Raw genomic sequence first — 44893 nt, 5'->3', positions numbered from 1 at the left:
GAGGCGGTAACGCCTCACCCTACTCGATATTGGCAACAATCTAGCCACAGAACACAGAAATCAACTCAATAAATAAATTACGTAAATACAATATTTTAATTATTAAACTAAACGAAATTTACCTAACTACCTTGGTTCAAGGCACGACCAAGCAAACTAAAATACTTTTGAAAGGCATCATTGATTCGAAGCCGTTGTTCACCTTGAGGATAAAGCCCAGTTTTCGCCTCATCCGAATGACGCGTCCCTTTGACTAAGAAGGTGCTGGTGGGTTTTGTGTCTTCAACAAAGGCTTCGAAGGCGCGCGCCGCCATTTCTTCTGGTTTGGCGTAATAGACTATTTTTAACGTCTGGTCCGTAAGGCGAGAGGCTTGAAACATATCACTAGGTTCATCCCCTTGCTCATTTAGCATAATGGTTTTAAAGCATTCTGCTAACAGTAAGCTCAAAGGATGAGGAGTATTTTTATGGGAAAGCTTGATGGCCGTATTATTTAACCACCTTTCGGAAGCAAATTGAGAAGGTGAGGCATGTTGAAACATTTTCTCACCCATATAATGATCGAAGGCATGAAACCATTCGTGGGCGAGACTCCCTGCCCCTGCATTTTTCGCTAAAGACAACTGCCTAGTGGCTGGAACATAGTGAGCTGCCACGCCTGGCCTTCCGCCCTTTCCGTATTGAAGTCCAAGCGTTCCTCGAAGTGATATCAGCAGCTCAGGCCCTTGCAATACAGACATTAGATCTTCTAATGCTCGATGAAAATGAACCGCAGCGCGATCCCTTTCCTGCGGTGTCACCCAACGCCCCATTTCAATACCACGAAAATCAAACTGTCGGCGAATCAACACGAAGTTCACAGAAGACTGCTCAGACAAGATAATGACTCACAACCATAAATCAACTAAGACCAAATTGCTGATTAAACTGCACAATTTTCGCATCTCGCATTGCTTTTAACGCCAACAACTCTTCTGCTACATTGCGTTTTGTCGCCTCAATCAAATTAGCATCGTCATTCGACGAGAACATGGCTAATTCATGTTCATAATGATCAAGCAAGGCATCAAAATCATCCTGATACGCTTCTTCAACCAATGCCAACGCCATCTTATGCTGCTCGCTTAAAGGCTGTTGGTTGTGCTTTTCAACATATACCAATGCATTATCAAAATACAAACGCTTAAGATCGTTGGTTGGCGATCCCACGTAGTGAAGGCCATTTTTTCGCTCATCCGTTAGTACTCTCGCTTGAAGGGCCTCAGCTTCATAACCAACATTCGCTTGAGCAAAACTCACCGGCAAGGTATTTAGCACAAGGATGGCCGTTAGAGACTGCAGTTTTTTAAGAAGAACTTTTTTCATACAAACCTTCTTACTTTTCCGATATTTGCTTTCGATTCTATTGAGCCTAGGCAACAAGAACAACCACCAGCACACGGATGCACAATTAAATCTCATCTTTTCGCTTTATCTAAGAAAGATAAATTTCCACTCGCTCTTTTCCCTTACCAACATTTTTTCGTTTTAGTTTAATAACCCCTAATTCGGCCGTACTTTTTACGTGGGTACCACCACAAGGCACTTGAGCAAAACCATCAACTTTCCAATAACGACGCTCTTCAGCTTGATCTGAAAAATCTTTTTCAATTGGCAAGTCTGCGTCAATCAATGACTGGGCCCGAGCTTGAATGTCCGCTAAAAGAGGTGAAATACTTTCTGGCCACTCAAAGTCGATACGACTTTTATTTTCAGAAATATGCGCGCCCATTTTTTCTAAGGTAGGCAAAGATTTATAAAACAGCTCCAAAACAACTTCTGCGGCAAAATGTAAACGCATTAGGCTGTATCGACGAGGCCAATCTATCTTAACCAGCACCGCTTGCCCAACATAAAAATCTGGCGTTGTGGCCAAGGTATAAAGAATAGATCTACCTATCTTTTCGGCCTTAATCACATCAACACCACCAATACTGCCTGAGTCGCTTTCCTGCCCACCGGACTCAGCATAGAAAACAGTTTCTGCCAACATTACTTGGTTTTGCTCAATGTATGTGATGCTTGTCATCAACTCAGTTTGATATGGATCCACCCAAAATTGCTTTATGGTCATTTTTGCCTCGCAGATTCAATTGTCTACTATGAATACAATAAGATGATGATAAAGCTAAGTGATATTTCAACAATCGGCTACAAACCTCTAGGCAAGATTTGTAATGTTTGATGTGTTTCAACTTATATGTCCAATCGGTCAAAACTGTCGTCACCAGCCTACATAAAACTACCTTAATTGAGCATCTTTATGGCAAAATTATGCAAGGAAAAAGTTATTTTTTAACGTTTTAAACCTTTTCTGACCTAAAAGACAGTATTTAAGAAATACTGAATTTATTTCATCTATAAGGTGAAAATACGTCGTTTGTTGAGCAAATTTCATCCGCTTATGATCGCGACATTGATCATCCTAAGAGGAAATTGTCATGGCAATCACAACGAAAAAAATCACCTTAAAAACCGTAAAAAATGCCTTATCTCGTGCTTACGCCGTCTATATGATGAAAGACACGTTTAAGAATTTACCCACACTAAAAGTAGAAGGCGTTAGACGTATTGATTGGAGTGGATGCGACTTATAGTGGCTTGTATCCCTTCCTCTTTGATGCTTTGGTAAGTCATAACATGACTTACCAAAAGTTTCAGCGTACAAAAAACGACTGTTCGACATAATCAATTTTTAGTACCCTGCGCCTTCCTTTTATTATGGTGCTCAAATCTCCTGATGTTAAAAAATGCGCTTCTCTGTCTTTTGCTTACCATGTCTTATCATCCACTCATGGCTGCTCCCGATTTTGTGTCCATAAAATCCCAAGCCCAACTAGCCGATGATACTTACTTAGAAGGCAATACACTCGAACCACGCCTTAAAGAGCAAGGCCAAACATTGCTTCATCAATCTTTAATACCTTTGTCTCAAGTGAGCTATTTTGTAAGCCGTGCCAATGATGTGCAGACCATTGCCGTGAGAGGCACAGCAAATTTAGAAAATGCCATGTTGGATTTGGACTTAGAATTAAAGCCAGACAACATACTGAATATAAAATTGCATCAGGGATTTGGCTCTGGCGCCAAAGCAGTTTACGATGACGCCAAGCCCTTCCTCAATAAAGATCAGCCCATTCACCTAACGGGCCACAGTTTAGGTGGTGCTATTGCCGTCATTCTTGCCATGTATTTACAAAGAGATGGCTACGAGATTGAACAAGTGACTACCTTTGGTCAACCTAAAGTAACGAATGTCACAGGCGCGAAAGCGTTTGCTCATTTACCTCTTGTTAGAGTGGTCACCGCAAACGATATTGTGCCATTGGTCCCCCCGATTAGCCCAATGCAAATCATGGACTTAGATATTTTTTGGCACATGGGCGAAGAGGTAATTTTACTTGGCAATAAAACATTTACCCAAACCAACGGCATGAAAAGCATGCTCAGAGCCACAAAATTTACTACCGCCATACCCAATGACCAAAATCTAATCGCTCATAAGATGACAACGTATTTGAACTTAATTGAAACGCTGCAATCCGCTCCGCAAGAAATGCCTTATAAAACTGACGTTAGTCTATTCGGCTTTTCACTCGATTAGAGCATCCCACTTATTGCTGCAATCTAGACCATAACCTCTCCCTTGAACTAGACATTTCCATTTTATATTTAACAATCATGAGGGCGCTATAGTGTGATGCAAAGTCATCAATTAGCGCCCGCTGCCTATAAAAAGTATCTTTACACTCAATCTCTTTGTTATTTTCTTAATTCTTCTATTTCTTAAGAAAATAACTTAAATCATTGTTTTTATTATATTTTACCTTCAAGCAAGACAAATAAATAACGAAATCAATAAAAATTAGCACTTGACTAAGATAGTAATACATCATACAACTTATTAAAGGTGCATTGAAACAGCGTTTTAATTTTAAAGTTTAGACGTTTTGATAGATTCTTAACCACCTTATTTAAGCATTAAAAAGTCTCTTAAAAGATAAAAATACTAAACAGGATACTTACTTTATGATCATTAAATCCATTTCAGTGGACGTTTTTACTTTTCTTAGCCGTCGATCAGTAGACACCGCAGGCCATGCTCATCCAGGTGATGAAAAGCCAACTAAAATGGCTATGCTGCGAATTACAACCGAATCAGGTGACGAAGGTTATGCTTTTGGCCCACCAGAAGTAATACGGAAACACATCCTCGACGCCTTCGCTCGTAAAGTCCTGATTGGACAAAATGCCATGCATAGGGAGCGTTTATGGCAAGAGCTGGCTCACTGGCAACGTGGCAGCGCGGGACAACTCACTGATCGTGCTCTAGCGTTAATTGAGCAAGCGTTATGGGATCTTATTGGTCGTAAATTTAACACGCCTGTTTATCAATTACTTGGCGGATACCGCGATAAAGTTTTAGCGTATGGCAGTACCATGTGTGGTGACGAACTAAAAGGCGGTCTAGCGACACCAGAGGATTACGCTCGCTTTGCTGAGACATTGGTAAAACGTGGTTACAAAGCCATCAAACTGCATACTTGGATGCCTCCTGTATCTTTTGCTCCTAGCCCGAAAATGGACATTCAAGCCTGCGCGGCAGTGCGTGAAGCCGTTGGACCTGACATCGCCTTAATGCTTGATGGATATCATTGGTACAGCCGCACTGACACCTTCAAAATTGGTAAAGCACTAGAACGCCTAAACTTTGAATGGATCGAAGAACCCATGCCGGAAGAATCCACTGAGTCTTATGCGTGGCTCGCCAAAAATCTAGATATTCCTGTTTTAGGCCCTGAGTCACTTTCTGGTAAACATTTTAGTCGTGCCAGTTGGGTTAAAAATGAAGCCTGTGACATTTTACGCGCGGGCGTAGCAGGTGTTGGCGGTATTGGACCTTGCATGAAGGTTTCCCACCTTGCCGATTCTTTCGGTATGAATTGTGAAATCCACGGTAACGGTGCCGCTAACCTTGCGGTGGTGGGTGCGATCAAAAACTGCGCTTGGTATGAGCGTGGATTGCTTCACCCCTTCCTAGAATACGATGACGTACCAGCCTATCTAAACAGTATCGTCGACCCTATGGATAAGGACGGTTATGTCCACCTCCCTCAAAGACCAGGTCTGGGTGAAGACATTAACTTCGAATACATAGCCAACAATACAGTAGAAACCTATTAATCAACTGACATTAAAATGAAACGCCGTTGTCACTTGTTTATAACCACAAAGAAAACAAGCCAGCGGCCATGCTTATCCATTACAAAAATAAAGAGGAAGCAAAATGAACGTTTCAAATCTACTTAAATACTGCGCGCTTTCAATGGCAATCGGTATAGCAATTACGCCAAATGCAAACGCAATCACACCCGATGATCAACTGGTTATCGGTATGAGCATGGATAACTTGTTGTCCCTCGACCCAGCAGCTGCGAGTGGTCTAGATGTCGTCGGCGTTAACTCAAACCTATACGATATGTTGATTGAACTTGCACCAAAAGATCCATCCCAAATCTCCCCTGCTGTCGCTCAAAGTTGGACTATTAGTGATGATGGTACTCGCATTACGTTTAAACTACGTGACGATGTGACTTTCCACTCAGGTAATAAACTAACAGCGCAAGACGTGGCTTGGTCATTACAGCGCGTTTTAAAGCTCAACTTGGCCCTCGCTTCTACCTGGAAAACTTATGGTTTCACTGCAGATAACGTCGATCAGGTGATTCAAGCAAAAGACGACTATACGCTGGAAATTACATTACCAGAAATAACGGACCCAAAATTGGTTCTTTATACGCTTGGCAGTTCCCCAAGTGCTTTTATTGTAGATCGAAAAGAAGCGCTTAAACACGAAGTCGATGGCGATTTAGCTCACGCTTGGCTTACGACTAACGTTGCAGGATCAGGCCCGTTTCAACTGCAAAACTGGCGTGCAAAAGACCGAGTATTAATGAACCGCTTTGACGATTATTGGCGTGAGCCATCAGAGATGAAACGTATTGTAATGCGCCATATGACAGAGTCGCAGTCGTTACGCTTAATGTTACAGCGTGGCGATATAGACGTTGCTATGGGCATGTCTATACCCGATATAGAAGCCCTAAAACAAGACAGTCATATACGAACAGAGGCGAATACACGAGGCACACTTTACTACGTTGCTGTCAGTATGAAAGACCCTAAATTTGCCAATAAAAAAGTACGTGAAGCCGTGCGTTATTTAATTGATTATCAGGGTATCAACGAGTCCATTATGCCAAACTACGGCGTTTTGCATCAACGACCTGTTAAATCAGGCTTACCTGCAACTCTTCCTGGACCCGGCTATGCCTTAAACGTAGAAAAAGCCAAAACGCTCTTAGCGGAAGCAGGCTACCCGGAAGGCTTTCAAACCAGCATTCGTGTGCTCTCTCAATTGCCTTTTATTAACATCGCCACCAACGTGCAATCCACCTTGGCTCAAGCAGGCATTAATGCGGAAATCATAACTGGTACTGGGAATCAGGTTTATGGAGCAATGCGCGAGCGTAACTTTGAAATGCTCGTTGGTCGAGGTGGTGGTGGCATAGAGCCACATCCACATTCTAGTCTACGTTCATTAGTCTATAACCCTGATAACAGTGATGAAGCCAAACTCACTAATTTCCAGGGTTGGCGTACGGCATTTTACAGCCCAGACATTAATAGCATTATCGATACCGCTTTATTGGAAAAAGACGCTAAGAAACAAATCAAAATGTATCAAGACGTCCAAAACCTTTACGACACTCAAATTGGTGCCATTTTCCCTATTTCACAGATGGTCGATACCGTGCTGATTAGAAGCGATGTTAAGCATTACGAAGGTCATCAAGCCGCCACAACACGATTACGTGAAGTCACTAAAGAACGCTAAAGCAATTTTATGTTTGCGTCGACCACTGGCTCATTTTGCGCCGTGGTCTTCCCACTATTCTGGAGACTTATTGTGTTTACTTTTCAATTATTTAGACCAAAGGTGAAAAGTTTCTTTGGTGGCCTTAGCTCTGTTGCCATCACGTTACTAGGCCTGCTTGCGCTGACGTTTTTTATTGGTCGGGTTATGCCCATTGACCCCGTTCTATCGGTTATTGGCCCGGACGCCGATAATTCAACATACGAGCAAGTTTATCAAGAGATGGGGCTCGATAAGCCCATCTACGTGCAATATCTCTATTACATAAATGACCTTGCTCATGGTGACTTTGGTAATGCCTTACTCACCGGACGCCCTGTAATAGAAGATATTGCACGCGTCTTTCCAGCGACCTTAGAACTTGCCACTGTGGCCATTATCTTTGGCATTGTTATTGGTATTCCTTTAGGCGTTTACGCAGCGGTCAATAAAGGACGAGTTATCGATCATATCATTCGTGTAATCAGCTTATTTGGTTATTCCACGCCCGTGTTCTGGGTTGGCATGATAGGCCTAATTATCTTTTATGCTTGGCTCAATGTCGTTGGCGGATCAGGTCGTGTTGACCTAGCCTACGATGGTTTTGTTGATCCAGTAACAGGGATGTTGCTAATAGATTCTGCTCTCGCAAAAGATTGGGACGTTTTTCAAAGTGCTGTCAAACACATTATTTTGCCTGCCTTTATATTGGGTTTAAACGCCGTGTCGTTTATTACTCGTATGACACGCAGTTTCATGTTGGAACAACTTTCTCAAGAATACATTTTAACGGCTCAAGTAAAAGGCTTGCCTAAGCATGTTGTCATTTGGCGCCATGCATTTCGTAATATTCTTGTGCAATTACTCACTATTATCACCCTCTCCTATGGTTCGCTGCTGGAAGGTGCGGTGTTAATTGAGACTGTCTTTGCTTGGCCAGGATTTGGGCAATACCTCACCAGCAGCCTTTTGCTTGGTGATATGAATGCCGTCGTCGCCTCTGTTTTGCTCATTGGTCTAATCTTTATTTCAATGAACTTGCTGACAGATTTGCTTTATCAAGTATTCGATCCAAGGACAAGAAAATGATGACAAACTCTACGATGGCGTCATCCGCCACCTCAAAATCCGCCAGTGCTGGCATGGTGATGTTATTGCAAATGCTCGTCCATGGCAGTAAAAGAATCATACGTAATCCTTTGACGGCTGCAGGACTTTTTGTCGTGATGTTACTGCTTATTGTGGCCATGTTCGCTCCATGGATTGCCACCCATAACCCTTTGGCTCAGGAGCTTAGCAATAGTTTACAGCCGCCTAGTTCTGAACATTGGTTTGGTACCGATGAATTCGGTCGCGATATCTTTAGTCGCTTGGTTTATGGTTCTCGTATCACCTTATACATCATTACCTTAGTCACCGTAATTGTCGGTCCAATTGGCTTAGCCATTGGCACCATTTCTGGTTACTTTGGTGGTGTAATCGACACCATATTCATGCGCATTACCGATATTTTTATTTCTTTTCCAGGGTTAGTACTTGCACTTGCTTTTGTCGCTGCGTTAGGACCTGGCTTAGAGCATGCCGTCATTGCGATTGCATTGACTAGTTGGCCACCAATCGCTCGCTTGGCTCGTGCAGAAACCCTGCAATTGCGCAAAGCGGATTACATTGTAGCGGTCCAGTTACAAGGTGCATCCTCTACTCGCATCATCTTCCGCCATATTGTTCCAATGTGTCTGTCCTCCGTTATTGTGCGACTTACTATGAACATGGCGGGAATTATTTTGACCGCAGCAGGATTAGGCTTCTTAGGATTAGGCGCTCAAGCCCCCCTTCCCGAATGGGGAGCTATGATCTCTACCGGCCGCAGTTACATGTTAGAACACTGGTGGCTCGTCGCTGCTCCGGGTGCCGCAATTATGCTGGTCAGTCTAGCGTTCAACTTACTTGGTGATGGTCTACGCGACCTACTCGATCCTAGAAATTAAAGGTGTGATTTTTATGCAAAATACAAAGTTAGAAGTCAAAAACCTTCAAATTAGCTTTTCACATGAAGGAAACCAAGTAAACGCAGTACGCGACGTGTCTTTTTCTCTTGGGCAAGAAAAACTCGCCATTGTTGGAGAATCTGGCTCAGGTAAGTCCACGGTAGGACGTAGCTTATTAAAACTACACCCAAAAAACGCCACCGTGGAAGCCGAAAAACTGCTCTTTGGTGATATTGATTTGTTAAAAGCCAGCGAAAAAACCATGCGTGATATTCGTGGTCGTCGTATCTCTATGATTATGCAAGACCCCAAATACTCACTTAATCCCGTTATGAAAGTCGGTGACCAAATTGCCGAAGCGTATCTTGCTCATTACAAGGTGAGCAAAAAAATCGCGCAAGAAAAAGCCTTGGTCATGCTTGAGAAAGTTCAAATTCGTGATCCCAAACGCGTTTATTCACTTTATCCTCATGAGGTATCGGGCGGCATGGGACAGAGGGTGATGATTGCCATGATGCTGATTCCCGAGCCAGAAATCATTATTGCAGACGAGCCCACTTCTGCTCTTGATGTATCTGTGCAACGCCAAGTGCTGAATCTATTGGACGAGCTAATTAATGAAAGCAACATCGGACTCATTTTTATCAGTCACGACTTAGATTTGGTGCGCAATTACTGTGATCGTGTACTCGTAATGTACGCTGGTCGCGTGGTGGAATCCATCAAAGCCAGTGAGCTGGAAAATGCTCACCATCCATACACACAAGGTTTGCTCAAGGCGCCACCAAGAATCGGCGATATACGACACCGCCTACCTACTTTAGAACGAGACCCTAGCTGGTTATACAATTGAGGAGTATTTATGAACATGATTAACATCGAAGGACTCAATTTATCTTTTGGCTCAGGCTCAAACGAAAGCAAAATATTACATGATGTCAATATTCAGGTTAAAGCCGGTGAATCTTTTGGCTTAGTGGGGGAATCTGGTTCAGGCAAAACCACCGTTTTGCGCTGTCTAGCAGGACAATATCATCATTGGTCAGGGCAGCTTTCCGTTAATGGCAATTCTCTGCAGCATAAGCTCGACAAAAAACGCTGCATCGATATGCAAATGGTTTTTCAAGATCCGTATGGTTCGTTGCATCCAAGACACAGCATTGAAACAGCGCTTGCGGAACCGTTAAAGATCCACAAGATGGACAATAAAGACCAACGCATCAGTAGCATACTCAAAAAGGTAGGATTAGATGACAGCTTTCGTTATCGCTCACCGCACCAATTGTCTGGTGGTCAACGCCAACGCGTTGCGATTGCCAGAGCCTTAATACTTGAACCCCAAATTTTACTCTTAGACGAACCAACGTCGGCACTGGATGTTTCTGTACAGGCAGAAATTCTTAATCTACTAAAAGAGTTAAAAGAAAAAGAGGGGCTAACCTATTTGATGGTGACTCATGATCTTGGGGTCGTCACTTATCTGTGTGATCGTGTGGCCGTCATGCAAAATGGACACATTGTCGAAACCATTTCATCCAGTGACCTCGCGAATCATGGTGCATCAGAACCTTATACAAAAATGCTTTTGGATTGTTGCTATCACACAGAAGCAAGGCTGAATGACACAACTTCTTTCGCAAATTAGTGAGATGCTTCAACATTATGAATATTTCGAAAGCGTTCGCTCTAAACGGAACGCTTTTTACTTTATTAATAGTGTTATGGACGTTTTCCTACAATAGAGCATAAAAACTCACATCGTAAAACACGATGTTGCAGATTCCGTTCTATTTTATTGCCCCCTTCTATTACCAATTTTAATAAGAAGCGTTATCATTAGCACCGTTTATTCGCCTACTAACGTCCTTAGGGTGCCTTATCCTTTTCCAAAGCATTCTAGTAAATACGTCGCTGTAGATATTCAATTCAAAGGAATCATTATGTTGCTTAACCAACCTTCTTTTAAGAAAATCTTGCTTTGTGCCTGTGTTACCGCTTCTTTCGGCGCTTTTGCCAAGGATCATAGTGTTACAACGAAATATGGCGAAGTAAAAGTAAACGATAATGTAAGTCGCATTGTGGCACTATCTGAAGACGCTCTAGACAGTGCCATTGCTCTTGGCATTCAGCCTTTAGGGGCTGTTGCGACACGTGGTGGAGATTCCGTAGCAGAATACATCCAAGAACGTGCAAAGGGGGTGAATATGGTCGGTACTTCACGTCAAAACAACCTTGAAGCCATTGCAGCACAGCGCCCTGATCTTATTTTAGCGTCTGCAAGCTTGCCGCAGGACCAATACAATATTTTATCGAAAATTGCGCCGACTATCGTCCCGCTTTCTCCTGGAATGGTGTCAGACAGCTGGATTAGTATTGCAAAAGTCTACGCGCAAGCACTCAACAAAAGCCAAGAAATGGACATCATACTAAACGACATAAAAGAGCGTGAAAACACATTAAAAGACCGTATTACTACGATCTTACCAGAAGACAAACGTTCAGCTACCTTAGCACGTTGGATGCCTCAAGGCCCTATTGTTATGTCATCACAAATCTTCTCGACAGATGTCCTAGCCGCTACTGGCTTCATCATTAATGATGCGGATGTTATCAAAGAAGGCCGCCCTCACAGCAGCCCGCTCAGCCTAGAAAATTTATCTAAAGTCGACAGTGACTGGCTGTTTTTAGCCACGCTAAATACGGAAGGCAAAGACGCATTAGAAGCCGCTAAAACATCGCCTTCTTTCTCTCGCCTGAATGTCGTAAAAGACGATAAAGTCATCACAGTAAATGGTCAACTATGGACAAGTGCTGCAGGTCCACTGGCCGCACATGCAATCTTGGATGACATTGAAGCCATTATCGATAATAAGATTCAATAAATCCGATGATCAGTTGGTTTCAAACGCCTCCATCACAACGACCACTGTTTCGCGTTTTTGTGTCAGCACTTTTGGTGCTGGCACTTTGCTGTTTTTGTAGTTTGTTGCTTGGTGCGGGAGGCTTAAGTCCGCAAGCGTCCTTTCAAACATTATTAGGTAATGGTTCATTGGACGATCAATTCACTGTCTTTCATTTGCGCACTACTCGTACTCTCGTTGGTGTATTTGTTGGCCTAACATTGGGCATTGCTGGCGCCATGATGCAATCTGTCGCACGCAACCCTTTGGCAGAGCCCGGTTTGCTCGGCGTCAGTGCTGGAAGCTCATTTGCTGTCGCACTGACATTAGTGCTTGGGGCGAGCACGGCCACTCTGACCGTTGGTGTCGCACAATTTGGCGCCTTGTTGGGTTGTCTATGCGTGCTCGGGGTGGCCCGAATGCAAGGGCAGCAAAATGATCCTATTCGTTTGGTGCTCGCGGGGGCCGCTTTGTCGAGCTTATTATTTGCCATCACCTCTTTGATACTCTTGTTTGATCAAAGAGCCGCCGATGAAATTCGTTTTTGGGTGACAGGCAGTGTGGCAGGACGAGATATCCAGACATTACTCTCTGTACTACCCTCTATGCTAATGGCTGCACTCTGTATTCTATACGTTGCTAAACCATTAGCTTCCTTAGCGCTAGGGGAACGCGTTGCCATTGGTCTTGGCCATAAACCCAAACGAATTCGTGCTGTGGTCATTGTGGCCGTTGCGTTATTAGTGGGCGGTGCTACCGCCATCGCAGGGCCAGTGGCATTTATTGGTCTAGTGGTTCCCTTCGCCGCTCGTGCGTTGGTCGGACCAGATATTCGTCGTACCTTGTGGTTATGTTTGCCTCTCGGTCCCATCATTGTGATTGCTGCAGACATTGTTTCCCGCCTTGTGGCTCAGCCTGCGGAAATGCCTTTGGGCGTTCTAACCGCTATTATTGGTGCGCCAGTACTTTTATTGATTGTGCGATCTCGAAGAATGCCTACTTTATGATAAATCAAAGTCTTTCTATTACTCACCCAGCAGACACTGTGTCAGCGCCAAGCGGGCACTACCTGCTGTCTCTAGGTCGTCATATGACGATTCTGATTGAAAAACACGCCATTATCCGAAATATTGGTTTGCTGATTTTATTGTCGTGCGCGTGTATTGCCACTCTTGCCATTGGTACCATGCCAATATCGCCAAAAAATGTCATCGCGGTGTTATTGGGTCACGGTGACGCCATGAGCCAGTTCATTGTGCAAGATTTACGCTTGCCACGCCTACTGGCGGCGCTCTTTACAGGGGCCGCGTTTAGTTTGGCAGGATGCTTAATGCAAACCATGGCTCGTAATCGACTCGCGACACCAGGCATCATAGGTATCGATAACGCAGCGATGGCGTTCGCGGTCTCTTCCGTGGTTGGCATGGGCATCTCTCTTGCGCCTTCTGTTATGGCGCTAGCGGGTGCAGCAACCGCCACTGCCTTGGCATTTGGTTTAGCGGGAGGAAGTGGCACACGCGGTTATCGCTTCATTGTTGCAGGTATTGGTATTGGTGCGATTGCTGGCGCGGTAACACAATTGCTTTTAAGCCAAGTCAGTATCGATGTGGCAAACAGCGCCTACCCTTGGACCGTTGGCAGCCTCAGTGCTCGTGACCCCTTCATGGTGAATCTTTTGGGGGCGGGTATCGCACTTTGTCTTATCGCTTGCCTGCTATTTTCAACTCAGTTCGCCTTAATGCCTTTTTCTGATCCGGTAATTACAGGGTTGGGTGCGAACATAAAGCACATCAGAATATTGGCTTTGATCTTATGTGTTACGCTAACGGGATTGGCGGTTGCTGTCGCAGGACCTGTCGGCTTGGTCGCTTTAGTTGGCCCAGAAATCGCGAGAGTTCTGGCGCGCTATCGTGGTATCCCACTCGTGAGTTCAGCCCTTACTGGTGCGTTGGTGATGACGCTAGCCGACTTGTTTGGGCGCACTGTTTTATCCCCCATTGAATTACCGGTGGGTATTGTTACTGCCGTCGTCGGTGGTCCTTACTTAATTTGGATACTGGTACGACGGACTTCAAGGACTTCTCTATGACAGCCACGTCTTTAAAACACCCAAAACACATACACGAAACCACTTCATTGACTCGGCTTGGTGCTGAACAACTTACTTTAAAACATGGTAAAACCAGCATCATTGAAAATCTCAACGTGTCGTTACCAGAAGGCAAGGTAACCGCCATTGTAGGACCAAATGGCTGCGGCAAATCCACATTATTAAATGGCTTATCTCGCGTTCATTCACCCAGTGCGGGGGTGGTATTACTTGACGGCAAAGACATTCATGCCTTGCCTTCTAAAGAGGTCGCTAGACGCCTTGCACTCTTACCACAAGACACCCTTGCACCTGATGGCATTACTATCGAAGAGCTGATTCGTTTTGGCCGCCACCCTCACCAAAGCCTGCTAAAACAATGGGCAATGGATGATCAACAAGCCATTAATTACGCCCTAAATGCCGCTGATTTAGAAGGGCTTAAAGATAGATTACTTGATACTTTATCCGGTGGACAACGCCAACGCGCTTGGATTGCCATGTCAATTGCCCAAGAAACCCCTTTGCTCTTGTTGGATGAGCCAACCTCGGCCCTCGATTTAGGCCATCAAATTGAAGTGTTTGAGCTGATACGACATTTGTCTAGGCAAGGAAAAACCCTCGCCATGGTCGTTCATGATCTACCCAGCGCTTGCCGATATTCAGATCATATTATTGCCATGAAAAAAGGTGAGATCATCACTCAAGGTAGCCCAAAAGAAGTAATGACAAAAGAACTGGTACGAGAATTATACGGGGTAGAGTGCGACCTAATTCCAGATCCAATGACTGGCAGCCCTATTCTTATTAATATGAAACGCGTTAGAAATTAATTTTTGATTTCCTTGAGGCGAACAGTAACTTAAAAACACCCTTTAGCTATGTCTGTCTAAAGGGTGTTGACTCTAAACAAACACCGCTAGCTGTAGAACTTTTCTTGATCAATCCGACCTGCTTTCATTGTAACCGCATGGTCACACATGTAATCCACTACATCAGGATCATGGCTGACCATCACCATGGTTAAATCTCGCTTGGCTTTTAAATCATTTAATAAATTCAGAATTTCCGCCTGCACAGACATATCCAAGGCTGACGTGGGTTCATCCAATAGTAAAAGCTTTGGCTCCAGCAACAAGGCACGAATAATCGCCACTCGCTGACGCTGGCCACCAGACAATTGATGGGGATACCGATCAATCATATTCTCAGCCAATCCAACCTGCTTAAAACCTTCACTCAAACGATCATCAATGTCTTGATAACCCAGCAACCTCAAAGGTTCTGACAAAGCACGACGCAGACGATGCTTAGGGTGCAAAGAAGCATAAGGATCTTGAAATACCATTTGCACACGACGACGCAAGTCACCAGTGAACACCTTGCCAGCACTCAATGGCTGACCCAACATATTTATACTACCGCTCCAATGCGGATTTAACCCAGCCAAAACCCAAAGCAAAGTCGACTTACCACATCCAGAAGGGCCAACCAAACCAAAGCACTCGCCCGCTTTAACCGTCAAATTGACATTATGAACAACGGTATTACGCTCCGAGCCTTGAACATGACTGATACTGACGTCATTTAATTCGATCAAGTTCATCGAGCAACTCCTTCGGTTAAACTGGCTATCTGTTTCCGATCCAAGATAGGCAATGATTCCCCTCGTTTCTCAATATTCGGACGACATGACCACAAGGTTTTTGTATACGGGTGTGACGCGTTGGATAATTCAGATGCCGCCAACAGGTCAATCAACTGACCTTGATACATAACCAATACCCGCTCGCAATAATCTGCCACTTGCTGCAAATCATGGCTAATCAATAACAAACCCATATTGCGCTCTTCAACCAAGGAAGAAATTAACTCTAAGACCTGATCTCTCACCGCATGATCTAGAGCTGAAGTCGGTTCATCAGCAATCAAAAACTGCGGATCATTGATCAAAGCCATCGCTAACATCACTCGCTGCCCCATTCCGCCTGACAACTGATGGGGATACATCTTGCGTAGTTGGGCTGGATTCGGTAAACCGACGGCATCCAGCATATGCTCGACTTTTTCGATTCGCACTTTTTTCGATAAAGACTGATGTAGCACCAAAGGCTCAGCCACTTGTCGGCCAATATTTTGTGTCGGATTCAACGCGTATTTAGGATCTTGCAGCACCATAGCAACTTGCTTGCCACGTAATTGATTCCATTGTCTTTGATTATAAGGCAAGACGGCTTCGCCAAGCAGTTCAAAATGATCCGCCTGAACGCTTAAAGAATCTGGCAGCAATCCCATTAACGAACGTGCGGTAAGTGATTTTCCTGAGCCAGATTCTCCAACAAGGGCAACTCGTTCACGCCCCATCGAAAAATCAATGCCTTTGACCAATTCTGTGCCATCTTCCAAACCAATTTTCAGATTCTCAATGTGAATCAAACTTAAATCATTTGTCATGACGAGGATCCATTTTATCTCTAAGTCCATCACCCAGCAGGTTAAACGCAAGGCTAGCGAACAAAATAGCAAACCCAGGCACCGCAGCAACCCACCATTGATCAAATATCACGCGACTACCACTTGATACCATAGACCCCCACTCTGCCGTCGGCGGCTGAATCCCCATACCTAAGAAGCCAAGGCCTGCTGCAGCCAGAATAATACCGCCCAAGTTCAATGCAGCTCGAACAATTGCACTCGGCAGAACCAAAGGTAAGATATGACCCACAATCAAACGCACACCTGACACACCCTGCATTCTAGCCGCTGACAAATAATCACTACGACGAATAGACAAAGTTTCTGTTCTCGCTTGTCGAGCAAATGAGGGCCAACTAGTAAACGCCAAAGCTAATGCACCATTCATTAAGCCAGGCCCTAAAATAGACACCAAAGCCAAGGCAATAACCAAACTGGGTAAAGACATGACAATATCAGTAATACGCATCAAGATGCGCTCGACCCAACCACCAAAATAGCCTGCAAAAATGCCCACAGCCAAGCCAATAGGAACCGTTAGAATGACTACCAGACTTACTAAAATAAGAGTTGGCCGAGCACCGTGTAAGACGCGAGAGAATAAATCGCGGCCAAAACGATCCGTACCAAACCAATGCACATAATTGGGCGCTAGCAATCTGTCTTGGATATTTTGAACATTAGGATCAAAGGGTGACAGAAGCGGCGCGAGTATAGCTAAGCCCAACAGTGTAACCACCATTACCAAGCCAATATTAAAAGTATTCAGCCAGCGCGGTAGTCGAAAGCGACGCATCTTATGTGTTGTATGAGGGTTAAGGTTATTTGTTGAATCCATCATCTTGTTCTTGGGTCCACCCATTTAGTGAGTGCGTCGGCAAACGTATTTAGCAAAATAAAGCAGGTACCAATTAACAACGTTGAACCTAATATCGCTGAAATATCCGAAGCAAATAATGCACTAGTCAAATAACGACCCAGTCCAGGCCAAGCAAATACCGTTTCAGTAAGCACGGCACCCTCTAACAAACTGGCATAAGACAAAGCCAAGATTGTAATTAACGTCCCCAACACATTAGGAAATACATGAACCACTATGATTCGAAGCCGACTTGCGCCCTTAGCTTGCGCCAAAATCACATATTCTTTATTAGTTTCTTCCAACATTACAGCACGCAATAATCTAGTAATCGACGCCATAGACAAAAGCGCTAATACTGCGACAGGTAACCATAGATGAGCAATGGCATTTTTAATAATGTCTGCGTCACCACTACGAATGGCATCGACTAAAATAAAACCACTGTTTTGCGTCATTGTATAAGTATAAATATCGTCTAATCGACCTGGACCTGCAGACCAATGTAAAGTCGCATAAAACAATAACAGTCCCAATAAACCAAGCCAGAACACTGGCACGGAATAGCCGAGTAAAGATACAAATCGTGCCAAATGATCCATCCAGCTTCCCGGTTTATATACCGCCATTCCAGCTAGCAAAATGCCAAAGAAAGCGCCAAAAAACATGGCACACGTGGCCAGCTCAATCGTCGCTGGAAAAGTGCGCATCAAATCGCTAACAACTGGTTGCTGAGTCAGTTGAGAAACACCCAAGTCACCTTGAAATAATCGTTCCAAATAATGCAGAAATTGAATTGGCAAAGGCTGATCTAAACCCAATTCATGACGTGCCTGTTGATACGTCGCCTCACTGGCATGATCACCTACCAACTGCAAAACAGGATCAACTGGTGCAGCACGCGACAATATAAAGGTAAAAACCAACAAACCGAATAAGGTCAGTGCTAATGAAACAAGGCCGCTCGCCAGAGTCTGGCCGCGGCCTATCCACAGTCGGCGCGTTTTCGCGCCGACTGACAGTGTTGAAGTGCTCATTGTTTAGAGATGCCCATTACTTAGAAACATTCTTGTAATACACCATATCTGGCATGATACCTTGCACATAGCCTTGCAAATTTTCTCGAATTGCGACTAACTTTTTGTTTTGCAAGCCAACAACGATAGGTGAACTTTCACGGACTTTTTTCTGCAAGGTTTCGTACATTTCAGTGCGTTTTGCTTCGTCTGTTTCAGCACGAGCTGCAATGGTCATCTTGCTTAATTCAGGAATCTGCCAATTAGCACGCCACGCGAGTGTTTTTGAGCCATTTTCTGGATTGTAGGCAAACGCTGACGCATTGGTGTTTGGATCAAAATAATCAGGTCCCCAAGCCGAAACTGTCGCTTCAAAATTATGGCTATTCACTTCACTAGAAACCTGACTACTAATGCCAGGAATCAATTCAACCTTTATTCCTGCACGTGCAAAGCTCGCCTGCAAAGCTTGTGCGACATCCAAATACGGCGGCTGATTGCTGACAATTAGCTTGAAGTGAGGGTTTTTAATGCCCGCTTCATTCAGAATAGCTTTCGCTTTTTCTGGGTCATAGCTGTATGGCTGATCAGTCAACGCACCATTGAAACCAACTGGTAAAAAGGATTGCTGTACTTGAAACTGACCACGCATCAAATCAACGCCAATGCCTTTGTAGTCAAACGCCCAATGTGCAGCTTCCCAGAATTTCGGATTGCCCAAATCTGGGTTATTTTCCACCTTGGTATTAAACAAAATGTAGTACAAAGAAGCGTAAGGTAAAGCCAAAGTTTTCACGCCTTTTTTACCTTGCAATGATTGAAACTGATCCGAACCTAAATTACGGGCAATGTCTGCATCACCTTGCTCAATCAGTAACTGACGAGTTGCCGCATCAGGCACATTCTTCATCAAAATCAAATCTAGCTTAGGTGCACCACCTGGCGAGGTTTTATTCGCAGATAACACCAAGGCTTCATGGGGAATGTATTGTTTAATTTGAAATGGACCACTGCCCGCTGAGTGATTATTTAACCAAGCATGCCCAAGGTCGCCATTTTCAGCGTTCGCCATTGCAGTCTTCTCATCGACAATGGAAGACGCCGGAGCCGACAGCAAACTCAAAACAAACGAAGGGCCAACATTCACGTCCCAAGTAATTTTTACTTTATCGTCAGCAACTTTCTGAATATGGCTGTCCACATTGTCCTTATCCCAACCTAATTGAGTCAAAATAAATGAAGGCGCTAAATTTAGCTTAACCACGCGTCCTAAAGAGAAAATTACATCTTCTGGACGAACTGGGTTACCACTGGCGAACTCGGCATCTTTGCGCAACGTTAGGGTCAAACTATTGGCAGTCGATTCCCAGCTAGAAGCCAACGTTGGCTCCAGACTGGTCGGGTTTTGTGGATCAGATTGCACCAAACGCTGATACACATTAGTGAAGGTCTGCACTGAGGTTAATTCAAAACCTTGAGCAGGGTCTAAGCTGGTAACATCATCTAATGATTGTGCCACAACTAAGGCATTTGGTGGCGTTGCTGCAAAAGCAGAAAAGCTACTGGCACAAACCAGCAAACTTGTTGCTAATAGTTTTTTCATGAATGGCATCCTGATAATCAGTTCATCGTATCGAAAATAATGAGTTTTTTAAAATTAAGCTAAGAACAAATAGCCATAGAATCCGATGAAGAAACTATGGACTTCTTTAGTGTGATAAGTCATTTTTTAGAATTATTTTAGCGGCCGCTGCATTGATGCAAAAACTTGTATCGCATAGAAAATACTCTATGTGTGTTAAGCAACTAAAAATGATGATAACAACATCGCCCTACAAACGATAATGAGTATTACTAATAAGCTTATTACCTGCACCGATAAAGTGATTACAGAAAGGCATTAGTTTTTTTATAAACACGTAAAAATTGCTAGCACATTACAGACGCAAGCCAATGGGCAAACTTTCACCCACTAAAGCGTTTAACTCATCACTGTTAATTTCTATTTGGCTTTCCAAACGTTCCAGCCATTGGGCTGGGCATTTGTCTTTGTTCAGCTTATTAGCAACTTTTTTGCGCAAAGCAGCGAGCTTATCAGATTCTCCTCCACTAACTTGACTCATCAAAACCGCTGCCAAACCCGCTTGTTTGCGTTTCTTCCAGTCTTCCTTGAGAACCGTTTCTAGAATCGGAAAGAGTGTATCTTCTGCAATTCTTTGCTCTTGCTTACCTGATAAAAGATGACGGGAGGCAATACGACCTATTGTCCACCAAGCCGTGTCTGGTTCAGAGCTCTTTTGCAAACGTTTTAGCAACCAATCAATAGCGGTGGTTTTATCTTCATTAGACAGACTTTCTAGAGCGCCGACTAGACGAATCAGATCATCACTGGATTTAGTTGTCAGTGCTTTCATCTTGTCACGGGAACGCTGCCCCGTTGGCGAATAGTATTGACTAAATTGTTTAAACAAATGCGTTTGTTGCTCAGTTGACAACCCTCCAGCAATTCGTCGATACAGCGTCCAATGTTGTCCCCAAACGGGTGCAGTGTCGAACTGAGTACCGGCCTTCGTAGCATTCACTACTTGCTGTACTCGAGCCAAGTCATCCGCCGCACCAAAGCCTGGGCGCAAGCAATACCCCATCAGTTGCAACCATTGCCGCTCATGTTGAGCGCTTTTGGTTCGTCCAGACTTCACGCTTAGCAGCTTATCGACCAAACGACGGGATGTGGCCAAATTCCAACTTTCACGATTTCCCAATAGTTGATCCAAATCTTGCTTAAGAGATTTGACTAAGTCAGGATTTTGTTTTTGGCCCGCGCTGGAAAAACACTTAGTTAGATGCTCTTCTGCTTGCCCCATATTGGCATGCAGCAAACCACTCTCATCGGATTGATCAGGTGTTTTAACCTGAGTTGAAAAATCCAACCGCCATTGATCTCTCAGATTATTGGCGCTTAACATTACTTGCAGTACCCCCACTTCGGTCATTTGTACCGATAGCGTTACCGCGGTTTCTTGGGACTCAATGGAACCATCCAGCTCTGTCATTAAGGTAGAGATATAGTGCAATCCTTCTAGATCACGTACTTTACCTACCACACAGTCGATATGATCGTCAGCTCGATATAAAGGAAACTGTACTTGCTTACCAAGAGTGACAAAGAACTCTTGCGCTAATTCAATGGTTTCACCCTTTAACGTGCCTTTAGGCAATATACCGACAAATTGATCGTCGCCCACTTGCAGATACAAGCTGTGCGCTACACCACTTTCAATGCGCGTGCTGTCACCTGCTAAAGCGCTTAAATACATAGCAGCGCCTTTGGCTACCGCATCATTAGGTTCATCCGCGCTACAGGCAAGAATAGGTTCAACAGACCAAGCATTGAGCTGTTCTAATAATCGAGCTTTTAACATAGGGCTATTAAACAAACCGCCGTTAAACAGAACAGCATCAGGCATAGTGGAACCTGTCGCCGCTTGTATTACGGCTTGATGTTGCTGTAAAAACGCCGCTAAATGACGTGTAAAAGCGGGATCTGACTCATAAGGCAAGCCCAAGGTATGCATGGCATAATCGCTTTTTTGCACCTTGTCATCGATTTTCACCAAAGGGAAGAAGCCACTACGAATTTGTTCTAACAAGGTGTCTCTGGAAACATCAAATTTTTGTGAACCACCAATTAAACGACTACCACCGCCTAGCACGGTAATACTTAACAAATCTGGTGCGTCCTTACCTAACAAAGTTTCTTTCGCCTGACGCGTTTGCTGAACCAAGGCAGCTAAGCGTGTGGCAGATAATGCAGAGATCTGTTTGGGGTCTAGCTGGAACGCCAAGGCTTGATCAAGGTTATCACCGCCGAGCAACAAATGCTCACCAACCGCGATACGCTTAAGCGAAACACTCTGATTTTTTGAAGAGACAGGCTTGATCGCCACCAAGCTAAAATCACTGGTGCCTCCACCGATATCGATCACCAAGAGCATTTTTTTATCGGCTAACGCCGCGAGTTTTTCATCATCACTAATATAGTGATAACACGCCGCTTGAGGCTCTTCCAAAAGGTAAAGATTGTTTAAGCCAGCCAGCTTAGCCGCTTCCAATGTTAACGCCCTGGCTTCTTCGTCAAAAGAAGCCGGTAAGGTTAAGGCAATGGATTGGTATTCTAAAGGCGCATCAGCAAAGCGATGATTCCAGCTCTGTTTGATGTGCAATAACAGTATTTTACTTGCCTCAAGGGGACTGAGTTTTTTAGAGAATTCACTCGCCCAAGGCAAGATAGCCGAGCGACGATCTACTTGACGATGGCTCAACCAGCTTTTCGCACTCTGTATCAATTGCCCCGATCTACGTTGGCCTAACGCTAACGCTCCAACACCGACGATGCAGGTTTTCTCATGATGACGCCAAGGCAAAACGGGATCAATTGCCCCAATCTCATCAGACGCTAATACATAAATAGCACTGGGCAAATAGGTCAATTCTTGAACTGAGCCATCCGCCATCACTTGTGGAATGGCGAGTAAAGTCGGCGTATTTGAATGGTCTGATACTGAAAGGTAGGAGACAACACAATTAGTTGTCCCCAAATCAATCCCTACTCGATATTTGCCTTGAAAAGCCGTTTGCGCCATGCCTTAGGACTCCCTGACTTGAAACTCAATCGTCCAACTTAGGTCAGATTGAGTGTCATGCGCTTGCAGTAACAACAATCCCAATTCGGTGACACGCGAGGTTAGATACACCCGCACCATCTCGCCTGCTTGATAATGTCCTCCATCTAAACGCACAGACAAAGGGCTCAGCTCAGTGAGTTGAGACACAGAAAACGACGCAATGACTTTACCGACAAGGTGCGCGTCACTGTTTTTTGATTGGAAAAAACGGAATGTGACGTGTTCTCCCACTACCAGCGAAAATTCATTAGGTAGCATTTGCTCATCTGAGCCTTCTTCCAAACCAAATGGCGCCACACAGATAGCATCAACGGGAGCTGCCATACCGGGAATAGCAGGCATTGGGCTTGCCACACCAATATAATAATTGGCCGCTAAACCACTTTTTACTTTAACACCGCCTTCCGCTTGCACTTGAGCGTAATACGTCGCCCCTTTGGCAACGGCATGATCCAAATGAGACGGCGTTAGCATCGTAATTTCATTGTCACCCAGCATGTTCGCTAATCGCGCTTCCAGTGTGTTACGAATGACATTAGCGTTAAATACGCCGCCATTTAACAAAATCTTGCTTGGTTTCACCTCATGTTGCGCCAAGAACTCACTGATATGACGCGTAATCGCTGGGTCACTTTCGTAATCCAAGTTGATGGTACTAAAACCACTGCGGGCCATTTTTTGAGCTTGCTCACCGAGCTGCACTTGTGGAAAGAAACCCTCAATCAAAAGCTGTTGCACATCATTCTGCGTCAAGGTCGCTTTAATGCTGTTATTGAACAAACTACGACCGCGACTCGGCACAACAACGCTAACTTCCTCTAACTCGGCATTCGATAACAAACGTTCTTTCGCTTCACGGCAGGCTTGCGTTAAGCCGCTAATCTGCCATGGCTCAAGATTAGTACCATTTTGAGCGAGTTGTGCGGCTAAATGATAAGTCAGCGTCAAATCCATGTTATCGCCACCGAGCAAAATATGACGACCCACAGCAACACGCTCTAGACCAAGTGCACCCTCTTGTTCAACGGCTTGAATTAATGATAAATCCGTTGTACCGCCACCAACATCGACCACCAAAATATGTTCATTGACTTCTAAATGCTCAGCCCAACTTGGTTGATCACTCAGCCATGCATAAAAGGCGGCTAACGGCTCCTCAATTAAACGGGCGTGCAAACCGACCTTTTCCGCTGCTTGCTCGGTAATAGCACGCGCCGCCGGATCAAAGGACGCTGGCACCGTAATCACGACGGTTTGCTCTGCAATGGGGGCCTCAGGAAATTGATTTCCCCATGCACTGACCAAATGCGCCAATAGGGTTTCCGTCACTTGCGCTGGAGAAACTTTTTCGACTTCTTCCAGAGCATCAACCGGTAAGACCGCTTCATCTGAGCTGACACGCGAATGGCATAACCAGCTCTTCGCACTTTGTACTAATCTACCGGATGATTTAGCGCCCAATTCTCGCGCTAACTGCCCAACAATAGAAGGCGCTTTGCCCCATGGGAGCAACAAGTCGCTTTCAAGGAATTCCGTTTTATGAGGAAAATACACAAAGGAAGGCAATAAAGGACGAGCATCCACTTGGCCTGCCGCGATAAACTGCGGAATCGCCAATGATTGAATACGCCCTACTTGACCCACTTCTGTTGCCATTTGGCTAGAGGGAGAAAAATAGACAGCAGAATGCGTGGTACCTAAGTCGATACCAATGAAATATTGACTCATGGTGTTATACCTCGACTTCGGCTGGCGCTAGAATAGTTAGGCTTTCTGTGTTCGTCACTTTTGGTAAGCGTGTTTGCGTTACTTTCCAACCAGGATGAATGAGTGTGCCAACATATGGACCATCGCCTTCAACTCGACCCTCAAGCTTAATTTGCTTGGCGTCATAACCGGATGGCACTTCTACACGAGTATTTTCCGTCGCGCTGTTCACAACGTCGAGAGACACCACCTCAATAGAAAAGTGCTGTTTGAGCACTTTAGCGCAACCGGCATGAATTTGACGAGACGCGGCTCCTACGTCGGCATCACTGTAGTCATCAATGCTTTCTTGGATAAAATCAATAAAGCGGGCTTCTTGTTGCAGCAGTTGCAATAACTGATGTGCACCATCAACGTTGACCGTATCCAAAACAGGCGCAGCGACTTCGATTTCGCGAATGACTTCTACTTCTTTGGTAATGACGTTCGGTTCTACTTCAAAGGCAAATGGCTCACCTTGACCGACTGTGTGACAGCGAGCGGCATAATCGCCGCTCCCTATGTATTTAAAAAATTGACCGAAAGCGCCAAAAAAGCGAGGCACAAATGAAATTGGTTTAATCTTATTTGTCATAATTTACCCGTTTTGCATCGTTTCAAGCTCTAACCAACGCTCCATGGCACTTTCAAGCTCTTCTTCTTTATGCGCCAACTTTGCCAAAGTTTTTTGAACCTTATCTGCATCACCGGTATAAAATTCTGGCGCGCTGGTGGTGGCATGCAAAGCGGCAATTTCTGACTCTAGCTTGGCTATGGTCGTTGGCATTTCATCCAATTCACGCTGTAATTTATAACTTAGCTTCGCTTTTGGCTTAGCCTGAACAGCGTCTTTTTGCTTCGCCTCTTCTGTTTTTAGGGCTTCTGCTTTGGCTTTTTCTTTTTTGCTAAGCACATTATCTGTTTGTGAAGTGGATTCTGTCGGGAACTTACCCCCTTGGCGAATCCAGTCTTGATAACCACCGACGTATTCTTTCACTCGACCTTCGCCTTCAAAGGCAATCACGCTGGTCACCACGTTATCTAGGAAAGCACGGTCATGGCTGACCAACAACAAGGTACCTTCGTAGTTCATCAAAAGTTCTTCAAGCAATTCCAATGTTTCGACATCAAGGTCGTTGGTTGGCTCATCCATGATCAAAAGGTTAGCTGGGCGAGTAAACAATTTCGCTAGCAACACACGATTTCGCTCACCTCCAGACAAGGCTTTTACCGGCGTACGAGCACGCTCAGGCGGGAACAAAAAGTCACCAAGATAGCCAATAACATGTTTGTTCTGACCATTGATCTCGATAATGTCTTTACCTTCACCAACGTTTTCAGCAACGGTTTGCTCTGGATCAAGTTGCTCACGCAGCTGATCAAAGTATGCCACGTTTAGCTTAGTACCTTGACGAACCGAACCTGTTTCAGGTTCTAAATCCCCTAACAGAATTTTTAAGAAGGTACTTTTACCACAACCATTTGGACCAATTAAACCAATTCGGTCGCCGCGATTTACCACGAAGTCCATTGGTTGCAGAATCACTTTATCCTCAAAAGAATGACCAACTTGTGTGAACTCTGCTACCAGCTTGCCAGACTTGTCTTTGGTTTCAATGGCCATTTTGGCATTGCCTTGACGATTGATACGTTCAGAGCGTTCTTCACGTAAGGCTTTCAAAGCACGAACTCGACCCTCGTTACGGGTGCGACGCGCTTTTATGCCTTGGCGAATCCAAACTTCTTCCTCGGCCAAACGTTTGTCGAACAAGGCGTTGGCGCGCTCTTCCTCTTCCAGCATCTTCTCTTTAAAAGCAAGAAAAGCAGTGATATTGCCGCTGAAGGAAATAAGATTGCCGCGATCTAGCTCGATGATACGGTTAGCCAATTTCTCTAGGAAGCGACGGTCATGGGTAATGAACAAAATCAATCCACGGAATTGCTGAAGCTGTTGCTCCATCCATTCGATTGTTGGTACATCCAAATGGTTGGTAGGCTCGTCGAGTAACAAAACATCTGGATTGGAGATCAACGCTTGTGCCAAAATGACACGACGACGCCATCCGCCAGAAAGTTCGGACATCAGTTTGTCCGCAGGCAAGGCTAAACGCTGAATCATGTGATTCACACGTTGTTCTAAATCCCAACCTTGGATTCTGTCTAATTCGGTTTGAATATCACTTAATTCATTTGAGTGATCATTCTCGAAATCTTCTAATAACTTGAAGTAACGAGTCATCAGTGAATGCGCTTCACCTGCCCCTTCACTCACGACTTCACGAACCGTTTTTTCATTCGCATCAGGCAATTCTTGCGGGAGCTGACCAATGGTCATGCCGCCTTCAAGGCGAACGACACCTTCATCGGCGATTTGCTCACCAGAAATGACTTTTAACAGCGTCGACTTACCCGCACCATTACGACCGATTATAGCAACACGCTCTCCAGCTTCCGCTGAAAAACTGATTTTTGACAGCAGCGGATTATGCCCAAAAGCAACACTAATCTGTTCTAACGACAATAGACTCATATCTATCCATATAAAGTAAAAATTTTGTGGCCATATAGTATCATCCTTCTAAGAGAAGGTTCACCAAAAAAACGGATGAATACTCGCTAGCTTCTTGTTTAATCAAGGCTAAGAGTAATAAATATCGATCAATATAAGCACTTTGAGTAAATTAAGACGGCTTTGTCCTTTTCTACTTTTTCGCCCTTAAAAGGCTTGACCTACAGGCCGCCTTCAAGTTTTACACTTGCTTCTACTCTCTCGTACACAACGAAACATTAACGTCTCAATGCAAAAGAGGGATTCACCCACGGCATTACACAAAGTATTTACTCACATTTTTTAAATCAAACCTCTTTATTCGTCATTATTTGAGAATATACTGGGGTAATATAATGATAATTTTTCTATCTCATGGAGTATTTAATGGATCTAAAAAGTAAGGTAGGGCCAATTACAGCGGTGGTCGTTGCAACGGCCGCGGTAACGTGGATGGCAGTGGGAGGGAACGGCATCACAGTCAGCCCAACGGGAACAGCGCCAAATGAAAATACTGTCTCATCACAAACGGCTGAAAACCAACTTACCCACTCTGTGCAAGCCAAAACCTTAACAGCCAAATCCATTGAGATGCACCTAACCTTGAGCGGCAAAACTCAAGTCGATGAGACCTTACAACTCATTAATAGCTATCAGGGGCGAATCACCAGATTGCCGATAGAAAAAGGCCAATTCGTTAAAAAAGGTTCTACCATTGCTCAAATAGATAACCGCACATTAAAAGTGCAGATAGAGCAAGCCGGACTGCTGGTAAAACAAAGGCAACTAGAACTTGAAGGCATCAAAAAGCTCAATGCGCAAAATCTCACATCAAAAGTAAATTTAGCGCAAGCAGAAACGGATCTTGCCTCAGCACGAGCAACGGAGAAAGCCTTGTTAGTGGATCTGGAAAACACCAACGTCACTGCCCCTTTCTCTGGCATACTCAACGCTCTGGATGTGCAAGAAGGACAGGTGCTCGCCGTCGGTGCCAATATCGGTACACTGGTCTCCATTAACCCCATCAAAATCAGTGTCAATATTCCACAAAATAAAATCCAGCAAGTAACACTAGGCACACAAGGCAATATCAGCCTTGAATCAGGTTATGAAGCTGAAGGCTTTGTCTCTTACATCAGTGCGACAGCAAACGAATCCAGCCGAACGATTACCGTTGAAATGCAAGTGAACAATCCTGGCAATCGAATTCCTGCGGGGTTAACAGCGGCAGTAGACTTTGTTTTAGATGAACAAAAAGCGCATGCTTTTTCGGCAGCATTACTCACGTTAGACGACACAGGCAGAACCGCTATAAAAGCCATCGACATAGACAATCGTGTGGTGATTTTACCCGTTGACATTGTTAAATCAGAGCGTGATCAGGTTTGGGTTCGTGGGCTCCCTGATAATGTGAACATTATCACTGTCGGACAAGGGTTTGTGTCTGCAGGCGATAAAGTTGACGCACATTATCAAAACTGAGGAGGCTAGGTATGCAAATGTTAATTGAAGCGGCCTTAGCTCGCTCACGTACCGTCATGATGCTTTTCGTTCTCATATTAATCATGGGAACGGTGTCATATATCGAAATTGCCAAAGAAAGTGATCCTGACATTACCATTCCTATGGCCTATGTTTCCGTAACCTTAGAAGGCATTTCCCCAGAAGACGCTGACAGCTTACTCGTGCATCCACTAGAAAAAGAATTAAAGGGCCTTGAGGGACTGAAAGAACTCAAGTCTACTGCTTCAGAGGGTCATGCCTCGATTATGCTGGAATTTTTATCTGGTGTAGATATTGATCAGGCGATCATCGATACAAAAGACAAAGTCGACAGAGCCAAAAGCGAATTACCAGACGACGCAGATGAACCAACGGTTACGGAAATAAACCTATCAACCTTCCCTGTGCTGCGTGTCAATTTATCTGGCAATGTGGATTTTGCAACACTCAGCCGTACGGCAAAAAACCTACAAGATGCGATTGAAGCGGTCGATGGCGTCTTGGAAGCCAGTATAAGTGGCGACAGAGAACAGCAAGCGCAAATTATCATTCGCCCTGAACAGCTTGAGTCTTACAACTTATCCTTGACCGAAGTTGCCAACTTTGTCTCTGGCAATAATCGCTTAGTCGCCGCGGGTAATTTAGATACCGGTGCAGGCCGTTTCTCCTTAAAAGTACCTGGGTTACTAAAGACCAAAGAAGACATCATGAATTTGCCCATCAAAGCAGACGGCGATCAAGTCGTTTTGTTAGGGGACATAGCCACTGGAGAACTCACCTTTGAAGACCCAACGAGCTATGCTCGTGTCGAAGGCAAGCGCAGCATTACTTTAGCGGTATCAAAGCGCGTAGGTGCCAATATTATTAACACGATTGCTGCTGTCAAAAGCGTGGTCGAAAATGAGAGTCAGCAATGGCCCAGTGGCGTTGAGTACAACCTAACAGGCGATAAGTCGACGGACATAGAAACCTCTCTCAATGATCTGTTTAACAATGTGCTTGCGGCCACTCTTTTGGTGATGATTGTGATTGTTTGGGCTCTTGGCATTCGCAGCGCTTTATTAGTAGGCCTTGCGATACCAGGTGCGTTTTTAGCCGGTATTTTAATCCTTGATGTACAAGGCTACACCATCAACATGGTGGTGCTATTTGCACTGATCCTCAGCGTTGGCATGCTCGTAGATGGCGCCATTGTGGTGACTGAATACGCAGATAGAAAACTGGCCGAAGGGGCATCTAAAAGACAAGCTTACAGTGAAGCCGCAAAACGCATGGCTTGGCCGATCACCGCTTCAACAGCAACGACATTGGCGGTCTTTATGCCACTGTTATTTTGGCCAGACATTGTGGGTGAGTTTATGCGCTTTATGCCCATCACCATCATTGCAACCTTGGCATCGTCTCTGGTGATGGCACTCATCGTATTGCCAACCATTGGCTCGATGATTGGCAAGAAAGGCGCTTATACAGAAAAGACCATGCATGCGTTACGCATTACCGAGACGGGTGATCTAAAAGAGCTGACCGGTCCTACTGGATTATACGGACGAGTACTAACGCGTTTAGTGGAGTATCCAATATGGGTGCTTCTCTTTACCATTACCTTATTGATTAGTGTGTTCATCAGTTATGGTCATTTTGGAAAAGGGGTAGAGTTCTTTCCTAATATCGAGCCGGAATCCGCGAATTTAGACATACGCGCCAGAGGCGATTTATCCCTTGATGAAAAAGACGCATTGGTAAGACAAGTTGAACAACAAATTCTTGGTACGCCTGAATTAAAAAGTGTTGTGGTCACCTCCTACTCGACTCCGGGCAATAATGCAGCACCCGACAGTATAGGCTCTATCAGTATGGAGTTTATTGATTGGTATAAGCGTGAATCGGCTACGGTGATCTTAGATCGCATTAGAGAAAAAACCAAACAAATTCCGGGCATTGAAGTCAGCGCTGAAAAAGAACAAGGAGGCCCGCAATCCGGCGCTGATATTCAGCTGCAGTTAAGTTCTAATTATAGCGAAGCGTTAAATTTAGCCGCCAATGAAATCAGCAAGCAATTGCTCGAACGAGACGAAATAGTGACCGTCAGTGATGATAGATCCTTGCCCGGTATCGAGTGGCGTATTGACATCAATCGCGCAGAAGCCAGCCGCTATGGTGTGGATGTTAACAGTCTGGGCAACGTGGTTAAGTTGGTCACGACAGGCATTACCTTGAGCGACTTTTTGCCCGAAGGTGCGGATGATAAGATAGACATTGTTTTGCGCTATCCAGTAAATCAACGCAGCTTAGAGCAACTTGATCAGCTGCAAATCCCAACGAATCAAGGGAGTATTCCTGCCAGTAATTTTATTTCTCGATATGCAGCACCTAAACAAGGTGTCATCAACCGAACCGATGGTAAAAAAACCATAGCAATTGATGCGGATGTAAAAGATGGCCTTGTGGTCGATGAAGTCATCAAAGCTATTAAAGCGAAATTGGATGCCGCAGGCATAGACAAGTCTGTTAGCTATGAATTTCGCGGAAATACTGAGGAACAACAAAAGTCGATGGTCTTCTTGATCAAGGCGTTTGGTGTAGCGTTCTTTATTATGGCCATCATCCTTGTCACTCAGTTCAACAACTTCTTCCAATGCTTGTTGATCCTCAGTGCGGTGATTTTCTCTACCATGGGGGTACTAATCGGTCTTATGGTGAAAGGACAACCATTTGGTGTCGTCATGAGTGGCGTTGGCGTTATTGCCTTAGCGGGCATTGTTGTAAACAACAACATCGTTTTAATCGATACTTTTAATGGCTTGAGAAAACAAGGGATGATGGTACGTGAAGCCGCCATTCGGACAGGTGTACAGCGCCTAAGACCCGTTATGCTCACCACCATTACAACGATTCTTGGTTTAGTACCCATGGTTTTTCAATTCAATATTGACTTGATTCATCAATCATTTAGCGTAGGAGCTCCCTCTGCGCAATGGTGGACCCAGCTATCAACAGCCATTGCTGGCGGACTTACTTTTGCCACGCCACTCACCCTTATTTTAACACCTTGTTTGCTGGTGTTAGGGGCTCGACGCAAAGAAAAACAACAACTGGAAGCGTTACAAGCTACGACCTTGCAACATAACGAGACACGCTATAGCGAGGACAATAACAAAACAGAATGAACGCCAGAACAACGAAATATAAATAAATAGCATGTACTAAAAAGCGGACTTAAGTCCGCTTTTTTGATACCCAAATGTCAGTGTTATTTAAGATAACTGAGCCAAGGCAGCATCAACATCTGCAATGATGTCATCAATATCTTCAAGCCCAACAGACACACGAATCAAACCTTCCGCGATGCCTGCTTTAGCCTTCTCATCATCCGTTAGTCGCCCATGTGTTGTAGTAGCAGGATGAGTGACTAAGGTTTTGGTATCACCTAAGTTCCCAGTGATAGACATCAATTTTGTGGCATTAATAACAGACCATGCAGCCTTACGTCCACCCTCCACTTCAAAGGATAACAGTCCACCAAAGTCTTTTTGCTGTTGCTTAGCAAGCTCATGGTATTTATGACTTGGCAATCCGCCATAATTTACCTTAATGACTTTAGGGTGCGCTTCTAGGTATTCCGCCAACTTCAAGGCATTTGCAGAGTGTGCCGTCATACGCAAAGACAAAGTTTCTAGACCGTTTAACAATACCCAAGCATTAAATGGACTCATGCATGGCCCAGCACTGCGCATAAAGGCCGTGAAAACATCAACGATCTCTTGACTCGCTATTAAAGCACCACCCAAGCAACGACCTTGCCCATCGATAAACTTAGTGGCCGATTGCATAACAATGTCTGCGCCTTGGGTCAGAGGGTTTTGCAGCGCCGGTGTCGCCAAAACAGTATCGACACACAGTAGCGCCCCTTTAGCATGAGCAAGTTCAGCGACACGAGCAACATCTACCACCTCATAAAGCGGATTAGACGGTGTTTCGAAATAACAAAAGCGTGTATTGGTGTTAATCGCTTCTTCCCATGCGGCATAATCTGTTGCGTCAACATAGATGACTTCAACACCAAACTTTGTCGTATAAGTATTGAAGAACTTAACCGTTGACCCAAAAATATTACGAGAACAAACGACCCGGTCACCTGCACTTAATAAACTGTAGGCCAATGTCATCAATGCCGCCATGCCAGAGCTTGTCGCAATAGCTGCTTCGCCTTTTTCTAGAGTCGCCAAACGCTTCTCAAAGAGTGCAACCGTTGGATTAGTAAAACGAGAGTATACGTTCCCCTCTTCTTCACCAGAAAACTTCCCTGCCGCTTCTTCCGCACTGCCATAGGCAAAGCTTGAGGTCATAAAAATGGCTTCGCTGTTTTCCTGTTCTTGTGTTTGACGAATACCTGCACGAATCGCATTCGTTGCATCTTTATAATCAGCCATTACTTCACTCCAAGCCATTCTTCAAAAAATTTATCACCAAAAACAATTAAGCCAGGCGTGACCTGGCTTAATTCTATCTGTCACACCATACTATCGACATTACATAGGGTGCATCATATCACTCGCTTCTTGGTCTTCAACAGACGCTTTATTCAAATCGTTACGCGCCCCTTCAATACTGGCCAAGTAAGCGGCATCAATATTGCCTGTAATGTATTTAGCATCAAACACTGACGTATCGAATTCACGTACATCAGAGTGTTTCTCATCAATACAGGCTTCAATCAAATCCTGCAGATCTTGAAAAATCAGTTTGTCAGCGCCAATCAACTCGCAAATTTCGTCTACGTTGCGATTGTGCGCTATTAACTCTTTTGCCGCAGGCATATCAATACCATAAACATTTGGATAACGAACTTCTGGAGCCGCTGAGGCGATGTATACTTTTTTTGCACCCGCCTCCCTTGCCATCTCAATAATTTCCTTACTCGTTGTTCCACGAACAATAGAATCATCAACCAAAAGAACCGTTTTGTCTTTAAACTCAAAAGGCACTGGATTCAACTTCTGACGTACGGATTTTTTACGCACAGCTTGACCTGGCATAATAAAGGTACGACCGATATAGCGGTTTTTAACCAATCCCTCACGGAATGGAATATTCAATGCTTGAGCGATTTGCAAAGCAGCCGTGCGACTCGTATCCGGAATAGGAATAACCACATCAATGTCATGATCTTTCCATTCTCGCTGAATTTTCGCCGCGAGACGATCCCCCATATTAATGCGCGCTTTATAAACAGAAATACTATCAATGACTGTATCTGGACGAGCAAAATACACGTATTCAAACAAACACGGGCGAGCGGCTTTTTTTGGCGTACATTGACGTACGTGAACATTATGATTCAAATCGAAGAAGATGGCTTCACCTGGTTGAATATCACGCTCAATTTTGAAACCTGCTGCATCAAGTGCCACGCTTTCAGAAGCAACCATGTACTCAACACCGGCTTCTGTTTGACGAGAGCCATAAATCAGCGGACGAATACCATCAGGATCACGAAACGCTAATATGCCATAACCGGTAATCAAAGTAACAACGGCGTAACCGCCTTCAATACGCTTATAAACACGCTCTAACGCATTAAATATGTCTTCAGGAGTTGGAATTAACTTACCTTCTTCATGAAGTTCATGGGCCAGTACGTTCACTAAAACTTCCGAGTCAGACGTCGTATTGATGTGACGCAAATCTGATTCAAACACTTCTTGCTTCAGTTTTTCAGTATTGGTGAGATTACCATTGTGCGCAAGAGAAATACCATAAGGCGAGTTAACATAAAAAGGTTGAGCTTCTGCTGAGCTAGAAGTCCCCGCCGTTGGGTAACGGACATGCCCTATACCTATGTTACCGTGTAGTTTTTTCATATGACGAGTGCGAAAAACCTCACTCACCGGACCATTGTCTTTGCGTAAACAGAGTCGTCCATTATGGCTAGTGACCATACCTGCAGCATCTTGCCCACGATGCTGAAGAAGGGTTAACGCATCAAAAATAGCTTGGTTAACCACAGACGTGCCTACGACACCAACGATACCACACATGTTCTAGATCCTCGTGTTGGGGAATTACGGTAAACACCGTAAAGATTCTTTATCTAATTGGCTGTTTAAAAAAACAGCTAGTTACCAAGGGCGCGATCAATGAGAGTCGAATCCATCAGATTCGTGCTCTTGCCTACCATTTCCCGCGTCCAATCATTCAACTGACTCAATTGCGGAATCAATTGCGATGTTTTCCAAAACTCGGTTTGCTCTATCGCTGGACTTAAGCTTAATAAAGCCACAAAAGCGATAACAATCAAACTGCCTCGAGCAAAACCAAAAAGCATACCAAGCACCCTATCGGTGCTTGATAAACCAGTCACTTGAATCAAAGAGCTCAGTAAAAAACTCACCAAAGCACCGACGACCAAAGTGGCAATAAACAATGATATAAAAGCCACAATGTAGCGAATTTGATCATTTTGCACTTGCTCTACCAGTAGCAACTGCATTTGATTCGAAAACTTAACCGCTACGACAAAGGCAACAACCCATGTCAACAAGGACAAAACTTCTTTTACAAAGCCTCTTTTCAAACTCAAAAGAGTCGAAAGAATCACCACAGCAATGATCAGCCAGTCAATTGTTGACATTGAACCTACTTGCTCCATGAGCACCTCTAAAATTCGCTGCGCAGTGTAACAGATGACCTAGGCATTCAAAATACTGAGCCAATTAAGCACACATCAATTCACAGAATATTTTGTAACAAATCCCGTCAAACTGAATTTCTGTTTTATCTCTTCACGCATTTTTTCAGACGTCTCACGCTTTAGTTCGGGACCAACATATACTTTGTATAATGCATTTGTCGTTAAACTGTAAGCCGCGTAATTGCCTTCTTTGAGTTTTTCGACCAAACGTACAGCGTTCTCTTTGCTCTTGAACGTCGCAATTTGCAATGTCCAACGTTCTCCCACTGCGGCCGGAGCCACTTTCTCAACAGGCGTTTTTACTTCCTGTTTTACTGGAGTTGATACTGGCACAGAGGCTGCTTGCGGTGTGGGCGTGGGCGCTGCGGGTGTCGTTTGTTCAAGCATTTCTATATCGTTCGATGCTGGTGCAACCGGAATTAATTGGATATCGTCAACCGCTGCGTCTTCTTCAACAAAAGGCTCCACAGGCAAACGCTCTACAGGCTGAACAGCGGCAATCTCTAAAGGTTGAAACGCAGGAGGAGCCGTCACCTGAACTTGCATATCGAGCTCAGCAGGACGCTCACCATCCAGAATTAAAGGTAATATAATGGCGGCAGACAATACCATGATACCCGCACCAATTAACCTATAAGTTATTGTTCTATCAATCATAAATCACTCTCTTGCTTGACTTAGTGCCAAATAATCAGAGACGGTAACGAAGGAGCCAAATACAATGACTGCTCGCCCCTCTTCCTTTGCTTGCGCCAAAGCGCCTTGAATGGCATCACCCACTGAGGAGAACTCGTAGAGAAATGGAGAAATATCAGGCGAGACCTTCTCAAGTTTATCCATCAATTCAAGTGCTTTCGCCCCTCTCACTCCCCCTAAATCACAGCAATACCAAGCAGAAAAACTCTCTGCGAGATTGGCCATGACGCCCGCAATATCTTTATCCTTTAACATGCCGCAAACAGCGACAGGCTTACGGGACAAAGAGCCTATACGTTGTGCAAGCTCAACCGCAGCTTCTGGATTATGCGCCACGTCGATATAGACATCCGGAGAAAAAGCCACTTGCTGAAAACGTCCTGTTAACTGAGCCGTTTTAAATAAAGTCACTAAGTCTGTTGCTGAGGGATTCAGTCCCATATAAACCAACACAGCAATTACCGTGGCCGCATTTTGCAAGGGTAAAGAAGGGATAGGCAAAGCATCATATTGAACGCCATTACCAGACCAGGACCAGTCAGTTGTTGATCGCTGAAAACTAAAATCAATATCTTTCTGTTTAAGATTCGCGCCAATCTCACCTGCTGTGATAGCGATAGTACTGGGCGGATTTACAACCCCACTGACTAAAAGCTTATCTTTTCTGGCAATACCGGTTTTTTCCCGCGCGATCACATCCAAATTATCACCCAACCAATCCATATGGTCTAATGAAATGGAAGTAACAACCGCAACGTCAGTATCAATCATATTAACGGAATCTAGGCGTCCACCTAAACCGACTTCTAGCACCCAATAATCCAGCTTAGATTGATCAAAGATCCACAGCGCAGCCAACGTGCTAAATTCGAAATAGGTCAAAGGTACGTCTTTTCGAGCCGCTTCAATGACCTCAAACGCACGGCAAATCATGGCATCATCACAAGACATATTATTTAGCGCAATACGTTCATTAAACGCTAAAAAATGGGGGGATGTGTAAGTACCAACCGTATAACCTTGTGAGCAAAGATATTGCGTCAACATGGCGCAAGTGGAACCTTTGCCGTTGGTTCCAGCCACTGTGATCACTTTGTGTTTAGGTCTAGACAAAGCCAATCTTGATAAAACCAGATTACCTCTGTCTAATCCCAACTCTATCTCAGAAGGATGTTGACTCTCTATATAGGAGAGCCAACTTGCTAATGACGTGTGCGTCATTTAATTAAGCAACCTTATTCGCGGTGAGCAAAGATAAAATATTGTGCAATCGAGAACGCATCTCATCACGTTTAATTATCATATCTAGCGCCCCTTTATCCAACAGGAACTCACTGCGCTGGAAGCCTTCTGGCAATTTTTCACGAACCGTTTGCTCAATAACACGTGGACCAGCAAAACCAATCAATGCATTCGGCTCAGCAACGTTCAAATCACCAAGCATGGCAAGAGAAGCGGATACACCACCAAAAACAGGGTCCGTCATCACAGAAATATAAGGAATTCCTTCTTGCTTCATGCGTTCAAGGCCAGCACTTGTTTTCGCCATTTGCATTAGGGATATAAGCGCTTCTTGCATACGCGCACCACCACTGGCAGAAAAACATACCAATGGAATTCGCTTTTCTAAACAAACGTTAACCGCCTGTATAAAACGCTCACCAACGATGGCGCCCATAGAACCACCCAAAAAGCTAAATTCAAACGCCACGACAACAATAGGCATGCCGTTCAAAGCGCCTTGCATCGCTACCAAAGCATCTTTTTCGCCAGTGGCTTTTTGCGCGTCAACCAGACGATCTTTATAACGTTTTGAATCTTTAAATTTTAACTTATCTTCAGGCTCAAGATGTGCGCCAATTTCGTGACGACCTTCTTTGTCCAAAAAGATTTCTAAGCGGCGGCGAGCACTAATGCGAAGATGGTGATTGCATTTAGGACAAACATCTAAGTTCTTTTCTAACTCTGGGCGATATAAAACATTTTCACATTTAGGGCATTTTTTCCAAAGACCCTCAGGCACGGAACCAGCACTACGCTTTGATTCACTGCGCACAATGGAAGGGACAAATTTATCTAACCAGCTACTCATTTATTTCTCCAAATTTCTCGTTTGCTGTCGCTTTACGCATCCATTTCTTCACGCATGGGCGCTAAAATAGCCCTTAAAGCATCAGCTATATGTTCTTTTTGATGATCTTTATTTGCAGCGATGGCATTCACCAATACACTGCCGACAATAACACCATCGGCACACTTACTGACTGCCGCTGCTGTTTTTGCATCGCGTATACCAAAACCCACACCAATAGGTAAAGAGGTGATTTCGCGTAACGAATCCACGTGTTTCTTAACACTATCGACATCAAGCTCAGCGGAACCTGTAACGCCTTTTACAGAAACGTAATACACATAACCCGACGCCAAATCGCAAATTTTCTTTGCACGATCCGGTGTTGTTGTAGGCGAAAGCAAATAAATAAGATCAATCTCGTTTTCTCGGAAGCATTCTACTACATCTGTCGCCTCTTCAGGAGTCAGATCTACTAATAAAATACCATCAACGCCCGCGTCTTTTGCCGCATCAGAAAAAGCTTGGTAGCCAAAAAACTCAATAGGATTTAAATACCCCATCAAAACAATAGGCGTTTCTTTATTGCTTTGTCTAAATTCAGCGATAATCTGCAGTACTTTTTTAACATTGGTGCCTGCCGCCAAGCTGCGCTCACATGCCAACTGTATGACTGGACCGTCTGCCATTGGATCTGAAAAAGGCATACCAATTTCGATAACATCCGCACCCGCAGCCACCAAAGCATGCATTAAGGTCACAGTATAATCTGGACTGGGATCGCCTGCGGTAATATACGGAATGAGCGCCTTTTTACCAGATTTTTCTAACTTTTCAAAACATTGTTTAATGCGACTCATACTTCAATCCCATCTAATTCTGCAACGGTAAGAATGTCTTTATCACCTCGACCGGATAAATTGATAACCACAATTTTATCTTTTTCCATCGTCGCTGCTAATTTCATACCGTAGGCGACAGCATGACTTGACTCAAGAGCGGGCATTATACCTTCTAGGCGAGTCAAGTCACGAAAACCATCCATAGCTTCATCATCATTAATCGCAACATAATGAGCGCGACCAATATCCTTTAACCAAGCATGCTCAGGACCAACACCTGGGTAGTCCAAACCGGCTGAAATAGAATGAGTTCCGATAATTTGCCCGTCGTCATCCGCCATAACATAAGTACGATTACCATGCAGAACACCAGGGCGACCAGCGCTTAGTGGTGCAGCATGACGACCTGTTTCAATGCCATCACCACCCGCTTCAACACCATACATAGCAACACTTTCATCTTTGATAAAAGGATGAAACATACCAATCGCATTTGAGCCGCCACCAACACAAGCAACAACAGCATCAGGCAAACGGCCTTCTTGTGCCAAACATTGGGCTTTGGTTTCTCGACCAATGACAGCTTGAAAATCACGCACTAACTTAGGGTAAGGATGAGGACCCGCTGCGGTACCAATAATATAAAAAGTATCGTCAACGTTACCGACCCAATAACGCATGGCTTCGTTTAACGCATCTTTTAATGTTTTGGTGCCTGACTCAACAGAAATCACTTCCGCTCCGAGCAACTTCATACGGTACACATTAAGTGACTGACGTCGAATATCCTCAGCCCCCATAAACACTTTGCATTTTAAACCTAAACGCGCTGCAACGGTTGCAGATGCAACCCCATGTTGCCCCGCCCCTGTTTCAGCGATAATATTTGGCTTACCCATGTGCTTGGCAAGCAAGGCTTGACCTATTGTGTTATTGATCTTGTGGGCACCAGTGTGGTTCAAATCCTCACGTTTTAAATAAATTTTTGCCCCACCCGCTTTTTTTGTGAGTCGCTCAGCAAAATAAAGTGGCGACGGACGACCAACGTAATGAGCCAGGTCATAATCAAATGCAGCCTGAAAGTCACTGTCTTTAGACAAGCGTTCATACATTTGTGCCAAATCTTCCAAAGCAGACATCAGCGTTTCAGAAACAAAAATACCACCGTATGGACCAAAACGACCGTGAGAGTCAGGTAATTCTAAATTAATGTCTTTGCTATACACATTTTGCTCCATTAATAAATTCTTGAACTTTGAGTTCGCTCTTAATGCCTTTGGACATCTCAACTCCACCACTAACATCAACAGCATAGGGAGACACTTGAAGCACTGCTAGCTTCACATTACTTGGGGTTAACCCACCCGCCAATATAATTGGTTTAGATAAGTGAGCGGGAATAATAGACCAATCAAATCGCTCTCCTGTACCGCCAGGGACCCCTTCTTTGTAGGCATCCAACAAAACAGCACTTGCACTTGGATAAGTATCCACTAAAGCCGCTACATCATCCCCCTGTTTCACTCTTAACGCCTTTATATAGGGACGCTGATAAGATAGGCATTCAGACTCGCTTTCATTGCCATGAAACTGAATAAGCCAGCGAGGATTTTCTTTTATTACAGAGTCTATCTGCGCGGAATCGGCATCAACAAACAAAGCAATGGGAGTCACAAACGGAGGCAAGTGAGAAACAATATCGTTTGCTACTGTCGGTGAAACATACCTTGGGCTTTTTTCATAAAAAACAAAACCCAGTGCATCTGCGCCATGCAGGCACGCCATCAATGCATCTTCTACATTTGTTATGCCACAAATTTTAACTCGGCAACTCATAGGAAGGCTCGTCTACAAAGGGTAAAAAGTGAGGACCTAAAGGTCTTTTAGGCACATTAAAGACATCGGGATATTGAGCATCAACAAAATACAACCCTGTTGGTGGCGCAGTTATTCCACCTTTTGTTCGATCTCTTGCCTCAAGAGTTTCTTTTGCCCAGGACACTGGCTTTTCACCAGCACCGATCGACATCAAAACACCGGCAAAGTTACGAATCATATGGTGTAAGAATGCATTGGCTCTAACATCTAAAACGATATATTGCCCTAATTGGTACACTTCAAAATTTAGAACCGTACGAAAGGGCGTCTTAGCTTGACAGCCAATAGCACGGAAAGAAGAAAAATCGTGAGTTCCTAGAAACACTTTGGCGGCTTCTTTCATAGCAACCACATCCAGTGCTTTATGAGTCCACGTCACACCTTTCGGCAATATTGCAGGACAGAAATCTGAAGAATAAATAACATATCGATAGCGACGACTCAGCGCACTAAAACGTGCATGAAAATCTTCAGATACGTAACGGGCAGCGACGACCGCAATATTATTAGGAAGATAAGTATTAACGCCAGTCGTCCATGAACGCTCACTGCGTTCAACATTCGTTTCAAAGTGAACAACTTGAGCGCAAGCATGGACACCAGCATCCGTTCGTCCAGCACAAATCACCCTGACCGGATGATTTGCAATAACTGACAATGCTTTTTCTAAACTCTCCTGAACACTGGGAACACCAAATTTTTGCGCCTGCCAGCCTTTGTAATCAGCGCCATCATATTCAACAACCAGTACAACTTTATTAGTCACTTGGGAACATTCGCTCCATCATATTCTGCGCTTCGGCAATTTGTTTTTCGTTTCCAGACTCAATCACGTCATCTAAAATGACGCGAGCACCCTCTTCATCACCCATATCCATGTAAGCTCTTGCTAAATCGAGCTTAGTGGCTGCTTCATCACCGCTAGCATCAAAGAAGTCAAACTCTTCTTCTTCATCGTTTATCTCTTCATCTTCAGCCGCTTCAGCTTCACCAAAGGCCGGATAATCAAGTTCATCTTCCTGCTGAGCTTCGGCTAACGTTTCCTCAATAGAATTGGCTAAGGAATCATTAGGTGAACCGTTAAAAATTGATGCTTCATCAACATCTTCTTGATCGACGTCATTCAGCAAACTAGAAACAAAAGACTCCTCTTCACTTTCTGCCGTATCCTCTTTATCAGCATCAGCATCAGCGCCTGAGTCAGCAGATTCAGGCGTTACTGTTGGAATATCGTCTTCGACAAACGCTTCCAACTCGTCATCTAAATCGTCTTCTAAATCTAATACAGGCTCTGGTAAGTCGTCGTCATCATCAAATGATGCAAACATATCGTCAATATCATCATTTGAGTTGTCTTCTAAATCATTTTCCAACTCGTCGCCATCATCCATTTCATCAAATGTTGGATCGACTGCGTCTGTAGAAGCAATTTCATCGCCTGCAAAAGCGTTAAAATCCTCTGTTTTGTCATCCATATCAGGCGTATCGAAATCAAATGCAAAAGGATCTTCTTCTTGCCATTCTTTTTTCTCTTCGACCTTCTCGACATCATCAGCTAGATAGTCAGCCGCTGCAACGGCTGCAACAGGAGCGACTACCGCCGCGCTAGAGAGGTCAAATTCGTTCTTTTTTGACGATTCTTGCTCCTCCTGTTTCTTACCCGCTCTACGCATGACTAAACCAATCAAGAAGCCAAGCAGCAATAGCACCACAGCGCCAATCGACACTATGATTGGATTGCTGGAAACTTTACTTACAAGCGAATCGGCTTCGGCTAGCTCTTTCTCTCTACGAATCTGATCGGCTTCTAAAAGTTGATCAACCGTATTTTTTTGCTCTTGCAGAGTTTGTTGGGCACTAGCAAACTGTTGCTGTAAATCAGCCAACTGCTTATCTTTTAAGCTAATCAGCTTCTCTAGGGTCTCTAATTGCTTATTTAAATCCCCTAACTGATTTGACAGTTCTCCTTTCTCACGCTGCTCTTTATCAAGCATCTCTTTCGAGGCAGACAGCGCACTCTGTAAAGAACTTAATTTTGTATTTTGGTCTGTACCTGCGTTGGAACCAGCATTACGCTCTGGCAACACGCTTTGACTGGAAGCCAACGTGAGTTTGTCGCCTTTTTGTGCTGCAGCATTTGCCGCCACTTTCGCTTTCGCCTGAGTGTTTAATTGGGCCTGATCCACCGCTGCACGATTTTTATTCCCTTTCAAGGCCATCCAAGCATCATGTTGACGCTGAAATTCTTCTTTTGAAATCGTTTGATTAAACAGCGCGACTTGCTCTTGAGTCGGCAAACGTAAGACAACCCCTTCTTTTAATAAATTAATATTATTCGAATAGAAAGCATCTTGGTTAAGAGCCTGAATCGCCATCATGGTCTGATAGATGGTCAGTTGATTTGCGGGGGTATTTTCGCCCGCAATAGACCAAAGCGTATTACCCTTTGCAACGTTGACTTGCCCTTTTGTTGGCATGTTTTTGATCGCTAGGTTTTCTTGACGAAACACGCTCTGTGAAGAGTCGGTTCTCCCTGCATTAGAGGCCGTTGGCGCTCTTGAGACAGGAACGGATTGAACAACTTCACTCTGAGACTTATTAACCAGAGCAGACTGATTTAGTGGTGTTTGATATTCGCGAACAACCTGCCCACTGGGCCAACGAGCCGCCAGTATAAAGCGCAGCTCATTTACCTGTAGAGGCTGATCGGATGACACCGCCACGACAAGGTTATTATTGTCACGGACGACATCAAATTTTAATTGGGACAGTACTCTTGTTGGAGCAAAACCAGCTTGGCGAAATTCACTTTCGCTGCCCAAACGAATCAATATATCGTTATCTGTTAATGACCCAACATCGGATAATGCGATTTTACCACGATAAGGTTCGTTTGCATTTGATTGAGAGGTCAACTCGCCCAGTTCCAATGCGTAACTGCTGGACACATAAAGCGCGCCTGATACAGCAATACTAATGAGGGTTTTTCTGAGCATAAGCTTCCCTTTATTTGCAAATAATGGAGATAAATATCTTAACAAGTATCTTACAGAGGTGGTGATTTATCAATAGCTTTAGAATCAATGGTTTGCCATAAAGACCCGATAAAACGAAAAATTTGAAAAGCAATGCCTTTTCAATTTAATAACTGAGAAAAAGCGACCGATAATAAAACCCCTGCACAAAATCTACACCAATCGATCGGGCAAAAACTAGATCCTCTGCAAGCTCAACACCTTCTAATATCACTTGCTTGCCTGTTGCATGAGCGAAATCAATTATTTTGGACACAAATATCATAAAATGAGCATCCCCCCTATTCTCTAACACGCACTTGTCTAGCTTAATCCATTCAACCAACTGCAAAACCGCTACAGACAGCATAGATTTAGGGTTGCATAAGTCGTCTAACGCCGTTCGAATCCCCAAACCGTTAAACACCTCAATCATAGACAAACTCATCAAGGCATCACTCATCTCAGAGTTTTCAATCAACTCAACCACTACTTTATCTCGCCCGGCCGACAAAATGAGATCTATAAAAGGATTTTCTTGCGCCGTTTGTCCGCAAGCATAAAAGGCATCTTGATCTAAATTCACAAAAATCTTTTCAGAACAGGCAAGACGATCCAATTGAATTTTTTTCTGAGCGAGCTCCACTTGAAAGAGCAACAGTGGATTATCATGCAATGCAGCGTAAACATGATCAGGCCTTATGAAGGCACCATTTACCGATCTAAACCTAGACAGTGCCTCATAAGCAAACAAGTCTCCCGTTTTTAATTCTATAATCGGCTGATACTCCACACCAAAGCGTTTAGACTCGACCAACTCCAACAACACCTGTGGCGACAACACATCCATTCAACAGACCCCAAGACACCAATTGAAAACAATACACATTATCAAAAGCGATAATTATATCGAGTAGGGTGAGGCGTTACCGCCTCA

The 44893-nt window shown here is 44.3% G+C and carries 38 protein-coding genes; 14 read left to right on the top strand and 24 right to left on the bottom strand.

Translation table 11 applies throughout. The features are described 5' to 3' along the window. Window positions 1-122: 122 nt before the first annotated feature. The 3 genes from DKT73_RS19080 to DKT73_RS19070 form a co-directional block, all read right to left on the bottom strand. Complete coding sequence (locus DKT73_RS19080) at window positions 123-878, bottom strand: CLCA_X family protein (protein WP_111640108.1); 756 nt, start codon at window positions 876-878, stop codon at window positions 123-125. 22 nt (window positions 879-900) lie between these two features. Then, on the bottom strand, window positions 901-1365 hold the full coding sequence (locus DKT73_RS19075) for a hypothetical protein (RefSeq protein ID WP_111640107.1): 465 nt from the start codon (window positions 1363-1365) through the stop codon (window positions 901-903). A 109-nt stretch (window positions 1366-1474) separates the two neighbouring features. After that, window positions 1475-2113 carry an alanine--tRNA ligase-related protein gene (locus DKT73_RS19070; protein ID WP_111640106.1) on the bottom strand — a complete coding sequence of 213 codons (639 nt, stop codon included), beginning with the start codon at window positions 2111-2113 and terminating at the stop codon, window positions 1475-1477. A 367-nt stretch (window positions 2114-2480) separates the two neighbouring features. Here DKT73_RS19070 and DKT73_RS20115 point away from each other — a divergent pair, with 367 nt between their 5' ends. The 12 genes from DKT73_RS20115 to DKT73_RS19015 all read left to right on the top strand — a co-directional run bounded on the left by DKT73_RS20115 (window position 2481) and on the right by DKT73_RS19015 (window position 14765). Next, window positions 2481-2636 (top strand): hypothetical protein, encoded by a 156-nt coding sequence (locus DKT73_RS20115; protein WP_157959218.1) that lies wholly within the window; start codon window positions 2481-2483, stop codon window positions 2634-2636. Between the two features lie 143 nt (window positions 2637-2779). Beyond that, window positions 2780-3643: a lipase family protein gene (locus tag DKT73_RS19065; protein ID WP_111640105.1), complete on the top strand. Its 864-nt coding sequence runs from the start codon at window positions 2780-2782 to the stop codon at window positions 3641-3643. A gap of 425 nt (window positions 3644-4068) precedes the next feature. Further along, on the top strand, window positions 4069-5223 hold the full coding sequence (locus DKT73_RS19060) for a mandelate racemase family protein (protein WP_111607524.1): 1155 nt from the start codon (window positions 4069-4071) through the stop codon (window positions 5221-5223). Window positions 5224-5326: 103 nt separating this feature from the next. Further along, window positions 5327-6937: an ABC transporter substrate-binding protein gene (locus tag DKT73_RS19055; protein WP_111640104.1), complete on the top strand. Its 1611-nt coding sequence runs from the start codon at window positions 5327-5329 to the stop codon at window positions 6935-6937. Window positions 6938-7009: 72 nt separating this feature from the next. Next, on the top strand, window positions 7010-8044 hold the full coding sequence (locus DKT73_RS19050) for an ABC transporter permease (RefSeq protein ID WP_223232367.1): 1035 nt from the start codon (window positions 7010-7012) through the stop codon (window positions 8042-8044). Further along, window positions 8041-8943 carry a nickel transporter permease gene (gene nikC, locus DKT73_RS19045; RefSeq protein WP_198666672.1) on the top strand — a complete coding sequence of 301 codons (903 nt, stop codon included), beginning with the start codon at window positions 8041-8043 and terminating at the stop codon, window positions 8941-8943. Before DKT73_RS19050 ends, nikC begins: the two co-directional genes overlap by 4 nt. 13 nt (window positions 8944-8956) lie before the next feature. Beyond that, window positions 8957-9796, top strand: a complete 840-nt coding sequence (locus DKT73_RS19040) for an ABC transporter ATP-binding protein (protein ID WP_111607527.1) — start codon at window positions 8957-8959, stop codon at window positions 9794-9796. 9 nt (window positions 9797-9805) lie between these two features. Next, window positions 9806-10588 carry an ABC transporter ATP-binding protein gene (locus DKT73_RS19035; protein WP_111640103.1) on the top strand — a complete coding sequence of 261 codons (783 nt, stop codon included), beginning with the start codon at window positions 9806-9808 and terminating at the stop codon, window positions 10586-10588. Between the two features lie 295 nt (window positions 10589-10883). Then, entirely contained in the window at window positions 10884-11825 is a 942-nt protein-coding gene (locus DKT73_RS19030) for an ABC transporter substrate-binding protein (protein ID WP_111640102.1), read from the top strand. A 5-nt stretch (window positions 11826-11830) separates the two neighbouring features. Next, entirely contained in the window at window positions 11831-12850 is a 1020-nt protein-coding gene (locus tag DKT73_RS19025; protein ID WP_111640101.1) for a FecCD family ABC transporter permease, read from the top strand. Further along, complete coding sequence (locus DKT73_RS19020; RefSeq protein WP_111640100.1) at window positions 12847-13932, top strand: FecCD family ABC transporter permease; 1086 nt, start codon at window positions 12847-12849, stop codon at window positions 13930-13932. Before DKT73_RS19025 ends, DKT73_RS19020 begins: the two co-directional genes overlap by 4 nt. Next, a complete protein-coding gene (locus DKT73_RS19015) occupies window positions 13929-14765 on the top strand; it encodes an ABC transporter ATP-binding protein (RefSeq protein ID WP_111640099.1) in 837 nt (278 codons plus the stop codon). The genes DKT73_RS19020 and DKT73_RS19015 overlap by 4 nt, the downstream gene beginning before the upstream one ends. Window positions 14766-14851: 86 nt before the next feature. Here DKT73_RS19015 and DKT73_RS19010 read toward each other — a convergent pair whose 3' ends face one another. The 9 genes from DKT73_RS19010 to DKT73_RS18970 form a co-directional block, all read right to left on the bottom strand. Beyond that, a complete protein-coding gene (locus tag DKT73_RS19010) occupies window positions 14852-15538 on the bottom strand; it encodes an ABC transporter ATP-binding protein (protein ID WP_198666671.1) in 687 nt (228 codons plus the stop codon). Then, window positions 15535-16386, bottom strand: coding sequence for an ABC transporter ATP-binding protein (locus DKT73_RS19005; protein ID WP_111640098.1), 852 nt, complete (start codon window positions 16384-16386; stop codon window positions 15535-15537). The genes DKT73_RS19010 and DKT73_RS19005 overlap by 4 nt, the downstream gene beginning before the upstream one ends. After that, on the bottom strand, window positions 16376-17248 hold the full coding sequence (locus tag DKT73_RS19000) for an ABC transporter permease (protein ID WP_111640097.1): 873 nt from the start codon (window positions 17246-17248) through the stop codon (window positions 16376-16378). The genes DKT73_RS19005 and DKT73_RS19000 overlap by 11 nt, the downstream gene beginning before the upstream one ends. After that, complete coding sequence (locus DKT73_RS18995; protein WP_111640096.1) at window positions 17245-18303, bottom strand: ABC transporter permease; 1059 nt, start codon at window positions 18301-18303, stop codon at window positions 17245-17247. The genes DKT73_RS19000 and DKT73_RS18995 overlap by 4 nt, the downstream gene beginning before the upstream one ends. Before the next feature lie 16 nt (window positions 18304-18319). Then, window positions 18320-19885 carry an ABC transporter substrate-binding protein gene (locus DKT73_RS18990; RefSeq protein ID WP_111640095.1) on the bottom strand — a complete coding sequence of 522 codons (1566 nt, stop codon included), beginning with the start codon at window positions 19883-19885 and terminating at the stop codon, window positions 18320-18322. 334 nt (window positions 19886-20219) lie between these two features. Continuing rightward, the gene (locus DKT73_RS18985; protein ID WP_111640094.1) at window positions 20220-22925 is read right to left on the bottom strand and encodes a hsp70 family protein; all 2706 of its coding nucleotides are present in this window, start codon (window positions 22923-22925) and stop codon (window positions 20220-20222) included. A 3-nt stretch (window positions 22926-22928) separates the two neighbouring features. Continuing rightward, on the bottom strand, window positions 22929-24695 hold the full coding sequence (locus tag DKT73_RS18980; RefSeq protein ID WP_111640093.1) for an Hsp70 family protein: 1767 nt from the start codon (window positions 24693-24695) through the stop codon (window positions 22929-22931). Window positions 24696-24699: 4 nt separating this feature from the next. Then, complete coding sequence (locus DKT73_RS18975) at window positions 24700-25308, bottom strand: DUF2760 domain-containing protein (RefSeq protein ID WP_111640092.1); 609 nt, start codon at window positions 25306-25308, stop codon at window positions 24700-24702. 3 nt (window positions 25309-25311) lie between these two features. Continuing rightward, window positions 25312-27243: an ATP-binding cassette domain-containing protein gene (locus DKT73_RS18970; protein WP_111640091.1), complete on the bottom strand. Its 1932-nt coding sequence runs from the start codon at window positions 27241-27243 to the stop codon at window positions 25312-25314. A 405-nt stretch (window positions 27244-27648) separates the two neighbouring features. On the opposite strand from DKT73_RS18970, the gene DKT73_RS18965 reads away from it, so the two are divergent. Both DKT73_RS18965 and DKT73_RS18960 read left to right on the top strand, forming a co-directional pair. Continuing rightward, on the top strand, window positions 27649-28743 hold the full coding sequence (locus DKT73_RS18965; RefSeq protein ID WP_111640090.1) for an efflux RND transporter periplasmic adaptor subunit: 1095 nt from the start codon (window positions 27649-27651) through the stop codon (window positions 28741-28743). 11 nt (window positions 28744-28754) lie between these two features. Continuing rightward, window positions 28755-31931, top strand: a complete 3177-nt coding sequence (locus tag DKT73_RS18960; protein ID WP_111640089.1) for an efflux RND transporter permease subunit — start codon at window positions 28755-28757, stop codon at window positions 31929-31931. A gap of 87 nt (window positions 31932-32018) precedes the next feature. On the opposite strand, the gene DKT73_RS18955 is transcribed toward DKT73_RS18960, so the two are convergent. From DKT73_RS18955 to DKT73_RS18900, 12 genes are all read right to left on the bottom strand, one after another. Then, entirely contained in the window at window positions 32019-33194 is a 1176-nt protein-coding gene (locus DKT73_RS18955; protein ID WP_111640088.1) for an O-succinylhomoserine sulfhydrylase, read from the bottom strand. Window positions 33195-33293: 99 nt separating this feature from the next. Then, complete coding sequence (purF, locus tag DKT73_RS18950) at window positions 33294-34802, bottom strand: amidophosphoribosyltransferase (RefSeq protein ID WP_111640087.1); 1509 nt, start codon at window positions 34800-34802, stop codon at window positions 33294-33296. Window positions 34803-34879: 77 nt separating this feature from the next. Continuing rightward, entirely contained in the window at window positions 34880-35395 is a 516-nt protein-coding gene (locus DKT73_RS18945; RefSeq protein WP_232827936.1) for a CvpA family protein, read from the bottom strand. Between the two features lie 93 nt (window positions 35396-35488). After that, the gene (locus DKT73_RS18940) at window positions 35489-36112 is read right to left on the bottom strand and encodes an SPOR domain-containing protein (RefSeq protein WP_232827935.1); all 624 of its coding nucleotides are present in this window, start codon (window positions 36110-36112) and stop codon (window positions 35489-35491) included. A 3-nt stretch (window positions 36113-36115) separates the two neighbouring features. Then, the gene (gene folC / locus DKT73_RS18935) at window positions 36116-37372 is read right to left on the bottom strand and encodes a bifunctional tetrahydrofolate synthase/dihydrofolate synthase (protein ID WP_111640085.1); all 1257 of its coding nucleotides are present in this window, start codon (window positions 37370-37372) and stop codon (window positions 36116-36118) included. A 4-nt stretch (window positions 37373-37376) separates the two neighbouring features. Beyond that, window positions 37377-38243, bottom strand: a complete 867-nt coding sequence (accD, locus tag DKT73_RS18930) for an acetyl-CoA carboxylase, carboxyltransferase subunit beta (RefSeq protein WP_111640084.1) — start codon at window positions 38241-38243, stop codon at window positions 37377-37379. 32 nt (window positions 38244-38275) lie between these two features. Next, the gene (trpA, locus tag DKT73_RS18925) at window positions 38276-39082 is read right to left on the bottom strand and encodes a tryptophan synthase subunit alpha (RefSeq protein ID WP_111640083.1); all 807 of its coding nucleotides are present in this window, start codon (window positions 39080-39082) and stop codon (window positions 38276-38278) included. After that, window positions 39079-40290: a tryptophan synthase subunit beta gene (trpB, locus tag DKT73_RS18920; RefSeq protein WP_408631199.1), complete on the bottom strand. Its 1212-nt coding sequence runs from the start codon at window positions 40288-40290 to the stop codon at window positions 39079-39081. The genes trpA and trpB overlap by 4 nt, the downstream gene beginning before the upstream one ends. Continuing rightward, the gene (locus DKT73_RS18915; RefSeq protein ID WP_111640081.1) at window positions 40283-40900 is read right to left on the bottom strand and encodes a phosphoribosylanthranilate isomerase; all 618 of its coding nucleotides are present in this window, start codon (window positions 40898-40900) and stop codon (window positions 40283-40285) included. Before DKT73_RS18915 ends, trpB begins: the two co-directional genes overlap by 8 nt. Further along, window positions 40884-41708: a tRNA pseudouridine(38-40) synthase TruA gene (gene truA / locus DKT73_RS18910; RefSeq protein WP_111640080.1), complete on the bottom strand. Its 825-nt coding sequence runs from the start codon at window positions 41706-41708 to the stop codon at window positions 40884-40886. Before truA ends, DKT73_RS18915 begins: the two co-directional genes overlap by 17 nt. Next, window positions 41701-43938 (bottom strand): motility hub landmark protein FimV, encoded by a 2238-nt coding sequence (locus DKT73_RS18905; RefSeq protein WP_111640079.1) that lies wholly within the window; start codon window positions 43936-43938, stop codon window positions 41701-41703. Before DKT73_RS18905 ends, truA begins: the two co-directional genes overlap by 8 nt. 145 nt (window positions 43939-44083) lie before the next feature. Beyond that, window positions 44084-44806 (bottom strand): EAL domain-containing protein, encoded by a 723-nt coding sequence (locus tag DKT73_RS18900; RefSeq protein WP_111640078.1) that lies wholly within the window; start codon window positions 44804-44806, stop codon window positions 44084-44086. Window positions 44807-44893: the final 87 nt, after the last annotated feature.

The sequence above is a fragment of the Marinomonas shanghaiensis genome, assembly GCF_003259175.1.
Classification (GTDB): domain Bacteria; phylum Pseudomonadota; class Gammaproteobacteria; order Pseudomonadales; family Marinomonadaceae; genus Marinomonas; species Marinomonas shanghaiensis.
Note: the sequence above shows the minus strand (reverse complement) of the source record. Positions and strands in the feature narration are given on the sequence as shown.

Coding starts and splice junctions, on each gene's coding strand:
- DKT73_RS19075 (WP_111640107.1), bottom strand. CDS start 1,365: ATGAAAAAAGTTCTTCTTAAAAAACTGCAGTCTCTAACGGCCATCCTT.
- DKT73_RS19070 (WP_111640106.1), bottom strand. CDS start 2,113: ATGACCATAAAGCAATTTTGGGTGGATCCATATCAAACTGAGTTGATG.
- DKT73_RS20115 (WP_157959218.1), top strand. CDS start 2,481: ATGGCAATCACAACGAAAAAAATCACCTTAAAAACCGTAAAAAATGCC.
- DKT73_RS19065 (WP_111640105.1), top strand. CDS start 2,780: ATGTTAAAAAATGCGCTTCTCTGTCTTTTGCTTACCATGTCTTATCAT.
- DKT73_RS19060 (WP_111607524.1), top strand. CDS start 4,069: ATGATCATTAAATCCATTTCAGTGGACGTTTTTACTTTTCTTAGCCGT.
- DKT73_RS19055 (WP_111640104.1), top strand. CDS start 5,327: ATGAACGTTTCAAATCTACTTAAATACTGCGCGCTTTCAATGGCAATC.
- nikC (WP_198666672.1), top strand. CDS start 8,041: ATGATGACAAACTCTACGATGGCGTCATCCGCCACCTCAAAATCCGCC.
- DKT73_RS19040 (WP_111607527.1), top strand. CDS start 8,957: ATGCAAAATACAAAGTTAGAAGTCAAAAACCTTCAAATTAGCTTTTCA.
- DKT73_RS19035 (WP_111640103.1), top strand. CDS start 9,806: ATGAACATGATTAACATCGAAGGACTCAATTTATCTTTTGGCTCAGGC.
- DKT73_RS19030 (WP_111640102.1), top strand. CDS start 10,884: ATGTTGCTTAACCAACCTTCTTTTAAGAAAATCTTGCTTTGTGCCTGT.
- DKT73_RS19025 (WP_111640101.1), top strand. CDS start 11,831: ATGATCAGTTGGTTTCAAACGCCTCCATCACAACGACCACTGTTTCGC.
- DKT73_RS19020 (WP_111640100.1), top strand. CDS start 12,847: ATGATAAATCAAAGTCTTTCTATTACTCACCCAGCAGACACTGTGTCA.
- DKT73_RS19015 (WP_111640099.1), top strand. CDS start 13,929: ATGACAGCCACGTCTTTAAAACACCCAAAACACATACACGAAACCACT.
- DKT73_RS19010 (WP_198666671.1), bottom strand. CDS start 15,538: ATGAACTTGATCGAATTAAATGACGTCAGTATCAGTCATGTTCAAGGC.
- DKT73_RS19005 (WP_111640098.1), bottom strand. CDS start 16,386: ATGACAAATGATTTAAGTTTGATTCACATTGAGAATCTGAAAATTGGT.
- DKT73_RS19000 (WP_111640097.1), bottom strand. CDS start 17,248: ATGATGGATTCAACAAATAACCTTAACCCTCATACAACACATAAGATG.
- DKT73_RS18995 (WP_111640096.1), bottom strand. CDS start 18,303: ATGAGCACTTCAACACTGTCAGTCGGCGCGAAAACGCGCCGACTGTGG.
- DKT73_RS18990 (WP_111640095.1), bottom strand. CDS start 19,885: ATGAAAAAACTATTAGCAACAAGTTTGCTGGTTTGTGCCAGTAGCTTT.
- DKT73_RS18985 (WP_111640094.1), bottom strand. CDS start 22,925: ATGGCGCAAACGGCTTTTCAAGGCAAATATCGAGTAGGGATTGATTTG.
- DKT73_RS18980 (WP_111640093.1), bottom strand. CDS start 24,695: ATGAGTCAATATTTCATTGGTATCGACTTAGGTACCACGCATTCTGCT.
- DKT73_RS18975 (WP_111640092.1), bottom strand. CDS start 25,308: ATGACAAATAAGATTAAACCAATTTCATTTGTGCCTCGCTTTTTTGGC.
- DKT73_RS18970 (WP_111640091.1), bottom strand. CDS start 27,243: ATGAGTCTATTGTCGTTAGAACAGATTAGTGTTGCTTTTGGGCATAAT.
- DKT73_RS18965 (WP_111640090.1), top strand. CDS start 27,649: ATGGATCTAAAAAGTAAGGTAGGGCCAATTACAGCGGTGGTCGTTGCA.
- DKT73_RS18960 (WP_111640089.1), top strand. CDS start 28,755: ATGCAAATGTTAATTGAAGCGGCCTTAGCTCGCTCACGTACCGTCATG.
- DKT73_RS18955 (WP_111640088.1), bottom strand. CDS start 33,194: ATGGCTGATTATAAAGATGCAACGAATGCGATTCGTGCAGGTATTCGT.
- purF (WP_111640087.1), bottom strand. CDS start 34,802: ATGTGTGGTATCGTTGGTGTCGTAGGCACGTCTGTGGTTAACCAAGCT.
- DKT73_RS18945 (WP_232827936.1), bottom strand. CDS start 35,395: ATGTCAACAATTGACTGGCTGATCATTGCTGTGGTGATTCTTTCGACT.
- DKT73_RS18940 (WP_232827935.1), bottom strand. CDS start 36,112: ATGATTGATAGAACAATAACTTATAGGTTAATTGGTGCGGGTATCATG.
- folC (WP_111640085.1), bottom strand. CDS start 37,372: ATGACGCACACGTCATTAGCAAGTTGGCTCTCCTATATAGAGAGTCAA.
- accD (WP_111640084.1), bottom strand. CDS start 38,243: ATGAGTAGCTGGTTAGATAAATTTGTCCCTTCCATTGTGCGCAGTGAA.
- trpA (WP_111640083.1), bottom strand. CDS start 39,082: ATGAGTCGCATTAAACAATGTTTTGAAAAGTTAGAAAAATCTGGTAAA.
- DKT73_RS18915 (WP_111640081.1), bottom strand. CDS start 40,900: ATGAGTTGCCGAGTTAAAATTTGTGGCATAACAAATGTAGAAGATGCA.
- DKT73_RS18905 (WP_111640079.1), bottom strand. CDS start 43,938: ATGCTCAGAAAAACCCTCATTAGTATTGCTGTATCAGGCGCGCTTTAT.
- DKT73_RS18900 (WP_111640078.1), bottom strand. CDS start 44,806: ATGGATGTGTTGTCGCCACAGGTGTTGTTGGAGTTGGTCGAGTCTAAA.